At 57.1% G+C, this 57,671-nt stretch carries 55 protein-coding genes and 1 riboswitch (2 of these 56 only partly in view); of the genes, 16 read left to right on the top strand and 39 right to left on the bottom strand.

The window, feature by feature from the left end; genetic code table 11:
- Positions 1-353, top strand: the final stretch of a protein-coding gene (locus GOV91_RS05135) for a C40 family peptidase (RefSeq protein ID WP_171234683.1). 385 nt of this gene lie to the left of the window's left edge; only the last 353 of its 738 coding nucleotides appear in the window; the start codon falls outside the window, past its left edge; its stop codon occupies positions 351-353.
- Here the strand turns inward: GOV91_RS05135 and GOV91_RS05130 are convergent.
- The 10 genes from GOV91_RS05130 to GOV91_RS05085 all read right to left on the bottom strand — a co-directional run bounded on the left by GOV91_RS05130 (position 350) and on the right by GOV91_RS05085 (position 11,274).
- Positions 350-700 (bottom strand): DUF2794 domain-containing protein, encoded by a 351-nt coding sequence (locus GOV91_RS05130; RefSeq protein WP_171178528.1) that lies wholly within the window; start codon positions 698-700, stop codon positions 350-352. The genes GOV91_RS05135 and GOV91_RS05130 overlap by 4 nt on opposite strands.
- A 73-nt stretch (positions 701-773) precedes the next feature.
- Positions 774-2,438 (bottom strand): iron ABC transporter permease, encoded by a 1,665-nt coding sequence (locus tag GOV91_RS05125; RefSeq protein WP_171234840.1) that lies wholly within the window; start codon positions 2,436-2,438, stop codon positions 774-776.
- A gap of 122 nt (positions 2,439-2,560) precedes the next feature.
- The gene (locus tag GOV91_RS05120) at positions 2,561-3,778 is read right to left on the bottom strand and encodes a phenylacetate--CoA ligase family protein (protein ID WP_171234682.1); all 1,218 of its coding nucleotides are present in this window, start codon (positions 3,776-3,778) and stop codon (positions 2,561-2,563) included.
- 19 nt (positions 3,779-3,797) lie between these two features.
- Complete coding sequence (locus GOV91_RS05115; protein ID WP_171092937.1) at positions 3,798-4,631, bottom strand: ABC transporter ATP-binding protein; 834 nt, start codon at positions 4,629-4,631, stop codon at positions 3,798-3,800.
- Positions 4,632-4,742: 111 nt separating this feature from the next.
- Positions 4,743-6,026, bottom strand: a complete 1,284-nt coding sequence (locus tag GOV91_RS05110) for an ABC transporter substrate-binding protein (RefSeq protein WP_171178534.1) — start codon at positions 6,024-6,026, stop codon at positions 4,743-4,745.
- A 76-nt stretch (positions 6,027-6,102) separates the two neighbouring features.
- Positions 6,103-7,179, bottom strand: coding sequence for a branched-chain amino acid ABC transporter permease (locus GOV91_RS05105; protein WP_171178536.1), 1,077 nt, complete (start codon positions 7,177-7,179; stop codon positions 6,103-6,105).
- Positions 7,180-7,182: 3 nt separating this feature from the next.
- Positions 7,183-7,440, bottom strand: a complete 258-nt coding sequence (locus tag GOV91_RS05100) for a hypothetical protein (RefSeq protein WP_171178538.1) — start codon at positions 7,438-7,440, stop codon at positions 7,183-7,185.
- 3 nt (positions 7,441-7,443) lie between these two features.
- Entirely contained in the window at positions 7,444-8,430 is a 987-nt protein-coding gene (locus tag GOV91_RS05095) for a branched-chain amino acid ABC transporter permease (protein ID WP_171092928.1), read from the bottom strand.
- Positions 8,431-8,459: 29 nt separating this feature from the next.
- Positions 8,460-9,278 (bottom strand): ABC transporter ATP-binding protein, encoded by an 819-nt coding sequence (locus GOV91_RS05090; RefSeq protein WP_171092927.1) that lies wholly within the window; start codon positions 9,276-9,278, stop codon positions 8,460-8,462.
- Between the two features lie 52 nt (positions 9,279-9,330).
- Entirely contained in the window at positions 9,331-11,274 is a 1,944-nt protein-coding gene (locus GOV91_RS05085) for an AMP-binding protein (RefSeq protein ID WP_171234839.1), read from the bottom strand.
- Positions 11,275-11,618: 344 nt separating this feature from the next.
- Here GOV91_RS05085 and GOV91_RS05080 point away from each other — a divergent pair, with 344 nt between their 5' ends.
- Positions 11,619-11,984, top strand: a complete 366-nt coding sequence (locus GOV91_RS05080) for a cupin (protein WP_171234681.1) — start codon at positions 11,619-11,621, stop codon at positions 11,982-11,984.
- Between the two features lie 100 nt (positions 11,985-12,084).
- Here GOV91_RS05080 and mutT read toward each other — a convergent pair whose 3' ends face one another.
- The 3 genes from mutT to GOV91_RS05065 are packed head-to-tail and all read right to left on the bottom strand — an operon-like array spanning position 12,085 to position 14,561.
- Positions 12,085-12,483: an 8-oxo-dGTP diphosphatase MutT gene (gene mutT / locus GOV91_RS05075; RefSeq protein WP_171234680.1), complete on the bottom strand. Its 399-nt coding sequence runs from the start codon at positions 12,481-12,483 to the stop codon at positions 12,085-12,087.
- Positions 12,480-13,706: a bifunctional glutamate N-acetyltransferase/amino-acid acetyltransferase ArgJ gene (gene argJ, locus GOV91_RS05070; protein ID WP_171234679.1), complete on the bottom strand. Its 1,227-nt coding sequence runs from the start codon at positions 13,704-13,706 to the stop codon at positions 12,480-12,482. Before argJ ends, mutT begins: the two co-directional genes overlap by 4 nt.
- 6 nt (positions 13,707-13,712) lie before the next feature.
- Positions 13,713-14,561, bottom strand: coding sequence for a peptidylprolyl isomerase (locus tag GOV91_RS05065; RefSeq protein WP_171234678.1), 849 nt, complete (start codon positions 14,559-14,561; stop codon positions 13,713-13,715).
- Positions 14,562-14,737: 176 nt separating this feature from the next.
- On the opposite strand from GOV91_RS05065, the gene secA reads away from it, so the two are divergent.
- The 3 genes from secA (at position 14,738) to GOV91_RS05050 (ending at position 20,048) form a co-directional block, all read left to right on the top strand.
- Complete coding sequence (secA, locus tag GOV91_RS05060) at positions 14,738-17,455, top strand: preprotein translocase subunit SecA (protein WP_171234677.1); 2,718 nt, start codon at positions 14,738-14,740, stop codon at positions 17,453-17,455.
- 100 nt (positions 17,456-17,555) lie between these two features.
- Complete coding sequence (locus GOV91_RS05055; protein WP_171234676.1) at positions 17,556-18,473, top strand: hypothetical protein; 918 nt, start codon at positions 17,556-17,558, stop codon at positions 18,471-18,473.
- A gap of 24 nt (positions 18,474-18,497) precedes the next feature.
- Positions 18,498-20,048: a phosphate ABC transporter substrate-binding/OmpA family protein gene (locus tag GOV91_RS05050; protein ID WP_171234675.1), complete on the top strand. Its 1,551-nt coding sequence runs from the start codon at positions 18,498-18,500 to the stop codon at positions 20,046-20,048.
- A gap of 3 nt (positions 20,049-20,051) precedes the next feature.
- Here the strand turns inward: GOV91_RS05050 and radC are convergent, their stop codons facing one another.
- The 14 genes from radC to GOV91_RS04980 form a co-directional block, all read right to left on the bottom strand.
- Complete coding sequence (radC, locus tag GOV91_RS05045; protein WP_171234674.1) at positions 20,052-20,807, bottom strand: DNA repair protein RadC; 756 nt, start codon at positions 20,805-20,807, stop codon at positions 20,052-20,054.
- 35 nt (positions 20,808-20,842) lie between these two features.
- Positions 20,843-21,577, bottom strand: a complete 735-nt coding sequence (locus tag GOV91_RS05040) for an ABC transporter permease (RefSeq protein ID WP_171234673.1) — start codon at positions 21,575-21,577, stop codon at positions 20,843-20,845.
- A complete protein-coding gene (locus GOV91_RS05035) occupies positions 21,574-22,302 on the bottom strand; it encodes an ABC transporter ATP-binding protein (RefSeq protein WP_171234672.1) in 729 nt (242 codons plus the stop codon). The genes GOV91_RS05040 and GOV91_RS05035 overlap by 4 nt, the downstream gene beginning before the upstream one ends.
- Entirely contained in the window at positions 22,299-22,973 is a 675-nt protein-coding gene (gene tenA, locus GOV91_RS05030; RefSeq protein ID WP_171234671.1) for a thiaminase II, read from the bottom strand. Before tenA ends, GOV91_RS05035 begins: the two co-directional genes overlap by 4 nt.
- Positions 22,970-23,905, bottom strand: a complete 936-nt coding sequence (locus GOV91_RS05025; RefSeq protein ID WP_171234670.1) for an ABC transporter substrate-binding protein — start codon at positions 23,903-23,905, stop codon at positions 22,970-22,972. Before GOV91_RS05025 ends, tenA begins: the two co-directional genes overlap by 4 nt.
- Before the next feature lie 20 nt (positions 23,906-23,925).
- Positions 23,926-24,891: a HesA/MoeB/ThiF family protein gene (locus GOV91_RS05020; protein WP_171178571.1), complete on the bottom strand. Its 966-nt coding sequence runs from the start codon at positions 24,889-24,891 to the stop codon at positions 23,926-23,928.
- Positions 24,888-25,484 carry a thiamine phosphate synthase gene (locus GOV91_RS05015; RefSeq protein WP_171234669.1) on the bottom strand — a complete coding sequence of 199 codons (597 nt, stop codon included), beginning with the start codon at positions 25,482-25,484 and terminating at the stop codon, positions 24,888-24,890. The genes GOV91_RS05020 and GOV91_RS05015 overlap by 4 nt, the downstream gene beginning before the upstream one ends.
- On the bottom strand, positions 25,481-26,245 hold the full coding sequence (locus GOV91_RS05010; RefSeq protein ID WP_171184599.1) for a thiazole synthase: 765 nt from the start codon (positions 26,243-26,245) through the stop codon (positions 25,481-25,483). Before GOV91_RS05010 ends, GOV91_RS05015 begins: the two co-directional genes overlap by 4 nt.
- A 2-nt stretch (positions 26,246-26,247) precedes the next feature.
- The gene (gene thiS, locus GOV91_RS05005; protein ID WP_171178577.1) at positions 26,248-26,442 is read right to left on the bottom strand and encodes a sulfur carrier protein ThiS; all 195 of its coding nucleotides are present in this window, start codon (positions 26,440-26,442) and stop codon (positions 26,248-26,250) included.
- The gene (thiO, locus tag GOV91_RS05000; protein ID WP_171234668.1) at positions 26,426-27,403 is read right to left on the bottom strand and encodes a glycine oxidase ThiO; all 978 of its coding nucleotides are present in this window, start codon (positions 27,401-27,403) and stop codon (positions 26,426-26,428) included. Before thiO ends, thiS begins: the two co-directional genes overlap by 17 nt.
- A complete protein-coding gene (thiD, locus tag GOV91_RS04995; protein ID WP_171234667.1) occupies positions 27,400-28,203 on the bottom strand; it encodes a bifunctional hydroxymethylpyrimidine kinase/phosphomethylpyrimidine kinase in 804 nt (267 codons plus the stop codon). The genes thiO and thiD overlap by 4 nt, the downstream gene beginning before the upstream one ends.
- A 44-nt stretch (positions 28,204-28,247) precedes the next feature.
- Positions 28,248-28,354, bottom strand: a riboswitch (TPP riboswitch).
- 209 nt (positions 28,355-28,563) lie between these two features.
- Positions 28,564-29,832, bottom strand: coding sequence for an ABC transporter permease subunit (locus GOV91_RS04990; RefSeq protein WP_171178583.1), 1,269 nt, complete (start codon positions 29,830-29,832; stop codon positions 28,564-28,566).
- Complete coding sequence (locus tag GOV91_RS04985; protein WP_171092888.1) at positions 29,829-30,635, bottom strand: taurine ABC transporter ATP-binding protein; 807 nt, start codon at positions 30,633-30,635, stop codon at positions 29,829-29,831. The genes GOV91_RS04990 and GOV91_RS04985 overlap by 4 nt, the downstream gene beginning before the upstream one ends.
- A gap of 102 nt (positions 30,636-30,737) precedes the next feature.
- Complete coding sequence (locus GOV91_RS04980) at positions 30,738-31,739, bottom strand: ABC transporter substrate-binding protein (RefSeq protein WP_171178586.1); 1,002 nt, start codon at positions 31,737-31,739, stop codon at positions 30,738-30,740.
- Positions 31,740-32,032: 293 nt separating this feature from the next.
- On the opposite strand from GOV91_RS04980, the gene GOV91_RS04975 reads away from it, so the two are divergent.
- Together GOV91_RS04975 and GOV91_RS04970 are read left to right on the top strand one after the other, a co-directional pair.
- A complete protein-coding gene (locus tag GOV91_RS04975; protein ID WP_245222876.1) occupies positions 32,033-32,821 on the top strand; it encodes an IclR family transcriptional regulator in 789 nt (262 codons plus the stop codon).
- A 48-nt stretch (positions 32,822-32,869) separates the two neighbouring features.
- Positions 32,870-34,174: an FAD-binding oxidoreductase gene (locus tag GOV91_RS04970; RefSeq protein ID WP_171234666.1), complete on the top strand. Its 1,305-nt coding sequence runs from the start codon at positions 32,870-32,872 to the stop codon at positions 34,172-34,174.
- 75 nt (positions 34,175-34,249) lie between these two features.
- Here the strand turns inward: GOV91_RS04970 and dnaJ are convergent, their stop codons facing one another.
- Together dnaJ and dnaK are read right to left on the bottom strand one after the other, a co-directional pair.
- A complete protein-coding gene (dnaJ, locus tag GOV91_RS04965) occupies positions 34,250-35,398 on the bottom strand; it encodes a molecular chaperone DnaJ (RefSeq protein WP_171234665.1) in 1,149 nt (382 codons plus the stop codon).
- Positions 35,399-35,472: 74 nt separating this feature from the next.
- Positions 35,473-37,380 carry a molecular chaperone DnaK gene (gene dnaK / locus GOV91_RS04960; RefSeq protein WP_171178593.1) on the bottom strand — a complete coding sequence of 636 codons (1,908 nt, stop codon included), beginning with the start codon at positions 37,378-37,380 and terminating at the stop codon, positions 35,473-35,475.
- A gap of 212 nt (positions 37,381-37,592) precedes the next feature.
- Between dnaK and GOV91_RS04955 the strand changes: the two genes are divergently transcribed.
- Complete coding sequence (locus tag GOV91_RS04955; RefSeq protein ID WP_171234664.1) at positions 37,593-38,195, top strand: alpha-ketoglutarate-dependent dioxygenase AlkB; 603 nt, start codon at positions 37,593-37,595, stop codon at positions 38,193-38,195.
- Here GOV91_RS04955 and GOV91_RS04950 read toward each other — a convergent pair.
- On the bottom strand, positions 38,192-39,016 hold the full coding sequence (locus GOV91_RS04950; RefSeq protein WP_171178597.1) for an ABC transporter permease: 825 nt from the start codon (positions 39,014-39,016) through the stop codon (positions 38,192-38,194). The two genes, GOV91_RS04955 and GOV91_RS04950, sit on opposite strands and share 4 nt — an antisense overlap.
- Before the next feature lie 121 nt (positions 39,017-39,137).
- Here GOV91_RS04950 and cysQ point away from each other — a divergent pair, with 121 nt between their 5' ends.
- From cysQ to GOV91_RS04915, 7 genes are all read left to right on the top strand, one after another.
- Complete coding sequence (gene cysQ, locus GOV91_RS04945) at positions 39,138-39,935, top strand: 3'(2'),5'-bisphosphate nucleotidase CysQ (protein ID WP_171234663.1); 798 nt, start codon at positions 39,138-39,140, stop codon at positions 39,933-39,935.
- Positions 39,935-40,735, top strand: coding sequence for a manno-octulosonate cytidylyltransferase (locus tag GOV91_RS04940; protein WP_171234662.1), 801 nt, complete (start codon positions 39,935-39,937; stop codon positions 40,733-40,735). The genes cysQ and GOV91_RS04940 overlap by 1 nt, the downstream gene beginning before the upstream one ends.
- 70 nt (positions 40,736-40,805) lie before the next feature.
- Positions 40,806-41,789, top strand: coding sequence for a UDP-glucose 4-epimerase GalE (galE, locus tag GOV91_RS04935; protein WP_171234661.1), 984 nt, complete (start codon positions 40,806-40,808; stop codon positions 41,787-41,789).
- Positions 41,790-41,796: 7 nt separating this feature from the next.
- Entirely contained in the window at positions 41,797-42,846 is a 1,050-nt protein-coding gene (locus GOV91_RS04930) for a glycosyltransferase family 2 protein (RefSeq protein ID WP_254440595.1), read from the top strand.
- 177 nt (positions 42,847-43,023) lie between these two features.
- Positions 43,024-44,010 carry a glycosyltransferase family 2 protein gene (locus GOV91_RS04925; protein WP_171234838.1) on the top strand — a complete coding sequence of 329 codons (987 nt, stop codon included), beginning with the start codon at positions 43,024-43,026 and terminating at the stop codon, positions 44,008-44,010.
- A complete protein-coding gene (locus tag GOV91_RS04920) occupies positions 44,007-45,707 on the top strand; it encodes a beta-1,6-N-acetylglucosaminyltransferase (RefSeq protein ID WP_371732266.1) in 1,701 nt (566 codons plus the stop codon). Before GOV91_RS04925 ends, GOV91_RS04920 begins: the two co-directional genes overlap by 4 nt.
- Before the next feature lie 6 nt (positions 45,708-45,713).
- Entirely contained in the window at positions 45,714-47,165 is a 1,452-nt protein-coding gene (locus tag GOV91_RS04915; RefSeq protein WP_171234659.1) for a nodulation protein NodH, read from the top strand.
- On the opposite strand, the gene GOV91_RS04910 is transcribed toward GOV91_RS04915, so the two are convergent.
- The 8 genes from GOV91_RS04910 to GOV91_RS04875 form a co-directional block, all read right to left on the bottom strand.
- Positions 47,149-47,667: a murein L,D-transpeptidase family protein gene (locus GOV91_RS04910; protein ID WP_171234658.1), complete on the bottom strand. Its 519-nt coding sequence runs from the start codon at positions 47,665-47,667 to the stop codon at positions 47,149-47,151. The two genes, GOV91_RS04915 and GOV91_RS04910, sit on opposite strands and share 17 nt — an antisense overlap.
- A 60-nt stretch (positions 47,668-47,727) precedes the next feature.
- Positions 47,728-48,513 (bottom strand): ion transporter, encoded by a 786-nt coding sequence (locus GOV91_RS04905; protein WP_171178613.1) that lies wholly within the window; start codon positions 48,511-48,513, stop codon positions 47,728-47,730.
- Positions 48,514-48,534: 21 nt separating this feature from the next.
- Entirely contained in the window at positions 48,535-49,764 is a 1,230-nt protein-coding gene (locus GOV91_RS04900; RefSeq protein WP_171234657.1) for a class I SAM-dependent RNA methyltransferase, read from the bottom strand.
- Between the two features lie 39 nt (positions 49,765-49,803).
- Entirely contained in the window at positions 49,804-51,636 is a 1,833-nt protein-coding gene (locus GOV91_RS04895) for an ABC transporter ATP-binding protein (protein ID WP_171234656.1), read from the bottom strand.
- Complete coding sequence (locus GOV91_RS04890; RefSeq protein WP_171234655.1) at positions 51,633-53,471, bottom strand: ABC transporter ATP-binding protein; 1,839 nt, start codon at positions 53,469-53,471, stop codon at positions 51,633-51,635. Before GOV91_RS04890 ends, GOV91_RS04895 begins: the two co-directional genes overlap by 4 nt.
- Positions 53,472-53,662: 191 nt before the next feature.
- On the bottom strand, positions 53,663-54,817 hold the full coding sequence (locus GOV91_RS04885) for a CCA tRNA nucleotidyltransferase (protein WP_171234654.1): 1,155 nt from the start codon (positions 54,815-54,817) through the stop codon (positions 53,663-53,665).
- Complete coding sequence (locus GOV91_RS04880; RefSeq protein WP_171234653.1) at positions 54,814-55,410, bottom strand: CoA pyrophosphatase; 597 nt, start codon at positions 55,408-55,410, stop codon at positions 54,814-54,816. Before GOV91_RS04880 ends, GOV91_RS04885 begins: the two co-directional genes overlap by 4 nt.
- Positions 55,403-56,389, bottom strand: coding sequence for an Hsp33 family molecular chaperone HslO (locus GOV91_RS04875; RefSeq protein ID WP_171234652.1), 987 nt, complete (start codon positions 56,387-56,389; stop codon positions 55,403-55,405). Before GOV91_RS04875 ends, GOV91_RS04880 begins: the two co-directional genes overlap by 8 nt.
- A gap of 76 nt (positions 56,390-56,465) precedes the next feature.
- Between GOV91_RS04875 and GOV91_RS04870 the strand changes: the two genes are divergently transcribed.
- On the top strand, positions 56,466-56,912 hold the full coding sequence (locus GOV91_RS04870) for an NUDIX hydrolase (protein ID WP_171234651.1): 447 nt from the start codon (positions 56,466-56,468) through the stop codon (positions 56,910-56,912).
- Here GOV91_RS04870 and GOV91_RS04865 read toward each other — a convergent pair.
- Positions 56,909-57,671 carry the 3' portion of a PP2C family protein-serine/threonine phosphatase gene (locus GOV91_RS04865; protein ID WP_171234650.1) on the bottom strand. It continues 512 nt past the right edge of the window, so the window shows 763 of its 1,275 coding nt (coding positions 513-1,275); its start codon lies beyond the right edge, outside the window; the stop codon is at positions 56,909-56,911. The genes GOV91_RS04870 and GOV91_RS04865 overlap by 4 nt on opposite strands.

Below are 57,671 nucleotides of genomic sequence, written 5' to 3'. Positions count from 1 at the left end.
TCGAAGTAGCCGAATTGTTCCTGGGGACGCCTTATTTGTGGGGCGGAAACAGCCGATTTGGGATCGATTGTTCCGGGCTTGTCCAAGCTGCGCTGCTGGCCTGCGGCGTGCCTTGCCCCGGCGACAGCGGTGATCAGGAACAAACTTTGGGCGCGACACTCGCCGATGGGTCAGCAACGCAAAGGGGCGATTTGTTGTTTTGGAAAGGTCATGTGGCCTGGGTATCCGGAGACAACATGATTTTGCATGCCAACGCCAGCCATATGGCGGTAGTGTTTGAACCTATGGATCAGGCCATTGAGCGTATTCAGGCGCAGGGCGATGGTCCGATCACAGCTCACAAAAGGCTCTAATCAAGGTTGACCGCCCGGATCAACTTGCGTTCCAACACTCTAAGTACCGCGCGCAAATCGTGGCCGCGTTTCAGGATGCGACCGTCCATGCCGACCACAGAATACATCCCCTGCCGGGACCTAAGCCGCGGGTGCTTTTCGACACGATAGATCGGATGTTCAGCAGTGCGCCGGAAGATCGAGAACACTGCCATGTCGCGCAGGTTCGAGATACCATAGTCCCGCCATTCTCCGGCGGCGACCATCCGGCCATATACGGACAGGATTTGGGACATCTCATGCCGGTCAAAGGCGACGGGCATCTGCGCTGCACTTGCCGAAAACCGGCTGGGAGGCTGCATATTCATACCTCCAGCCTTGCCGGAAATCGCGTTTGAATCAAGCCTGATGCGTTATGACCCAAGAATTCAGGCGGAAGTGTTACCGTCGACCAACCTGACGGCAAATCAGGATCACAGGCAGCAGACCAACGGCCAAAATGACTAGAGATGGCACGGCTGCGCCCTCCAACCTCTCGTCCGAGGCCAACCTGTAGGCTTGCACCGCCAATGTGTCGAAGTTGAACGGACGCATGATCAGCGTGGCGGGCAATTCCTTCATCACGTCCACGAAAACGATCAACAGCGCCGTCAGAAGGGATGGTGTCAGAATAGGCAAATGCACGCGCCGCAAGGTCCCCAGCGGTGACTGACCCAGTGACCGCGCAGCAGCATCCATATTGGCGTGCACCGTGCTTTGACCCCCTTCATAGGCGCTGAGCGCGGCTGCCAGAAACCGCACCATATAGGCAGCGACAAGCAGCCAGATCGAACCTGTGACCAGCAATCCGGTGGACACATCGAATGTCTTGCGCATCCAGGCATCTAGCGCGTTGTCGAACCCGGCAAAGGGGACGATCAGACCCACCGCAATCACGCCCCCAGGCACGGCATATCCCAACCGCGCCAGATAAGCCGTCGCAGAGGATGCCCGCCCGGGCCTGAGACGTTGGAAGAACCCGATGCTGATCGCCGCAAAGACGGTGATGACCGCTGCCGTCCCGGCCAGAGTCAGCGAGTTCTGGATGAACCCGATATAGCGCCGCGACAGCAGGTTTTGTTCCGATTCCAACCCCATCTCAACCAGAATGATCACCGGCAACAAGAACCCGAACAGAACCGGTATCGCACATAGCAGAAAGGCCCCTAAGGCGCGCAGGCCCGTCAGGTCGGCTGCCGGTTGCGCGACATGTTGTTTTCCGGCCTGATAATATTTCGCCTTGCCGCGCTGCGCGCGCTCGGCCACGGCCATCACCAGAGCAAAAACCAGCAGGCACAGCGCCAATTGCGCCGCCGCCGCGCGGTCCGCCATGGAAAACCAACTGGTGTAGATACCGGTCGCAAAGGTCTGCACGCCGAAATACGAAACGGTGCCAAAATCCGCGATGGTCTCCATCACTGCCAGTAGGACGCCGCCCGCAATCGCTGGCCGCGCCATTGGCAGCGAAACGCGCCGAAACGCCAGCCATGGATTGTTCCCCAGCGCCCGAGCCGCCAGAAACGCCGTAGCGCTTTGTTGCAGAAAGGCCGCTCGCGCCAGCAGATAGACATAGGGGTACAGCACAAGGATCAGCATCACCGCTGCACCTTCGGTCGAGCGTATTTCCGGGAACCAATAGTCGCGCGGCCCCCAGCCTGTCACGTCCCGCAATGTGCTTTGAACGATCCCCGGGTGGTCCAGAATGAACGTGTAGGCATAAGCCAAAACATAGGCGGGAAAGGCCAGTGGCAGCACAAGTGCGATTTCTAAAAAGCGTACGCCGGGGAAGCGGGTCATCGTCACCAGCCAAGCGGCTCCGGTGCCGATACTAAAGGTACCTGCTGCAACCAATACAACAAGGATCAGGGTCGTGACCGTATAACTCGGCAACACCGTTTGCATCAGATGCGAGATCGTATCCGTCCCACCCGTCACTGCTGCCAATACCACGGCAAGCATGGGCAACAGGCACGCCCCCGCCACGATATACGCAATCCCCGCCAACAGCCGGGTTCCGCGTACGCCACGATTGCGCGATCCGTTTTGTGAGTATTCGATTTCGGCCATCATCCCGGCTGTTGACTGACAAAGGCGAAGGGTTCGCCTTTAATCGACCAAAAAGCTCGGAAACACCAGTACGTAGGCCAATAAATCTGCGGCATTAAATGCCACAGACCCATTTTCTAAGGCTATTCGTAAACCCGCTGGTCCTCGATGACCAAGCCATCTTTGGGAAGCGAACCCGGGGCCACGACCTCGATCGCGCCTTTCAGCTTCAGCACTTCGGCCACCGACTTAGCATAGGCCGGGTTATCCCCGCCTGCGCTTTCGATTTGTACGGTCATCGTGTCCATCTCGCCTTGACGCATCGCGATGACGCGGGCTTTGACAATCTCGTCATGTTTGTCGACCAGTGCCGCCACCTGTTCCGGGCGCACGAACATACCTTTGATCTTGGTGGTCTGGTCCGCGCGACCCATCCAGCCCTTGATCCTCGTGTTGGTGCGGCCGCAAGGCGAAACACCCGGCATCACCGCCGACAGATCCCCTGTCGCAAAGCGGATGAGCGGGTAATCAGGGTTCAAAGAGGTCACGACAACCTCGCCCACTTCACCCGGGGCGACCGGAATACCAGTTCCGGGGGTCACAATCTCGACGATCACATGTTCGTCGATGATCATCCCTTCCATTGCTGCGCTTTCGTAGGCGATGTTACCAAGATCCGCCGTCGCATAACATTGCAGGCACGAAATTCCGCGATCCGCATATTCCTGACGCAATGACGGAAACAGCGCCCCGCCGCCAACAGCAGCTTTCGAGAAATTCAGCGAAACGCCCATCTCATCGGCTTTGTCCAGAATGACTTTCAGATAATCCGGCGTGCCCGCATAGGCCGTACAACCGACATCCCGCGCCGCTGTCACCTGCAATTCCGTCTGTCCGGTGCCCGCAGGCAAAACGGCTGCGCCAACCGCACGTGCACCGTTTTCAAAGATCATGCCCGCTGGGGTCAGGTGATAGCCAAAGCAGTTCTGCACAATATCACCGGCGCCTACACCCGCTGCATTCAGGAACCGCCCCATGCGCCACCAGTCGTGATCCGTGCTGCCCGGTTCATAAATTGGGCCCGGCGACTGGAATACATGATGAAAATGCCGTGCCGGTTTCACCGTGAACCCTCCAAAGGGCGGCCGTTCGGCTTGCGCGCGGGTCAGGTCCGACTTTCGCAACACCGGCAACAGCGGCAAATCTTCTATGGATACCACTTTGTTAGTGTCTGATTCCGACAGATGCGCCGCGAACCCGGGTGCGGATGCCACGCGCTTGATCTGTTCTACAAGTGCTACCGCCTGATCGGAGGCGCGTTGGTCTGCCGAGCGGGTTTCGAGTGCATCGAAATAGGTCATCGCCATATCCTCCATCCGTTCACAGCCATCTCTTGCGGCGGCGGTAAGACCGCACGTCGCGAAAGCTTTTGCGGCCTTCATCTGACATGCCGAGGTAGAATTCCTTAACATCCGGGTTCTCGCGCAGCTCGGCAGCAGGGCCATCCATCACCACGCGTCCGGATTCCAAAATGTATCCGTAATGCGCAAACCGCAGAGCCACGTTGGTGTTCTGCTCAGCCAGCAGGAAAGACACACCCTCTTTCTCATTGAGGTCTTTCACAATGCCAAAAATCTCTTCGACCAGCTGCGGCGCAAGACCCATTGAGGGCTCGTCCAACAGGATCGTTTCAGGCCGCGACATCAAGGCCCGACCCATGGCAACCATTTGCTGTTCACCGCCTGAGGTATAGCCCGCTTGTGACTTGCGGCGTTCTTTCAGACGCGGGAAATAGTTGTAGACCAGTTCCAGATCCTGCTGGATCGCTGCAGACCCATCTTTGCGGGTATAGGCCCCGGTTAGCAGGTTTTCTTCAACAGTCAGGTGTTCAAAACAGTGGCGACCTTCCATCACCTGGATGACGCCCTTTTCCACCAGATCTGCCGGGTCGCTTTCATGCACGCTTTGACCGCGATACTTGATCGAGCCTTTGGTAACCTCACCCCGTTCCGAATGCAGCAGGTTTGACACAGCCTTGAGGGTTGTCGTCTTGCCTGCGCCATTGCCGCCCAGCAATGCCGTGATGCCCCCTTTTGGAACAGTAAGGCTGACGCCCTTCAGCACGAGGATTACGTGATTGTAGATCACCTCGATATTGTTGACTTCAAGCAGGGTTTCCGCCTGCACGTCAGTGGTATTTGCCGCATCCAGCATCAGCGCGTGTCCTCATGCCTGCCCAGCTTGGGGCGTCTGTAAGGAGCGGCAGCGAAACCGCCACTCCGAATGTTAGGGTGCCCCGGATAGGTTCCGGGACACTGGGTTGGTTTACTCGCAGCGCTGCGAGATGTTGTTTTCGGCCGCATAGGCTGCCGAGTCTTCCTCGATCAGCGCGTTGATGACCTCTACGTCAGTTGGCTTGAAATCCTGAACAGGGTTCCATGTTCCAGCGGCTGCATCCCACTGGACAACACCAACAAGACCCGGACCGCCGTGATTGTCACATGAGACCGAGAACTCGGGCCCGAACCCTGCCATGCCCAGCGCTTCCATCTTGGCGTTGGTGATTTCAAGCGCTTCCATGCCATCGCGCATCATCGACGCGTCGATATCTGCTGTGCCATGCATCTCTTGTGCAGTTTTGACCGCCTCGGCTGCCAGCATCGCCGCATAGAGACCGCGATTATACTGCACCGTGCCCAGCTGATCGCCTGCACCTGCGGCCTTGCCAGAATCGACAACGTATTTCTGCAGGTCCTCATAAACCGGGTAGTCGTCACCCAGACCGGTGAAGGTCAGCGCCTTGTAGCCGGTGGCCTTTTCACCTGCGGGTTGCACGTCGAATTCAGCACCGGACCACCAGACACCGATGAAGTTTTCCATCGGGAAACGGATATTGGCAGCTTCCTGAACCGCAACTTGGTTCATGACACCCCAGCCCCACATGATGACAAAGTCAGGCTTTTCACGACGAATTTGCAGCCACTGCGACTTCTGCTCCTGACCGGGGTGGTCGACAGGAAGCAGTGTAAGGTCATAGCCATGCTTTTCGGCCAGTGTCTCGAGCGTGCGGATCGGCTCTTTGCCGTAGGCCGAGTTGTGATAGACCAGCGCAATCTTCTTGCCGCTCAGGTCTCCGCCATTGCTGTCCAACAGATAGTTGATCGCGCCGGATGCACCGTTCCAGTAGTTGGCAGGATAGTTGAACACGTGGCTGAACACTTTACCGTTCGCCGCTGAGGTTCGGCCATATCCCATCGTGTGCAGAGGAATGCCATCAGCCGTCACTTTTGGGATCAGCTGATACGTGATGCCGGTCGACAACGGCTGATACACCAGCGCGCCTTCGCCCTTGGTCGATTCATAGCATTCCACACCTTTTTCGGTGTTGTACCCGGTTTCGCATTCCAGCACGCGGGCAGGAACGCCACCGATGCCGCCATCGCGTTCGTTCAGCAGGGTGAAATAGTCGGCATAACCGTCAGCAAACGGGATACCGCCTGCAGCATAAGGGCCAGTCCGGTAGCTGAGCGACGGGAACACAAGGTCGGCCATGACCGGACCTGCGGCCATCACGGCGCCCAGCGCCAGGGTTGCCAGTTTCTTGTTCATCGGGTGTCTCCTCCCTTGATTAATCCGATGTTGGTTTTCGGGCTTGTTGCACCCGTCTTTTCGTTGGACCGGCCCCTCAATGCGGGAACGGCCAGAGTCTGAGTTTCTCTTTGGCCACGCGCCACAATTGGGCCAGCCCGTGTGGTTCGAGGATCAGGAACATGATGATCAGTGCACCCACAATCACGAGGTTAAGGTGCGCCACGATATCTGTCGGCCAGCCAAGCAGGTCGACGCCAAGCAGTTTTAGAACCACAGGCAGCAAAACCAGGAAGGCCGCCCCGGCGAATGACCCAAAGATCGAGCCTAACCCGCCAATAATCACCATGAACAGCACCAGGAATGATTTCTGGATACCAAAGACCTCACCCACTTCGACCGCACCCAGGTAAACCGCAAAGAACAGCGCGCCCGAGATGCCGACAAAGAACGAACTGACGGCAAATGCAGTGAGCTTGGCCTTGAGCGGGTTCACTCCAATGATTTCGGCTGCGATGTCCATGTCGCGGATCGCCATCCAGGTCCGACCCGTTGTTCCACGGGTCAGGTTACGCGCAATTATGGCGCAGACTGTCAGGAAGATCAGGCAGAACAGGTATGTGGCCCAGGCCGGCGCATTCGGACCGGTGATGATGATGCCGAACACGTCCCGCTCGGGCGCGTTGATCTGACCTGATGCCGAATAGTTGTAGAACCATGGCACCCGGTTGAAGAGCCACACCAGAAAGAACTGTGCCGCCAACGTGGCCACGGCCAGATAAAACCCTTTGATTCGCAGTGACGGTAAGCCGAACAAAACGCCCACAAAGGCTGTGATGCCCCCGGCAAGGATCACGTGGATGAACATGCTGACATCGGGGAATGCGGTCATCAGCTTGTAGCAGGCATAGGCCCCCACCGCCATGAAACCACCGGTGCCCAGGCTGACCTGTCCGCAATAGCCCACCAAAATGTTCAGCCCGATCGCGGCAATCGCATAGATCAGGAACGGCAGCAGCAGCGCGTTCGCCCAATAGTCGTTGATGATGAAGGGAATGATCCCAAAAGCCACCGCCAGGACGACGTAATACCGGTACCGGTCGAACTTGATCGGGAAGGTCTGGCTGTCATCAATGTACGAGGTTTTGAAATCCCCGGCTTCACGATAGAACATGTCTTACTTTCCCCATTCTTCCTGTGCCCGGTTACGGGCTGCGGCATCCAATTGGTTGGATCCTTTGGCATATCCGCTCGCCTCTGAGGCGCGCACCAGTTTCAAGTAGGCCAGAACCCCCATGATCAGGCCCGCAAAGGCTAGGATCGCGGCGATGGTCAGCTGGCCTTCTGTCAGGTCGTCTGATGTGAGGGCGATGTACCCGAAGGCCCAGAACCCGGCCCATGCGATCACGTTGATGATGGCGATCAGCTTGGTCATGCACTACACCCTCTCAATGATCTTCTCGCCGAACAGACCTTGCGGTCGGAACACCAGAAAGATCAGTGCAAGAACATAGGCAAACCAGTTCTCGGTCGCTCCGCCCAGTGCCGGGCCCAGCGCGAATTCGAACAGTTTCTCGCCCACACCGATGATCAGCCCGCCCACAATGGCGCCGGGGATCGAGGTGAAACCGCCCAGCATCAGCACCGGCAGGGCCTTGAGCGCGATGAGCGAAAGCGAGAACTGAACGCCTGATTTGGTGCCCCACATGATCCCTGCGACCAGAGCGACGAAGCCTGCCACCGACCAGACCATGATCCAGATGAAGTTCAGTGAAATCCCGACCGACAGCGCCGCCTGGTGGTCATCCGCCACCGCGCGCATCGCACGGCCCTGTTTGGTGTACTGGCTGAACGCCACCAGCGCAGCCACCAACAGCGCGGCAATCACTGTGGCTACAATGTCCAGATTGTCGATGAAGAAGCCGTAATCGAAGATGTTAAAGGTCGTCTCGTCGATCCACAGGTTGATCCCCTGCGGCAGGCCCACATCCAGCGTCTTGATTTCAGACCCCCACATCAGGTCGGCCACGCCTTCAAGGAAATAGGCCAGACCGATAGTCGCCATGAACAGGATGATCGGCTCTTGCCCGACCAGATGGCGCATTACAAAACGTTGTACCGCCCAAGCCAGCAGGACCATCACCGCCATTGTAAGAATAATCGCAACCAATGCGGGTACGTTCCATCCAAAGTAGTGGATATGCGTTCCGAATATAGCGTTGATTAGATGCGCAAAGGGCACCTGACCTTTCATGATCCCAACCAGCGTCATCGCTGCGAACAGGGCCATAACCCCCTGCGCATAATTGAAAATCCCCGAAGCCTTGTAGATCAGCACAAAGCCCAGCGCGACCAGAGCATAGAGCACCCCGGCCATGAGACCGTTGAGGATGACCTCCATCGCAAATACGAGTTGTTCAGGCATCTGCGCCTCCCCAAATTTCTGTCTGGATATCAATCATGGCTGACCCCCAGATAGGCGTCGATGACCTCTTGATTGTTGCGCACCTCGTCCGGTGTGCCGTCCCCGATCTTCTTGCCATAATCCATCACGACCACCCGATCGCTCAGGTCCATCACAACGCCCATGTCATGTTCGATCAGAGCAATCGTTGTGCCAAACTCATCATTCACGTCGAGGATAAAGCGGCTCATGTCCTCTTTCTCTTCAACGTTCATGCCTGCCATGGGTTCATCCAACAGCAGCAGCTTGGGTTCCGCCGCCAGCGCTCGCGCCAGTTCGACGCGTTTTTTCAAACCATAAGGCAGGCGGGACACCGGCGTTTTGCGGATATGCTGAATCTCAAGGAAATCGATAATCTTTTCGACCGCCTCACGGTTCTCTGTCTCTTCCGCCTCGGCCTTGCCCTTCCACCAAGCCTGCTGAAACATGTTGGTTTTCATAAAGCTCAGCCGCCCGGTCATGACATTGTCCAGAACGCTCATACCTTCGAACAGAGCAATGTTCTGAAAAGTCCGTGCGATGCCTTGTTGCGCAACCTCATAAGGCCGCATTGGCGGGCGCTTTGATCCGTGGAACCAAACTTCGCCCTCTTGCGGGACGTAAAAGCCCGAGATCACGTTCAGCATCGAGGACTTACCCGCCCCGTTCGGCCCAATGATCGCGCGGATCTCACCTTCGCGAATGTCGAACGAGATATCCTTGATCGCCACCACACCGCCAAAGCGTAGGGTGATGTTTTTCATCTCCATCACCACACCGCCAATCTGGCGGCCGTCTTCGGTGACATATCCTTCGGAATTATCCAGCATCAGTTACTCCCTGACACGAAAACGAGAAGATGGGCGGCAGGTCGAGCGGCGCTCATTCCGCCGCAACCTTGTGCTGCGCGACCGGCACAACCGGTGCGTCTACGATCTCCAGAGTTGCAGAAATCGAGCCCTTGCGGCCATCCTCATAGGTCACTTCGGTGGTGGTCGAAACGCTCTCGGACCCGTCATATAGCGCAGCAATGATGTCGTGGAACTTGTCCTCGACAAAGCCGCGGCGCACTTTGCGGGTCCGGGTCATCTCGCCATCATCGGCATCCAGTTCCTTGTGCAGAACCACAAAGCGATGCACCTGACAGCCCGACAGCATTTCATCTGCCGCGACCGATTTGTTGACCTCTTCCACATGGCCGCGAATCGTCTCTAACACGCGGGGATGACCCGCCAGTTCCTGATATGACGCATAGGCCACGTTGTTACGCTCGGCCCAGTTCCCCACTGCCGTCAGGTCGATATTGATAAAGGCGACACAGCGATCCTTGCCGTTGCCAAACAGGACAACTTCTAGGATATCGGGATAGAATTTCAGTTTGTTCTCGACATATTTCGGCGCAAACATCGACCCGTCGGCCATCTTGCCCACATCCTTTGCACGATCGATGATCCGCAAGTGACCCGAGGTCTCTTCAATGAATCCCGCATCCCCGGTGGCCACCCACCCCTCGGCATCCTTTGTCGAGGCAGTCGAATCGGGATTGTTGTAGTACTCAACAAACACACCAGGCGAGCGATAGTGAATTTCACCCTTATCGTCGATCTTCAACTCCACATCCGGCGCGGGAACGCCAACTGTATCGGCACGCACCTCGCCATCCGGCTGTACAGTGATGAAGACGGTTGCCTCGGTCTGACCGTAAAGCTGTTTCAGGTTGATGCCCAAAGAGCGGTAGAAATCAAAGATTTCCGGCCCAATCGCCTCACCCGCCGTATAGCCGACGCGAAAACGGCCATAGCCAAGCGTATCCTTGAGCGGGCCGTAGACCAGCAGATTGCCCAACGCGTATTTTAGCTTGTCGCCAAAGCCCACCGGCTTGCCGTCCAACAACAGACCACCAACCTTCTTGGCATGCGCCATGAAGTGGTGGAACATGCGCTGCTTCAGCTTGCCCGCATCCTCCATCCGGATCATCACATTGGTCAGCTGCGTTTCGAACACGCGCGGCGGTGCGAAGAAATAGGTCGGCCCGATCTCGCGCAGGTCCGTCATCATGGTGTCAGCGCTTTCTGGGCAGTTCACGCAGAAGCCGCACCAATAGGCCTGACCGATCGAGAAAATGAAATCGCCCACCCAAGCCATTGGCAAATAGGACAGAATGTCCTCATTCCGGGTCAGGTGATCGAATTCTGCAGAATTCTTTGCGCTTTCAATGACATTGCGGTTCGACAGCACCACACCCTTGGGCTTGCCCGTGGTGCCCGAGGTATAAAGCATCACGCAGGTATCGTCGTAAGTGATCGCCGCAATGCGCTTGTCCAATTCAGCGTCAAACCGTGCATGACCGGCACTGCCTTCGGCCATAATGTCATCAAGCGCGTTCATCTGGCTGTGGTCATACTTCCGCATCCCGCGCTTGTCGGTATAGAGGATGTGTTTGACTTGATGCAGGTTTTCCTGAATCTCGATGACCTTGTCGACCTGCTCCTGATCGCCGCAGACGACGTATTTCGCACCACAGTGTTCCAGCACATAGGCCATCTCTTCGGCGACCGAGTCCTGATACAGAGGCACAGGCACCGCGCCCACCATCTGCGCGGCAACCATCGACCAATAATGCGCAGGACGGTTGCGGCCTATGACGGCGATATGGTCGCCTTTCTCAACGCCCAATTCCAGAAACCCAAGCGCAATCGCTCGAATTTCCTTGGCGGCTTCCGCCCAGGTCCAGCATTGCCAGATCCCGAATTCTTTTTCCCGATAGGCCGGGGAATCCCCGAACTGGGTCACATTGCGGTGTAGCAGCGCCGGAAGGGACGTCATCCCTTCGGCGCCCGACTGCGTCTGAGCCAATCTTTTTCTCCTCCCCATCCGGCCCCTCCTCCGAGCCGGAAACGACAGATCAGGAACACGCCCCGAATGCCGATGTCCCGATAAGGGACGCAGGAAAGATCAACGTCAAGTTTTGCCTGATGTTTTCTCAATTCTTACGAATTGTAACAGGGTTGGATGGACGGTGTTTCGAGCTGTACAAGCTGTGCAACCTGCCAGAATTCGTTGGCGGTTGGCGTTTTTTGGCGGAAAAATCAGTTTTGATCTCTTGATCTGCAGGACGGATTTTCTCCTATCATGTGGTCAGCAATTACTAAATTTGAAGGGATCAACTTGTGCATTTTTTCAGACTTTTCTCTGATCACAAAGGTGAAAGCCATTGGGAAGATGTGCCCGTGATTCTGAACGAACGCAGCTTTGCCCCACCGGCCCGAGAGATCGAGATTTCGGAACCAGAGCCCACCCGACAAGTTCTATTTCTCAGGTTGAGAGCGGGGTGGAACGAGCCAATTCATCCTACACCTGTCAAACAAAGACTCATCTGCTTGAAGGGCGCGGTGAAAGTTACCGCAAGCGATGGTGAAGCTCGGGAAATCTGGCCAGGTGACGTGTGGCACATGGAAGACAAACACGGGAAAGGCCATCACACAGAGGTGATCAGCCGAGGCGATTTCGAAGCGGTGGTTATTAAATATGAATGATCCTGGCCCGCGCGATGTCGTGATCAGGACAAATCATAAAATAAACCACGTTAGGTCTAAGTCGGATACGCTTGTTTAGGTACAAAAACGCTGCTCGAACCTATAACCAGTCCCGCAAAATCGGGATCAGCGGCACATCCGCGGCAGGCATCGGATAATTCCGTAGGTCATTCGCGCGCACCCATTTCAGCGCCTGACCTTCTCTCGATTGCGGTATCCCCTCCCACTTGCGGCAAGCGAACAGCGGCATGAGCAGGTGGAAATCATCATAACTGTGACTGGCGAAGGTCAACGGCGCGAGGCACGAGGCCCAGGTGTCGATGCCCAGTTCCTCGTGCAATTCGCGGATCAGCGCGGCTTCGGGGGTTTCGCCGGGTTCGATCTTGCCGCCGGGGAATTCCCACAGACCGGCCATGGATTTACCCTCAGGGCGTTGGGCCAGCAGGACACGGCCCTCGATGTCGATCAGGGCAACAGCAGACACTAACACTGTCTTCATGAACGGTAATCCGCGTTGATCTCGATGTAGCCATGGGTCAGGTCGCAGGTCCAAACGGTGGATTTGCCTTCGCCCAGTCCAAGGTCGACCGCGATCACAAGGTCCTGACCCTTCATGTATTCGGCCGCATCCTCCTCACGGTAGTCAGGGCTGACCCAACCTTTTTCCGCCACCAGAATGTCGCCGAACGAGATGCTCAGCAGGTCACGATCCGCCGCCGCGCCAGATTTGCCAATGGCCATGACGATACGACCCCAGTTGGGGTCCTCGCCCGCGATGGCGGTTTTGACCAGCGGAGAGTTGGCGATAGCCAGCCCGTGGGTTTTGGCATCGGCGTCCGTGGCGGCTCCGGTCACACGAATTTCTACGAATTTCGTGGCCCCTTCCCCGTCACGCACGACCTGTTGCGCGAGGTCCAGCATCACGGTTTCCAGCGCTTCGGCAAAGGCGGCATTGCCAGTGGCGTTCACGCCAGATGCCCCGGTGGCGCACAGAAGCAGGCTGTCCGAGGTCGACGTATCGCTGTCCACGGTAATGCAGTTGAAGGTCAGGTCAGTCTGCGCGCTCAGCATGGATTGCAGCGCGGATTGTTCAACCTGCGCGTCTGTGAAAATATAGACCAGCATTGTCGCCATATCGGGCGCGATCATGCCGGACCCCTTCGCAATCCCAGCAATAGAGACTGTTTTCCCGTCAATCTCGACCTGATCAGACGCCCCTTTCGGGAAGGTGTCGGTGGTCATGATGGCCCGTGCTGCATCCTCGATAGCATGGCGGCTCAGGCCGGATTTCAACGTCTCAAGCTGCGAAACGATACGGTCATGGGGCAACGGTTCACCAATCACCCCTGTGGACGAAGTAAAGACGCGTTCTACCGGAACGCCGGTGGCCTTGGACACGGCATGCGTCACCTCGGCCACCGAGGTCTGGCCATAGTGACCGGTAAAGGCATTGGCATTGCCCGAGTTCACCAAAATCGCCGCGGGCCCATCACTGGATCCACCGATCTTGTCCTGACAGTCCAGCACCGGCGCAGCCCGTGTGGCCGAGCGGGTAAAGACCCCGGCGACCGAAGTGCCTGGGTCCAAAACGGCCAGCATGACGTCGGTACGGCCCTGATAACGCACGCCGGCCTCGACGGTGGCGAAGCGCACACCGTCAATCGCGGGCAGGTCAGGGCATGACGCTGGGGCCAGCGGTGAAACCTTGGTAATCTTGGCCACGGGTCTTTACTCCTGAATCAGGTCCAGTTGGCGCATCATTTCGTGGCCTGCACCATCCAGCGCGGGACGCTCGATCTGTGCCTGTTGCGTAAGCTCATCAATACGGGCCTGAATGACGTCCTGCTGGATCGTCTGCACAAGTTCTTCGCGCACAACGTCCAATTCAGGCGCTTCGGTCTTGCGCGTGTCATTCAGCTTGACCAGATGCCAGCCAAATTGCGTCTGAACCGGATCCGAGACCTGCCCTTTTTCAAGCGCGATCACGGCGCCTTCGAACTCTGGCACCATTTGGCCCTTGCCAAACCAACCCAGCGCACCCCCATTGGGGCCGGACGGCCCAGTCGAGTTTTCGCGCGCAAGCTCGGCAAAGTCGGCACCTTCATCCAGCTGCACCTTAAGCTCTTTTGCTTTTTCCTCGGTCTCGACAAGGATGTGGCTGGCATCAAATTCGTCTTCGCCTGCGAAATCTTTGAATTGCGCATCATAGGCCGCTTGAATGGCATCATCCGTGACCGCAGCCTCTGTCAACGCGGCGACCGTCTGTACCGCACGCAGCGATCGCTCTTCATTCTCTAAACGCAGGGCGTTTTCAGTGTTCAGGTCATCTTGCTGCTGACCTAGCAATTGTTGCTGGATCAATTGTTCCAGAACAAAGTCGAACAAAACGTCGTCTTCTGCCTGCTGATACTGCGGGGGTAAAACGGCAACGGTTGCTATCACGTGACCAAGTGTGATCTCATCACCGTTCACACGCGCAACAACTGTGGACGCATCGGGCTGGGTTTCGGCGGCCAGCGGCAGCGCCATCATGGCAGTCAGAGCCAGCGATGGCAGAAAAGTGAGGCCTTTGGGCATTGAATCATCCTATTTCCTTGCCGCGACAGGGCGCAGCGTTGACACTCTGGAACCTGCCGCTTACATCGCTTTGAAGCCTTGGACAGGGCCGCCTTTCACCCCCCGTATCTATGGGTTGCGCGCAAGGTGGGCAAGCCTGTCGCAACCAAGACAAGAACAGATCCGCTGGAGTGAACATGCTGGGACTCGGAACGCTCGCCAAAAAGGTGTTCGGAACACCGAACGACCGCAAGATCAAGGCGACCCGCCCCCTGATCGAAAAGATCAACGCATTGGAACCCGAATTTGAGAAACTGTCGAATCAGGGCCTGATCGAAAAAACGGAAGAACTGCGCAAACGGGCGCTGGATGGCGAAAGCCTAGACAGTCTGCTGCCCGAAGCCTTTGCCAACGTGCGCGAAGGTGCAAAGCGCGCGCTTGGTTTGCGGGCCTTTGACGTGCAGTTGATGGGCGGAACCTTTCTGCATCAGGGCAATATCTCGGAAATGAAAACGGGTGAGGGCAAGACACTGGTCGCGACCTTCCCTGCCTATCTGAACGCTTTGACCGGCAAGGGCGTGCATGTGGTCACGGTGAACGAATACCTGGCCAAGCGCGACTCGGAATGGATGGGCAAGGTGTTTGCCGCCGTGGGCATGACCACCGGTGTGATCTGGTCGGGCCAGCCCGATGATGAAAAGATGACCGCTTATAAGTGCGACATCACCTATGCCACCAATAATGAGCTGGGTTTCGATTATCTGCGCGACAACATGAAGGCAGATCTGGAACAGGTTTATCAGAAACACCACAACTTCGCGATTGTGGACGAGGTCGACTCGATCCTAATCGACGAGGCGCGGACGCCGCTGATCATCTCGGGGCCTGCACAGGACCGCTCGGATCTGTACACCGCGATTGACGCGCTGATCCCAACGCTGAGCGATGACCATTTCAGTTTGGATGAAAAGTCGCGCAACGTGACCTTCACGGACGAGGGCAACGAGTTTCTGGAAGCTCAGTTGTTACAGGCGGGCCTGATTCCCGAAGGTCATTCCCTTTATGACCCCGAAAGCACCACGGTCGTGCACCACGTGAACCAGGGTCTGCGCGCGCACAAGCTTTTCCAACGGGACAAGGATTACATTGTCCGGGACGGCAACGTTGTTCTGATCGACGAGTTCACTGGCCGTATGATGCCGGGTCGCCGCCTGTCGGAAGGCCTGCACCAGGCGATTGAGGCCAAGGAGGGTGTGCAGATCCAGCCAGAAAACGTGACGCTGGCCAGCGTGACCTTCCAGAACTATTTCCGCTTGTATGACAAGCTGGGCGGTATGACCGGGACCGCGTTGACCGAGGCTGAGGAATTTCAGGAAATCTACGGTCTGGGCGTGGTCGAGGTTCCAACCAACAAGCCAATTGCCCGTATCGACGAGGATGACCAAGTTTATCGCACCGCAATGGAAAAATATGGTGCAATGATCAGCGAAACCCAAAAGGCGCAGGAAAAAGGTCAGCCGGTTCTGCTGGGCACCACTTCGATCGAGAAGTCCGAGTTGTTGAGCCAGATGCTGACCAAGGAAGGCATCGAGCACAACGTTCTGAACGCCCGCCAACACGAGCAGGAAGCGCAAATTGTCGCTGATGCAGGCCGTTTGGGCGCCGTGACGATTGCCACAAACATGGCCGGTCGCGGCACCGACATTCAACTCGGCGGCAATGTCGAAATGAAAGTGCTGAAGGCGCTGGCCGAAAACCCCGAGGCTGATCCGTCGGAACTGCGAGCCGCAGAAGAAGCGCGCCACGCTGAGGAAAAAGAAAAGGTTCTGGCTGCTGGTGGTCTATACGTCATGGCCTCGGAACGCCACGAAAGCCGCCGCATCGACAACCAGCTGCGTGGCCGCTCGGGCCGTCAGGGCGATCCGGGCCGCACCGTTTTCTACCTGAGCCTTGAAGACGATTTGATGCGCATCTTTGGCTCGGAACGTCTGGACAAGGTGCTGACCACGCTGGGCATGAAAGAAGGCGAGGCGATCGTCCACCCTTGGGTGAACAAGTCGCTGGAACGTGCGCAGTCCAAGGTCGAAGGCCGCAACTTCGACATGCGGAAAAACGTTCTCAAATTTGACGACGTGATGAACGATCAGCGTAAGGTGATCTTTACCCAACGCCGCGAAATCATGTCGGCCAATGACCTGTCCGAAATCGTCTCGGATATGCGCGAGCAGGTGATCGACGATCTGATCGATGAGTACATGCCGCCGAAATCCTATGCCGATCAATGGGATACCGATGGTCTGCACGAGTCGATCAAGGATAAGCTGACCATCGACGCCCCGGTTCAGGACTGGGCCGCCGAGGAAGGCGTGGATGACGAGCAAGTACGCGAACGTCTGATCAAAGCCGCTGATGAGATGATGGCCCAGAAAGCCGTCGCCTTTGGTCCGGAAAACATGCGCAATATCGAAAAACAGGTATTGCTACAAACTATCGACAGCAAATGGCGCGAGCATTTGCTGACGTTGGAACATTTGCGTTCGGTCGTCGGTTTTCGCGGTTACGCACAGCGCGATCCACTGAACGAATACAAGAACGAAAGCTTCCAACTTTTCGAAAGTATGCTGGACAGCTTGCGCGAAACCGTGACTCAGCAATTGTCGCGCGTGCGTCCGCTAACTGAGGACGAGCAGAAAGAAATGCTCGCCCAGATGGCTGCGCAACAAGCGCAGGCGCAACAGGCGGTGGACAAGGCCGCTGGTCAGGCCGAAGCCAAAGCCGAAGCTGCAGCATCCGGTGATGCACTGCCAGGGTTTGATGAGAATGACCCGTCAACCTGGGGTAACCCGTCGCGGAACGACCCCTGCCCCTGCGGCTCTGGCAAAAAGTTCAAACATTGCCACGGCCGATTGACCTAACGTCAACACACACTGATCACAATGAGTCCGTCTCGCGGCCACAAATTGGCCGCGATTCGTAACGAGAGTGCAAGCTGCTCCTTCAACTGGGGAGGGTGTCTTGTTTGTAGTTCGCAACTACGTGACCATGTGCGGTACCGTCGCCTGTGCTTTGGGCATCGGCTACCTGATGCAAAACGGATCATCTGCGCAGCCCGACGGTGCGCAGGCTGGAATTGATGTCGCTTCGGCATCCGAACAGTCTTCGGTTCTGTCGGGACTGGAAGATATTGTTTTGACCTCTGCCACACCCTCTGATGCAAATCCCGGCAATGCAGCTTCGGCACCTCGCGGGGTTCCTTCCGCGCTCAAACCGTCGGATTGCAATATCAGTGCCCGTGCGGTTGCGGTTTCGGGCGCGATGGCGCGTGTTTCGCTCAAAGCGCCATGCAACGCGGAAGAACGAGTTGAGGTCCATCACAGTGGCCTGACGGTCAGTCAAATGACCGATGCCTCTGGCGGGTTGCAAATGAACATCCCGGCCTTGTCGGAATACGCGATTTTCCTGATTTCGTTCGAAGATGAAACCGGCACTGTCGCCACCACTCACGTCACCGACATTGCTCAATACAATCGCGTTGCCCTGCAATGGCAGGGTGAGACCGAATTGCAGATCCATGCTCTGGAGTTCGGCGCCAGCTATGGCGGCGATGGCCATGTATGGGATGACGCATCGGCCAAAGGCGCCGGAAAGGTTTTGCGCCTGGGTCAGATCGGTCACGAAAAGGCACAGAATATCGAAGTGTATTCTTTTCCTGCAGGCGCATCGGATCAGTCCGGTACAATTGACCTGACGGTCGAGGCCGAAGTGACAGAAGCAAATTGTGGGCGCACGCTGAACGTGCAAGCTTTAGAGCTTCTGCCAGACCGTCGCTTGCGGTCACGCGACATGTCGCTGACCCTGCCTGATTGTTCACAGGCTGGTGAGTTTCTGGTGTTGAAAAATCTGCTCTCAGACCTGACAATTGCGGCAAAGTAATCCGCAGGCAGGTTCGGCTCTCTTATGACATTATTCCGTGTAGCGGCAGCTGCGCTGATTTCATTTGCCACTGGCGCTCTGGCGCAGGACATCACGCTGACGTCGCATGACGGCAAGGTCGAAGTGACCGGCAATCTGCTGGGCTTTGACGGCGAGTTTTATCGCGTAGAGACGCAGTTTGGCACACTCACGGTGGATGGATCGGGCGTTACATGTGACGGTCCAGCCTGCCCGAACCTGACCGATTTTGTGGCCGAGCTGTGGTTTTCCGGCTCATCCGTTATGGCTGAAACGGTACTGCCCGCGCTGATCATTGGCTTCGCGCAACAAGAAAGCCTGACCGCAACCCCGGCGCGTGTGGATTCGGACAGCTTTGTCTACGAACTAAGACAGGCTGAGCGCTCGGCACCGCTGGCGCGGTTTTATTTTGATGTAGGCACGACGGCGCGTGGATTCCGCGACCTGATCGAAGATCAGACGGATATCGTGATGGCCCAGCGCGAAGTGCGCGATACAGAGCGCGAAGTCGCCGAGGCCGCAGGCTTGGGCGACCTGAAACGGGCGCGGCGATCGCGGGTCATTGCTCTGGACGCCATGGTCCCGGTGGTGGCCCCGGACAACATGATGCAGCAGATTTCAATGGCAGATTTAGCCCGCATCCTGTCCGGGGACGTGACCAATTGGGCGGATTTGGGCGGCCCAGACGCGCCGATTGCTTTGCATGTCCCGGAAATAGGATCCGGGCTTTCGCAAGCTGTTGAAGACCAGGTTTTGAAAACCGTGGATGCAGAGTTGTCGCCGACAGCGACCCCGCACAGCCGAATCCGCGATCTGACAGACTCTGTCGCAAAAGATCCCTTTTCAATTGGGATAGCCAGCAAAGCCACAGCTAATACCACCCGCATCCTGCCACTGACCGGAGGATGCGGACATCCTCTTGCCGCGACCCGACAATCTATCAAGACCGAGGATTATCCGCTGACTCTGCCGATGTTCCTTTACCTCCCGGACCGACGCCTGCCACGGATCGCGCGACAGTTTCTGGCATACACCCAAAGCCCAGAGGCTCAGATGGCGATACGGGGCGCGGGGTATGTGGATCAATCGCCCGAAAACCTGCCGGTTGACGTGCAGGGCGACCGGCTGGCCAATGCCATCTTAACAGGCGGCTCCGAGGTCGGGTTGGAGGAGTTGCAGCGCATGATCGACACGCTGCGCCCACTTTCGCGCCTATCCTTGTCTGTTCGATTCGAACCCGGCTCTTCGCGCCCCGACGCACAGTCTCGTTCAAACATTCAACAACTGGCCCAGATGCTTGAGACCGGAACGCTGAAGGCGCGCAAGCTGGTGTTTGCGGGCTTCAGCGACGGTGACGGCGGGGCCGCCACCAATGCCCGCATCGCCTTGCGGCGCGCGCAAACCGTGCGCAACGCTGTGCTGGCGGCTGTGGAATCGTCACTGCCCGAAGGTATCGAGGTTTCAGCCGAAGGGTTTGGTGAGGCGATGCCAATGGCCTGCGATGACACGGAATGGGGCCGCAAAGTTAACCGTCGGGTCGAAATCTGGGTTCAGTAAGCGCTACAGGAATCCTTCCGACCGAAAGCTCAACTCGGTCGATTTTCCTATGATCAGGTGATCGTGCAGGGTTAGCCCCAAGGCCGAACAGGCATCCTGAATACGGTTGGTCATGTCGATGTCCGACTGCGAGGGCGTCGGGTCACCAGACGGGTGGTTATGGACCAATATCAAGGCCGAAGCATTCAGCTCCAGCGCCCGTTTTGCAACCTCGCGCGGATAGACCGGTACGTGATCAACGGTTCCTTTGGCCTGTTCTTCATCAGCGATCAGAACGTTTTTTCTGTCCAGATAAAACACCCGAAACTGCTCGGTTTCGCGATGGGCCATGGTGGTGTGACAATAATCCAGCAGCGCATCCCAACCCGAGATCACATGCCGCTGCATCACACGTGCACGCGCCATCCGATGGGCGCAGGCCTCGAGGATCTTGAGATCCGTGATCACGGTATCGCCCACGCCTTTGATCTGCCGCAGACGTTCTTCCGGCGCGGTCAACACGCGGTTGAAATCGCCAAACGCATCCATCAAACCACGCGCCAGCGGCTTCACGTCCTGCCGGGGTATCGACCGGAACAACACCAGTTCCAGCAACTCGTAATCCGGCATCGCCGCTGATCCGCCTGCCATGAACCGTTCGCGCAGCCGCTTGCGGTGGTCTTTTATGTAGGAGGGTAACCGACCTGACGGCAGCGGCTGCGCGGGCGCTTCGTCCGTGTCAAACAGCATAGGGGCTTCGGCAAAGGCGTTCTGGGTCATAGCTTCACCCTGACGCAGAATCAGTTTCTGATTGGTTAACGACCCTCTCCTGCCATACGTGCCGTGGCACGGCGGACGATCATGTGCAGAAGGATCGAGAACACACCCAGCGTCAGCATCGCCGCGAACATCAGGTCGGTCTTGGCGCGACCATTGGCCAGCAGCATCAGATAGCCCAAACCTTGCGACGAGCCGACCCATTCGCCAATCACCGCCCCGATCGGAGCATAAACCGCCGCCAGACGCATACCCGAAGCCAACGATGGCAGCGCCGCCGGAATACGGATGTGCCACAGGACCGAACGTTTGCTGGCCTGCATCGTGCGCGCTAAGTCTAGAAAGCCCGCAGGTGTTCGCATCAAACCATCAAAAAACGACGAGGTGATCGGGAAATAGATGATCAGAACCGCCATCGCGACCTTGGACCATAGACCATAACCAAGCCACAAGGTCAGCAACGGCGCCAACGCAAAAACCGGCAGCGCCTGAGTGAACACCAGCATGGGCTGCACCAAAACTCGCGCGGCGCGCGAATTCGCCAATTGCAGTGCTGTGATGACGCCCAGCACCGTACCGACAGCTAAGCCTATGACAACTTCAACTGCGGTGATCCACGCATGCTCGGCGATTAACCACCTGTTCTGCCACCAAGTTTCAGCCACCACGGCTGGTCCGGGCAGGATGAATTTTGGCAATCCGGTCAAGGTTACGATCCCTTGCCAGATGAGCAGAGCAAACAGAGTGGCTGCCAGCGCCGACAGATACCTCATGCTGCGTCCTCCCGCAGAAGCCGCAGCAATGCACCCTGAGTTTCCAGCGTTTCCAGATCATCCACGCTGCGCGGGGCCGGAGCATGAGGCGGGTCGCAAGGGGTCAGGCCGTGTTCGGTCATGACAACAATGGACTGCCCCAAGCGCGCGGCTTCACCTGGGTCATGCGTGACCAAAAGGACAGTTCGCCCCACCAGCGCTTCGGCCGCCAGATCCTGCATATCGGCGCGAGTCCGGGCGTCGAGCGCCGAAAAGGGCTCATCCAGCAGCACGATGGGCCGGTCTTCCATCAACGTACGGGCCAGCGCGACGCGCTGTCTTTGCCCCCCCGACAGCTCGGTCGGTTTCTTGGTCATGTGATCCTGCAGGCGCATCCGTTTGATCAGGCGGTCACGCCGATCCAAATCAGGCTTTTCTCCCCGTAACCGTGCGCCAAGCGAAACGTTCTGAGCCACTGTCGCCCAGGGCAACAGAAGGTCATCCTGCGCCATGTAAGCTACCCGATCCGAGACCGGCAACCCGTCGCTTGCTGTGATCTGACCCAAGAACTTGGCCCCGGTTTCCAGCCCGGCAATCAATCTCAAAACGGTGGTTTTTCCCACGCCCGATCCGCCCAGCAAACAGGTCCAAGCACCCGCGTCCAGTTTCAAGGTCAACGGTGCAAACAGGGTCGCATCGTCGATTTTGGCTGATCCGCTGATTGTCAGACCGGGCGCACGGGTCATGGTGTTAGGCCCATTTGCCAGAAATTAACCTCCAATTCCGTCGCCGTCCGGAAGGTTTGACACAGACGATGCCAGCGGGGTGAAGATTCAAAATCCGCCCCAATACGCCGCGTTAGAGCCGAATCCAGCAACTCACCTACCGCTTGGCACGCGCCTTGATACTCTTCACCGGCATAGGTGTTGATCCAATCGCGATAGGTCTCGGACGTCGCTTCCTCCGCCAGCCGGGTACCGATCTCACCATAGCCCATAACGCAGGGGGCCAACGCTGCCAGCAGGTCCAGCAGATCACCGCTGTATCCCGCTTCGAGGACGAACCGCGTATATGCAAGATTTTCGGCGCGTTCGGGGGTGGCGAACAATTCATCCTGTGAGATTCCAGCAGCCTCACAGATACCGATGTGCAGCTGCATTTCTTCCGCAACCAAAGCGTTCACGGTGCCGACCGCTGTCAGCATTTCGGAATGCGTTTCCGATTTCACAACTGCCAAAGCCCACGCACGAGAAAAATGGATCAGAAACACGTAATCCTGACGCAGATAGTGAAGAAACGCCTCACGCGGCAGCGTTCCATCCTTCATTCCTTCGACAAAGGCGTGGCGGGTATAGTCCCGCCACGGCCCCTGCGCCGCATCACGCATCAGCGTGAAGGCTTTGCCATACCCGTTCATTGCGCGGTAACATCGATGGTCAGATCACTGACCGGAAGGATGCTATCGATCATGCCGCTTTCGTTCAGGAACGCCTCGAACCGGGCATACCGACCGGCATCAAAACCTGCAGGGCGCAGTGCAAAACGTGGCAACGTATCGACCCAAGCGCGGGCGTTCAGCTCATCTTGCAGTTCAGGCGACGTGCTTGCGAAGATCTCCCAGCTTTTTTCTGGGTTGTTGACGATATACTGGGTCGCTTTTTCGGTCGCAGCCAAAAAGCGGGCGATCTTGTCTTTGTCCATCGTCTCGGGGTTGGCGACATAAATCAGCTCGTCGTAAGATGGCACGCCTTCTTCCTCGATATAAAAACAAGTGCCCGGACGACCTTCGATATCCATCTGGTTGAGTTCAAAGTTACGGTAAGCCCCGATAACCGCATCGACCTGGCCAGTCATCAGCGAGGGCGAGAGTGAGAAGTTGACGTTGATCAGCTCCACATCGTCCAATGCAACGTCATATTTGCCCAGAACGGTGCCAAGGATGGCCTCTTCGACACCTGCGACAGAGAAACCGATCTTCTTGCCCTTGAGGTCGGCGGGCGATTTGATCGGGCCGTCTTCCAGCACCAAAAGGCAGTTCAAGGGTGTTGCAACCAGTGTGCCAACGCGTTTCAGGGGCAGGCCCTCGTGGATTTGCAGATGTAGCTGGGGCTGATACGACACGGCCAGGTCCGCCTGCCCAGCAGCAACCAGACGCGGCGGGGCGGACGGATCCGCGGGCGGGACGATTTCGACCTCAAGGCCCTGCTCGGCAAAATAGCCGTTTTCCTGAGCCACAATAATAGGGCCATGGTCAGGGTTGATGAACCAATCCAGCAGGACTGTCATCTTGTCTTCGGCCCAGGCTGGCGCGGCGGCCAAAAGGGCTATGGCTGTCATCAGCTTCTTCATGTCTCGCGTTTCCTTTTCATTCACGAGGTTGAGGCCGCGACGAGGACAATCTCGCCTGGCCAATTCGGTTGCATGTGTTCCGCCGCACGCCACGAGCGCAGGCCTGTCGCACAGCAAAGAGCAAGCCGTTTCCCTTTATTAGGGTCTATCTGTTGCAAGTTTTCAGGTGATATACGGATGGCGTCAGGGTGTGCTGGAACTGGTGCTTCTTCTATACCGCGCAACTCCACGATTTGGTCGGCATCCGTCAGTTGATTAACAGATAGGAAGCGGAAGCACGTATTCGGCTCGGGCGCATCGTCAAAGCGGAACCCCGTACTGCGCAGGGTTTGCGCGTCATACTGCACAATCTGGCCCAAGGGCGAAGGCTCCAGCCCAAGGATCAGGTTGAGCGCCATCTGCGCCTGCATCGCCCCGATCACACCAACCACAGGACCCAGAACGCCCGCCGTAGCGCAGCTGGCCCCACTATCGGGCGCGTCCGGGAACACAGCGCGCAGGGATGGGGCTCCGCCGCAGAATCCACCGACATAGCCCGAAAGCCCCAGAACCGAAGCGCTGATTAACGGTTTGCCTTGCGCGAGGCACGTGTCCGACAGGATATAGCTGGCCGCGTAACTGTCGGCGCAATCCAGAACGACATCGGCTTGCGCCACCAGGGAAGCCGCGTTTTCGCTTGTAAGGGCGTGATTGAGGGCGACAACTTCAACTTCGGCATTCAATGCACGGCACCGGTCAGCAGCGCGTTCGGCTTTTGGATGTCCACAGTCTGCCTCAGCAAACAAGGTTTGCCGATGCAGATTCGACAGATCCACAGTGTCACCATCTACAATCGTGATCCCCCCAACGCCGGCCCCGGCCAAAAGCGGCAGGACCGGCGCGGCCAACCCGCCTGCTCCCACCACCAGAACACGAGCTGAAGACAAGCGGCCCTGTCCTTCGGCGCCCACTTCGGGCAGAAGCGTCTGACGGTTATAGCGGCTCATCGCGTCGCCTCGATCCACGCGCGCACCCGTGCTTCGGGATCCGCGTTTAGGGTGATGTCCGTCACGGCCGAGACAATATCGGCCCCGGCCTCCAGCACCCCCGCTGCGCGCTCGACGCTCATGCCGCCGATACCAACCAAGGGAATGTCGCCAACACGTGCCTTCCATTCGGTCACGCGGGGCAGGCCCTGTTGATGCCATTTCATCTTTTTCAGGATGGTTGGATAGACCGGTCCCAGTGCCACATAGTCGGGATCCATTGCCAACACGCGCTCAAGCTCATCATCGTCATGAGTTGAAACACCCAGCTTTAGACCCGCTTTTTGGATGGCTTTCAGGTCAGCATCATCCAGATCCTCTTGCCCAAGGTGAATCCAGTCGCATCCCAGATCGATGGCATGTTGCCAATAATCATTGATCACCAGAACTGCCCCATGATCGCGGCACAAATCGCGCGAGGCCGCTATCTGGTCGCGAACCTGATCATCAGGCTGATCCTTTACGCGCAATTGCACCAGTTTGACACCCAACGGCAACATCCGGCGCAGCCAATCCGAGTGATCAAAGATCGGATAAAAACGGTCCAGCGTCATGACAGAAATGCCTTTCCAACAACGGGGGTCGAGGGTTCAGCCATATCGCGCGCCTCAATCGGGTCCGCCTGATGGGCCAATTGCCCGGCCAGTGTCGCCTGCGCCATCGCTTTGGCCATCAGAACAGGATCCCCGGCGCGAGCCACGGCCGTGTTCAAAAGGACGGCGTCATAGCCAAGTTCCATTGCGTGGGCCGCATGGCTGGGCAGACCGATACCGGCATCGACCACCAACGGAACATCCGGAAACTCGGCCCGCATAGCGCGCAAGGCGTATTCGTTGTTCAGACCACGCCCAGACCCAATGGGCGCACCCCAAGGCATAAGCACCTCGCACCCTGCTTCTAACAAGCGTTCGCCCACGATCAGATCGTCAGTGGTATAGGGGAACACCTGAAACCCGTCTTCGGTCAGGATACGGGCGGCTTCGACCAACTGGAACACATCCGGTTGCAGGCTGTCGGTGTGCCCAATCAGTTCCAGTTTGATCCACGGGGTCTCAAACACCTCGCGGGCCATATGGGCTGTGGTCACGGCCTCTTTTACTGTATGACAGCCAGCTGTGTTAGGCAGGATCAGGACGCCAAGCTCCCGGATCATCTGCCAAAAGGTCTGCCCCGCACCGGATTCACGGCGCAGGGATACGGTTGCAACACCCGCACCGCTGTCACGGAAAGCCTGCTCCAGAATGGCAGGGCTGGGGTATTGGGCCGTGCCGAGCATCAGCGGGTTGGGCAGTTCCGTTCCATAAAAGGTTTTCATCCTTATCCCCCCTGCATCGGCGCAACGACTTCGACCCGGTCGCCATCGGCCAGTTTGTGCGCGACGCGCAGGCTGGAAGGAACGAAGTCTTCGTTCACTGCGGTGGCAACGCGGCCAGTGAAGCCGCATTCCTCCAGCAGCTCGGCCAGGGTTTCGGCGCGCACATCCCGCGTCTCGCCATTAAGCACGATCTTCATCGACCATCTCCGTATGTGTGTTGTCCAGCGCCAAATCCGCCACACCCTGCGCCAGAGCCGGGGCGAGCAGATAGCCGTGCCGATAAAGTCCGTTGGCATAGATTGTCCGACCCAAGCGACGGATGCGGGGCAAATTGTCGGGAAAGGCGGGACGCAGATCGACGCCGATTTCCAACACCTCTGCCTCACCAAAGGCCGGGTTAAGGGCATAGGCTGCGCTGAGCAGTTCCAGCATGGATCGGGCCGTGATGCGGCTGCTGTCTTCGCTTTCGATCATGGTCGCGCCCAGCATGTAGATGCCATCGCCCCGGGGCACGATATAAAGCGGCATTCGGGGGTGCAAAAGACGCACGGGGCGTGTCAACTCAACGTCCGGGCAACGCACGACCAGCATCTCACCCTTCACACCCCGAAGATCATGCAGGTATTCGCGTGCGTGCAGTCCGCGACAGTCGATCGCGTGCTCAACTTGTGCAGGGGCCAATTTGCGATGGAATTCCACCCCTTGTTCCTTCAAGCCTCGGTGTAGGTCCTGCAATGCCTGGCGGGGATCAAGGTGGGCTTCCTGGTCAAAGAACAGGCCCTTCCCAAACCCGTGCAAATCAGGCTCTAAATCAGCAATTTTTGCGCGATCGGCTTCCACAAACGCTTCGGTCCGACGCGCAAATCTGCGTAGGTCCGGCAGGTCTCGTGTATTGGCGACAACCAGCGTACCGCACCGCTGTACCTTTGTGCGACCAGCCCACCAATCGATTGCCCGCTGACCCAGTCTCAGCACCGGTTCTTCCGCGTTTTCGTATTCGCACCAGGGTGCCAGCATACCCCCGGCCCACCATGAACACCCGTGCGGGCCTGGCGGGCCGCCGGGATCAAACACCTGCACCTTCGCGCCGCGCGACACCAGTTCGCTGGCGACGGCCAGACCGGCCACCCCGGCTCCTATGACAGACCAGACGGTCACTTGGGCCAGACCTGATGGAAATGATGCACCGGACCGTGCCCAGAACCCACGTTCAGCTCATCTGCGCGTCCAATCGCGCCTTGCAGGTATTCATGCGCCTGCGCAACGGCATCCTGCATCGTCAGACCCTTTGCCAAACCCGCGGCAATCGAGGACGATAAAGTGCATCCAGTCCCATGCGTATTTTTAGTGTTCCGGCGCGGGGCCTGAAACTCTGCCACGATACCTGTCGGGTCGATCAGCAAGTCATGACACACCTCGCCCGCGCCGTGTCCGCCTTTCATCACCACAGCGCGCGCACCCAAAGCGCAAAGAGCCTGACCCTGAGCGGCCATCTCCTCGGGTGTTTCGACCTCTTGGGCATCCAACAGGCAAGCGGCTTCGGGCAGATTTGGGGTCAAAACCGCCGCCATCGGCAACAGCACATCGCGCAAGGTCTGGATTGCCTCTTGCGCCAGCAAGGCGTCACCAGACTTGGCGATCATCACCGGGTCCAGAACAATGGGGCCCTGAAAGTTGGCCAACCCGTTTGCGACGGTTTGAATGATCTCAGGTGTTGCCAGCATACCGATCTTGACAGCTTTGACATCCAGATCGCCCAGCACTGCTTGAATTTGCGCCTCGATCACGTCCAGAGGAATACCATGCACCGCTGTGACGGCCTGCGTGTTCTGTGCGGTGACGGCGGTGATCACGCTTGCAACAAAAACACCAAGTGCTGACATGGCCTTCATGTCAGCCTGTATTCCGGCACCGCCGCCGCTGTCAGATCCCGCAATGGTCAAGGCAATTGCAGCCATATCGTCGCTCCATCTTCTTTGGGCAACGATGTAGGAAAACTGTCTGCATTCAAAAGACCGTTCCCTACGCCGGAATTGCCCGGATCAGGTTCGATGGGTTAACGCAGCCACGCCTCTCAGCCCTGCAAATAGGGCACCCCAACGGTTGGGGCAGACAATCTCAGCCACCGACACCGAACGCAAGAGCCAAATGGGCGTTATCGGTCAGCAAACTGGATATATCGCTGGTCCGTTTTGCAACACGCGTAGTGGCGCGGCAGGCGCAAAACACATAAGGCGCGGCACCCTGACCGGGAAACCGCGCCTCATGATCTTTATGGGTGCACCCAGACGTGTATTGACGTCTGGTGCAAGTCTATATCAGCTTTTGCCTTTCCAGGGCACCAGAATACGTTCGGCCCAGCGCATCAGCATGTCGATGCCGAAGCCGATGACACCAATCAGGATGATGCCCATGATCACGATGTCGGTATTCTGGAATTTGGAGGCAACCATAATCATCATGCCCGCCCCTTTTTCAGCGGCGACCAGTTCAGCAGCAACAACCGTGCCCCAGCAGACGCCCATCGCAACCCGCGCACCGGTGAAGATCTCGGGCAACGAATTGGGGATGATAACATGGCGCATCACCTGCCACTTTGACGCCCCAAGGGAATAGGCCGCGTGTACCTTCGAGATGTTCACGCCGGACACACCAGAACGGGCCGCAATCGCCATGATCCAGAGCGCAGCCAGGAACAGCAAGATGATCTTGCCACCCTCACCGATCCCTGCCCAAATGATCACCAGCGGGATCAGAGCCAACGGTGGCACCGGGCGCATAAACTCGACAATCGGGTCGAACCAGCCACGGAACCAGTTGGACAGACCCATGGCATAGCCCAAGGGAATGCCCACAAGCGATCCCAGTAGGAAGCCCACGATCACGCGGAACAGCGAGTAACCCAGATGCTCCCAAAGGGTGAAATTCCGGAAGCCTTCGCTGGCAATCTCGCCCAAGCGCTCGAAAACGTTTTCCGGTGCGGGCAGCCAGATCGGCTCCATCTGCCAGCCCTTGTCCGGGTCGATGTTGAGCGTGCCGCGCTGCGACATGACCACACGACCGAAATCGGTGTTCACAGAACCACCCGGCTCAATCGACTGACCATTCACGGCAACGATCTTTGCACCTTCGTCACGACCGATCTCATCATTTCGGTCAAGGCGGGCCAACTTACTGCGATAGGCCTGCACCACAACGGCATCGTCCTTGGCGAATCCATCGCCGGGCGCGACCTCGGGTTCATCCACCGGTGCGTCCGCAGGGTGCACGATCACCGTCACTGAGGCGTCATCGGTCTGACCATCAGCCGTTTCAACAGTGTAGGTGAATGAGCCCTCTCCGACATAAGGACCGGGCGCGTGCAAGAAGGACGGCAACAAGGCCGACCCGGTGAATGCGCCCCAAAGCACGAAGATGGCGATGATCGAGATGATTGATGCCTTACGATCCGAGACAACAGCGCTTTCATCGCCGAAAGTGACCGTCTTAAGTGAGGTGAAATCATGGCGGTCTGTGCCTGCAGTCACCAGTTTGACCACAAAGAAAGCGCCGATAAATATCGCGATATAGATCAGAATGGGGATCATTGCGCTGCCTCCGTCCGACCCATGATTTCTTCTTCCATGTCCCAGATCATGCCCAGGATCTCTTCGCGGTTGGTGGCGAAGTCAGGGTGTTTTTTGACCTCACGCAGATCCTGGTCGACGCCCATATCTGCGAAGGGGAGGCGATATTCCTTGTGAATGCGCCCCGGTCTGGGTGCCATCACGAGCAGACGCTCGCCCAGCAGCAGCGCTTCTTCCACCGAGTGGGTGATCAGGATGATTGTCTTGCCGGTCTCCTTCCACAGCTTCAGAACCAGCGATTGCATTTTTTCACGGGTCAGCGCATCCAGCGCGCCAAGCGGTTCGTCCATCAGGATGACATCGGGGTCATTTGCGAGACACCGCGCCAGCGCCACACGCTGCTGCATCCCGCCAGACAATTCGTAGATAGCCTTTTCCTTGAAGTCCTGAAGCCCCACGACCTCAAGTAGATGATCGACCTCGGCCGCGTATTGCGCTTCCTTCTGCCCCTTCATCCGAGGGCCAAAGCTTACATTATCACGCACGCTCATCCATTCGAACAAAGCGCCCTTCTGAAACACCATGCCACGTTCGGCATCAGGGCCAGTGACCGTGTGGCCATTCATCACGATCTGCCCTTCGGTCGGGGCCAGAAAACCCGCAACGATGTTCAGCAGTGTGGTCTTGCCGCAACCTGAGGGGCCCAGCACGCTCATCAACTCGCCTTCGTTCAGATGCAACGTGACATCCTTCAACGCCTGCACGGCCGTTCCGTTAGGCAGGTCGAAGCGCATGGAGATGTTTTCGATGGATAAACCTGTCATATCCCGCTTTCTTTAGATGAGGGCGCCGCCACAAGCAGGCGGCACGCCCGATTGCCGGGGGAGGATCGGCGGGCGCATGGAAATGCGCCACGCCAAACCTTGTTACTTGCCGTCGGCAATCGTCATCGGCTCGGTGTTGACCGAGTTGGCATAGCTGTCCAGCGCACCGTCAATGCTGCCGGCCTCGACAAACACGTCGGCTACGCCCTTCATGAAGGTCTGCACGTTTCCGCCCAGCCATTTCTGCGACAGCTGGTCATCCATGCTGGGGAAACCCATCGTTCCGATGGCCGCGCGCGCGCCTTCAAGATCCATGCCGGATTCTTTGGCAACAACTTCAAGCATCGCATCACCGCCCGCACCCGAGTTCCAACGCTCATTTGCATCCGCAGTTACCTGAAGGAACTGGGCGACCAGCTCAGGGTTTTCCGAGATAAAGCTTTCCGGGGCCGAGGTCACATCGAACACCAGAATACCCAGTTCTTCCTTCTCGGCACCGGTCAACAGAACGTTGCCGTGCTCTTTCATCCGGGACAGACCGCCGCCATAGCCACACGCGAAATCAACTGCGCCCTGGCTTAGGGCCGCAGCACCTTCAGGCGGGGCCATGTCGACAACTTCAAGGCTGGCCAAGTCGATACCGAAGTGATCCATCTGGCGAAGGAAGCCATAGTGCGCGGCGGTACCCAGTGGCACAGCCACCTTTTTGCCTGCCAGCTCGCTGGCGTTTTCCTTATCGATCTCCAGCGCTTCCGACACGACACAGTTGTCGTTCTCGGAATACGTCACAGCGACATCGACCACCTGAATCGCCTGACCAGCGGATGCGGCAACAACGAAAGGCGGAATGCCCTGGCTGACCGCGATCTGCACGTCGCCCGAGGCCATGGCCGCGCTCATCGCAGTGCCGGTTTCAAAGCTCACCCAATTCACCTTGAGGCCAAGTGCCTCGTCATAGGTTCCGTTGGCCTTGGCTTCTAGCATGGGCAGCGGCCATTCCAGGAAGTATGCAACGGTGATTTCGTCCAGGTCCTGCGCAAGCACTGCATGGCTTGTCAACGCAAGCACACTGGTCGCAGCGAGAGTGGCGAGTGTTTTTTTCATGGTATCCTCCGGTTGGGTCACTTTTTTACAGCGCGTTCCGCTGTTTTACTGTGAGAGAGCATTGGGTGCGCCTTACGGTACTGTGCCGTGTATTTTTCTTTTTTGCACGCCGCCAATCAAGAAGCCTCTCATTCTATCGTTGTGCAGAACAGGTGTTCTGAAATAGAACACTAGTGAGTACGCATTCTTTTCGTCAACTGTTTATTCTTCAAGTTTTGCTGTGAGCGTATTCAAAAGTTGAAACGGTTAAAAACTCGTCGTAGTTCTGCAATGCAGTAGATATGGGAGTGGGCATGGCAAGATCGACAGACAGCTCTATCGTCGCAAAGTGCGCTATGATCATGGATGCCCTGACCCACGCAAAAAGACCTATGGGTTTTTCGGATATCGTTGCGCGGACAGGTTTGGTCAAAAGCTCGTGCCACCGCGTACTTGCCGTTCTTCAAAGTGAGCGGATGGTCGAATACGACAAAAGCGGCAGAACCTACAAACCTGGCTCGCGATTTCAGGAATGGGCACGCGCCGGATTTCGACACCCGGATCTTCAGCAGGTTGTCGCAGAACCTGTTGACCGCCTCAGCGAAGCGACAGGATTGAACATTGCGCTGTCTGTTTTGGATGGCGATACCATTTTGTACCTGCGGACAACCAATAATGTTTCGGTTCGGTACGCAGCGCGTGCAGGCGACCACGCACCGCTGCACTGCACAGCCGCAGGCAAAGTTTTCCTTGCGTTTATGCCCGAAAAACAGCGCAATTCCGTGCTCGACTCGGCCGGATTGGAAAAGTTCACCGAATACACAAAGACCAACCTGCCAGAGCTTGAGACCGACTTGGGTGTCGTTCGGAATCAGGGCTATGCGGTTGTCGTGAAAGAGGAATTTCTCCAGGTCATGGGCATGTCCGCTCCTATTTGGAATGATCAGGGCAAAGTCGCCGCCTGTCTTTCTGTTTGGACTTTGACGGCAGACGACACGCCAGAGGAATTGCTTGCCAGCCTTGACTTGCTGAAACAAACCGCTGCCGAGATCTGTAGTCGGATCGGCGGCGAAGCACCCGAAAACTTCCACTTGACGACCTGACGGATGCTATCGAATATTGGAATTATTGTTCCGATATACGAGATTTTTATGTTCGCAACACCACCTGCCATGGCCACGCGGCCGAACTCGCTTTGGGCCAGCACTGCGCCGTCAATGCCCGACAGCCCACAATTGACCGGCGATCTGCACGCGGACGTGTCCATTCTGGGCGCTGGCTTCACCGGTCTGCGCGCAGCATTGGCCTTGGCCGAGGCAGGTACGTCAGCCGTCGTACTCGATGCCGGTGATGTAGGCTGGGGCGCATCGGGGCGCACTGGCGGGCAGGTCAATCCTATGCTGCCTTTCAACTCACCCAAAGACTTACAGCTTATGCTGGGACAGACTTATTTTGAGCGTCTGTCCGAAGTGTCTCTGAATTCCGCCGACGAATTGTTCTCGTTGATCGACACCTATCAAATCCCGTGCCAAGCCCGGCAGAAGGGCTGGCTGAGGGTACTGCACAACGACCGGGCCTTGCAAAAGGCCGAGGCGGACGTGAAAGCCTGGAACGAATTTGGCGCAGGAATGGAGCTTCTGCGTGGGGATGATCTGCGAATCACCTCGGGCACTGCTGCCTATTCCAGTGGTGTCGTGACCCCACGCGGTGGCGCCGTACAGCCAATGATGCTGGCGCGCGGCGTAGCAGGTGCCGCCCAACAACGCGGCGTTTCGATTTTTGGAAACAGCGCTGTCACCTCGATGAACAAGGTCGGCGGTAAGTGGCAACTGCGCACAGATCAGGGTTCGGTCACCTCTGACACTGTGATCGTTGCAACCAACGGCTATACCGGCCCACTGGTGCCGAAACTACCCAACAGCATCATGCCTCTGACCCCGATCCAGATTGCAACAGACCCGTTGCCGGAAGACGTCATTGCTTCGATCCTGCCACAGGGGCACACAATCTCGGACAGCCGACGGATCATCATGTATGCACGGCGAGAGCCAGACAATCGGTTGGTCTACGGTGGGTTGGGCCGCATGGACCGCGCGGGCAACCTGGGCGGTTTCGATTGGCTTCAACGAGACGCCGAACGCGTTTTTCCTCAGGTGAAAGGAGCCAACTGGTCCCATCATTGGGGCGGGCGCATCGCGGTTACCGACGACCACCTGCCTCACCTGCATGAACCGCAGCCGGGCCTTTTAATCGGGCTAGGCTACAACGGGCGCGGCGTTGCAATGTCACATGTGATGGGCCGCGTTCTAGCCGAGCGTGCCCTGGGCGCTGACTCTGAATCTCTGACCTTTCCAACAACACCGGTGCGGGCCATGTCCTATCGCCCGTTCAAGATTGCAGGTCTGGGAACGGCGATCTGGTCGATGCGTTTCATGGATTGGCTGGAAACCAGATAGTGCCAAACGAAGCCATGTCGTTTTGATTTTTACAACGGTCAAAACGTAAAAGAGGCGGCAATCGCCGCCTCAGTCTTAGCCTTTCATTCCGTCCCAGAAGGATTTGACGGAAGAGAAAAAGCTTTTGGATTCCGGGTGGTTGTCTTCACCCAGGTCCTCAAACTCGCGCAGCAGCTCTTTCTGACGACTGGTCAGGTTGACCGGAGTTTCCACCGCCAGTTCGATGAACATATCACCAACGCCACCACCACGCAGGGCGGGCATGCCTTTGCCACGCAGGCGCATCTGGCGACCTGACTGACTGCCGGCTGGAATCTGGACACGGCCCCGTCCACCATCAATGGTCGGAACTTCGATCGAACCGCCCAGCGCGGCCTTGGCCATGCTAACCGGAACCCGGCAATAAAGGTTTACGCTGTCGCGTTCGAACAGTTTGTGGTCGGAGACCTCGACAAAGATATAGAGATCGCCCGGAGGACCGCCGCGCATCCCAGCTTCGCCCTCGCCAGCCAGCCGAATCCGTGTTCCGGTTTCAACACCAGCTGGGATATTGACGGACAAAGCACGATCTTTTTCGACACGGCCGGAACCCTGGCAGGATTTGCAGGGGTTCTTGATGATCTGACCCAGCCCAGAACAGGTCGGGCAGGTGCGTTCAACCGTAAAGAAGCCCTGTTGCGCCCGCACTTTGCCCATGCCCGAACAAGTGGGGCAGGTTGTGGGTTCAACGCCACCTTCAGCGCCGGTTCCGTCACAGGACGAACAGGCCACGGCGGTGGGGACGTTAATGGTTTTCTGCAGGCCCGAGAACGCCTCTTCCAGCGTCACGCGCAGATTATAGCGCAGGTCCGATCCGCGTGCAGCACGACGCCCGCCGCCACCACCGCGTTGGCCACCCATGAAATCGCCGAACAGATCATCAAAAACGTCCGAGAATGCGCTGGAAAAGTCGCCCTGACCAAAGCCGCCGCCGGGACGCCCGCCGCCGCCCATGCCGTTTTCAAAAGCGGCATGGCCGAAGCGGTCGTAAGCGGCCTTTTTGTCGGCGTCGCGCAACACGTCATAGGCTTCGTTCGCTTCCTTGAACTGCGCCTCGGCATCCGGGTTGTCCTTGTTACGGTCGGGATGCAATTCTTTGGCTTTCTTTCGAAAACCCTTTTTGATCTCGTCCGCCGATGCACCTTTGGCTACGCCGAGCACATCGTAATAGTCGCGTTTTGACATCAGTGTTTCCTTCTGCCTCAACGTAATCGGGCCGGCCCGGCAACCGGACCGGCCCGAATTGGCCCGGTTACCCGTTAGTTACGCTTGTCGTTGTCCAGATCTTCGAACTCGGCATCGACAATGTCATCGTCGCCCGGTGCGGCGTCGGCTGCTGCGGGCTCTTCTTCGCCTTCTTCGGCTTGCGCCTTATAGATGGCTTCGCCCAGCTTCATGGCCGCTTCGGTGACGTTCTGGATACCCGACTTGATCTTGTCGGCATTCTCGGTCTCCAGCTCGTCCTTCAAGGCGGCGATCGCCAGCTCGATGGCTTCGATGGTGGTCGGGTCGACCTTGTCGGAATGTTCTTCCATCGACTTCTCGGTCGAGTGGATGAGGCTTTCCGCCTGGTTCTTGGCGTCGACCAGCTCGCGGCGTTCCTTGTCGGCTTCCGCGTTCTCCTCGGCGTCCTTGACCATCTTTTCGATGTCCTCGTCGGACAGACCGCCCGAAGCCTGGATAGTGATCTTCTGCTCTTTGCCGGTGCCTTTGTCTTTGGCCGAAACCGAGACAATGCCGTTGGCGTCGATGTCAAAAGTCACCTCGATCTGAGGCATACCGCGCGGTGCGGGCGGGATGTCTTCAAGGTTGAACTGACCCAGGATCTTGTTGTCCGCAGCCATTTCACGCTCACCCTGGAACACGCGGATGGTCACGGCATTCTGGTTGTCCTCGGCGGTCGAGAAGACCTGAGACTTCTTGGTCGGGATCGTGGTGTTGCGGTCGATCAGGCGGGTAAACACGCCACCCAGAGTCTCGATGCCCAGCGACAGCGGGGTCACGTCAAGCAGAACAACGTCTTTGACGTCGCCCTGCAGAACACCGGCCTGAATGGCGGCGCCCATGGCAACCACTTCGTCCGGGTTCACACCCTTGTGCGGCTCTTTCCCGAAGAATTTGGTGACCTCTTCGATCACTTTCGGCATCCGGGTCATACCACCAACCAGAACAACTTCGTCCACGTCAGCAGCCGACAGACCGGCGTCTTTCAGAGCGGCAGCGCAAGGCTTCATCGACTTTTTGATCAGGTCCGACACCAGCGATTCCAGCTTGGCACGGGTCAGTTTCATGACCATGTGCAGCGGCTGACCGTTCGAACCCATCGAGATGAACGGCTGGTTGATTTCGGTCTGCGAGGTCGAGGACAGTTCGATCTTGGCTTTTTCAGCGGCCTCTTTCAGACGCTGCAGGGCCATCTTGTCTTGGGACAGATCGACGCCGTGTTCCTTCTTGAACTCATCCGCCAGGTAGTTGACGATGCGCATGTCAAAGTCTTCACCGCCCAGGAAGGTGTCACCGTTGGTCGATTTGACCTCGAACAGGCCGTCATCGATTTCCAGGATGGTCACGTCGAAGGTACCACCACCAAGGTCATAAACCGCGATGGTTTGGGTTTCTTCCTTGTCCAGACCATAGGCCAGAGCAGCCGCTGTCGGTTCGTTGATGATCCGCAGTACTTCCAGACCGGCGATTTTACCGGCGTCTTTGGTGGCCTGACGCTGAGCGTCGTTGAAGTATGCCGGAACGGTGATGACCGCCTGCGTGACTTCTTCACCCAGATAGCTCTCGGCGGTTTCCTTCATCTTGCCCAGAGTGAAGGCCGAGATCTGGCTTGGGGAGTACTTTTCACCGCGGGCCTCGACCCACGCGTCACCATTGCCGCCATCAACGATGGCGTACGGCACCATTTTCTTGTCTTTTTCGACTTCTGCATCATCCACACGACGGCCGATCAGGCGCTTGACGCCAAAGATCGTGTTGTCGGGGTTGGTGACCGCCTGACGCTTTGCAGGCTGACCGACCAGTCGCTCATCTTCGGTGAAGGCGACGATCGAGGGCGTGGTCCGCGCCCCTTCTGCGTTTTCGATGACCTTCGGCTGCGAGCCATCCATGATGGCCACACACGAGTTGGTGGTTCCGAGGTCAATCCCGATTACTTTTCCCATTTTTGCAATCCCTTTCTCTTCAAGGCGATGTCTCGAGAACCGGACCCGTTACGGCATCCCGTCCCCGATCTGATGTGCGCGACAGCACTACCATCGCGCGTCCCGGCGTATATAAGGGCGAGACCAAGGGCCTGCAAGCACCGTAAAAGGCAGGTTTTCGGGAATCTGTGGCCTTTTTTGGCAAGGATTTGGAAAGGATTGGGGTTTCCGGAATGGCGCGGCTGATTTTGCGGGGGTTCGACATCAGAAAAGGCCATCTGGATCCTGCCACCCAGACGCAGGTCATCGCTGATCTGCGGCCGATTCTGAAATCCGCGCCCTTGTTTCGCCCCGTCACGCCCTCGGGCAAAGAGATGTCGGTGCGGATGACCTCGGCCGGGGATTTGGGTTGGGTGACAGACAAAGCGGGCTATCGGTATCAGGAACAGCATCCAAAGGGCGGAGTTTGGCCCGGCATTCCCAACAGTATTTTGGGTATCTGGCATGACTTGGTCAGCACGGAACATGAGCCGGATTGCTGTTTGGTCAATTATTATGGCGAAGGCGCAAAGATGGGCCTGCATCAGGACAAGGACGAGGCTGATTTTTCCTGGCCCGTGTTGTCAATTTCTCTGGGCGATGACGCCCTGTTTCGCATTGGCAACACCACCCGTGGCGGCAAGACCGAGTCGATCTGGCTCAGCTCGGGCGATGTGGTGGTCATGGGCGGGCCAGCTCGACTGGCATATCACGGGGTAGACCGGATCAGGTTCGGATCGTCACGCCTGCTGCCCAAAGGCGGGCGGATCAACCTTACACTTCGCGTGGCGCGTTAACGGCGGGCATTCCAGCTTTGTGACACATGCTGACGCGTAAAGAACTCACCCATCAAGCCGATCATCAACAAGGCGATCCCGACCCAAAGCGCGTATTCCCAACTGGTGTTGCGGGGGAAATAGTTCTGAAAAATGAAACCGCGGCACTGATCAATGATGTGAAAAAGCGGATTCCAGGCGAACATCATCAACAACCATCCGCCCATCGTGTTTGCGACAAACATTTTACCGGAAAACACCATGTTCATTCGGCGGTAAATGTTTGACAGCATAGCAACGGTTGTCGGGAACCAGGGTTTGATCGCCATGAACACAAGCCCGATCGCGCATCCGGTGAACCAGGCCAGTAAAACCATCCCAAAGGCACCACCGGGATTCTCAATATCCAAAGGGGCGACTGCAACATTATAAATGAACAGAAGGACGCACATGGCCATCACCTGTTTGTACAGCGTGCCGAAAGCCGCCGCCAAGATAAGGACCATCGCATTCATTGGCGAATGCAGCGTCATTGGGTTGTTGGCCGAACCAACCCCGGAAATCGACCCAATCGACTGGATATGCATCATAAACGGAAGGACGCCGGACAGGATATACAGCAGGAATTCACCCCTGATCTTGGCTATGCCACCCCGACCCAGCAATGTCATGAGCAGGTAGAACACCATGCACATCACCACCAGTTGTATGACGTTAATCAAAATGGCGATAACCGCATTCGGGTGCTGTGCCCGCACATTTCTAACAACAGCATGGAACACAAGCTCAGCAGTTGTGAACGCGCCGCCCAGCAGCGATTGATTGCGCTTGAAGTAAAACACTCGAAGGTCTTTCCTGCCTCGTCGCCCTCAATCTGGCATGAATATCTTGCCGTTCCGTAACCGCCACATCATAAGTCGGTCATGAGTTTGGATCAACAAACCACAGGAACGGAGCATTTTTGTGACCTATGACGCGCTTATCCCAGTCATCCGACGTCTTGCCCTCGAGGCAGGCGATAAGATCATGGAGATTTATGAGGCAGATGATTTCGATGTCAAAGTCAAATCTGACTCCAGCCCAGTAACCGAGGCAGATGAGGCTGCAGACGCATTGATTTCCGCCGGTTTGCGCGCAGCTTTCCCGGATATTCTGCTGGTCACTGAAGAACAGGCGGCTTCGCATTCGGAAAAAGGTGATACGTTCCTGATAGTTGATCCGCTGGACGGCACCAAAGAATTCATCAACCGCCGTGGCGACTTTACCGTCAACATTGCGCTGGTCGAAAACGGAACACCAACGCGAGGTGTTGTTTATGCCCCAGCTCGCGGTCGTATGTTCTATACACAAGCCGATGGCCGTTCGGTCGAGGAAACCGGCGCATTTGACAAGGACACACCTGGTGATTTGACGAATATTTCAGTCTCTAAACCGGACAATTCGGCACTTTTGGTCGTGGCTTCGAAATCCCACAGGGATCAGGCGACCGAGGATTACATCAGCAAGTACCAAGCCAAAGACAGCAAAAGCGCAGGGTCTTCCCTCAAGTTCTGTCTGGTGGCCACCGGTGAAGCGGATATCTACCCACGTGTCGGTCGCACAATGGAATGGGATACAGCGGCAGGCCACGCGGTTCTGGCCGGGGCCGGTGGCCAGGTGGTGCGTTTTGACGACCATTCGCCGCTGCTCTATGGCAAAGAAGGCTATGCCAACCCGTTTTTTATCGCCTACGCTCCGGGTGTTGAACTAAAGGAAGCCTGATGTCTGTTCTGATTGCCATCCCCGCCCGCTATGCCTCGACCCGCTATCCGGGCAAGCCGTTGGTGCCGCTATCTGGTGCCACAGGCACTGCGATGACGCTGATCGAACGGTCCTGGCGCGCAGCCAAGTCTGTCTCGGGCGTTGATCGGGTGGTCGTTGCAACGGATGACGATCGTATCCGCGAGGTCTCGGAAGGGTTTGGGGCCGAAGTGGTGATGACTTCGGAAAGCTGTCAGAACGGCACCGAACGCTGCGCCGAAGCGCATGAGGTTCTGGGGGCTGGGTATGATATGGTGGTCAACCTTCAGGGCGACGCGCCACTGACGCCACACTGGTTTGTAGAAGACCTGATCGCGGGCCTGCGCGCGGCGCCGGATGCTGGTGTGGCCACGCCTGTGCTGCGCTGTGACGGCGACGCGCTGAACAGTTTGCTGAACGACCGAAAGCATGACCGTGTCGGAGGAACCACCGCTGTGTTCGGTCGCGATCACAGCGCGATGTATTTCTCGAAAGAGGTCGTGCCGTTTACCTCGCAGACCTATGCAGGCGACGAGCCGACCCCGGTGTTTCATCACGTGGGCGTATATGCTTATCGGCCCGATGCGCTTGCCGCATATCCAGGCTGGCCCACCGGCCCGCTCGAGCAATTGGAAGGCCTGGAGCAGCTTCGGTTCATGGAGAACGGCCGCAAGGTACTGTGCGTCGAAGTCGAGGCCAAGGGCCGCCAGTTCTGGGAACTGAACAACCCGCAGGATGTCTCAAAGATCGAAGAGATGATGGCGGCGATGGGGTTGGAATAACCGATTTTCCCCATGACATCCGGCGGTGCTCAAATTTTAAGTATAGTTAACTCGTTTTAAAGGACGCATCATGACAACTATCCTTGTTACTGGCGGTGCAGGGTATATCGGCTCGCACGCGTGCAAAGCGCTGGCGCAAGCGGGTTATGTGCCTGTGACATATGACAATCTGGTCACGGGTTGGCAGGATGCGGTGAAATACGGCCCTTTCGAGCAGGGCGACCTGCTGGACCGCGCGCGTCTGGACGAGGTGTTTGCCAAACACCAACCGGCAGCCGTGATGCATTTTGCGGCCCTAAGCCAGGTGGGCGACGCGATGAAGCAGCCCGGATTGTACTGGTCAAACAACGTCACCGGTTCGTTGACCTTGATCGAAGCTGCGGTTGCAGCCGGGTGTTTGAATTTTGTGTTCTCGTCCACATGCGCCACCTATGGTGAACATGACAACGTGGTTCTGGATGAATCCACCGCGCAGTATCCACTGAATGCCTATGGTGCATCGAAACGTGCAATCGAAGATATCCTGAAAGATTTCGAAGTGGCCCACGGCCTGCGCCACGTCATTTTCCGCTATTTCAACGTTGCCGGGGCAGACCCTGACGGAGACGTTGGTGAATTCCACCGGCCCGAAACGCACCTGATCCCTCTGATGCTGGATGCGATCGACGGCAAACGCGAAGGCCTGACCGTCTTTGGGACCGACTATGACACCCCCGACGGCACATGTATCCGCGACTATGTACATGTCTGCGATCTGGTCGACGCGCATGTTCTGGGGCTGGAATGGCTGGAACAAGGCAAGGAAAGCCGTGTTTTCAATCTGGGCACCGGATCAGGATTTTCCGTGTTGGAGGTAATCGAGCAATCCAAATCCGTTACCAACCGCCCTGTGCCTTATTCAACCGGGCCTCGTCGGGCAGGCGATTGTACCAAGCTGGTCTCGGGCTCTGTTCGGGCTGAAACTGAACTGGGATGGATGCCAAAACGCTCCACGTTAGAGACAATGATAGCGGATGCCTGGCGCTGGCATCAGAACGGCCACTACGAGAAATGAGGCTAAATTGACCTTCAGCGCGTTACAAAAGCTGCCCAAGATCGGCTGGCGGCAAAAGTATCAGCTGCGCTGGAAACGTCGGCGGCTTCTGTGGCGATCCTTTCGCAGCCGGAACCAGTTGACCTGCCTGAACGATCGGACCGGCAAGATCCGCGCTGGTGACGTGCTGGCTTTTACCACTCTGCGCAACGAAATGACCCGCCTTTCCTGGTTTCTTCGCCACTACCGCCAGTTGGGTGTGCGCCACTTTCTGGTCGTCGACAATGGCAGCGATGACGGCTCGGCAGAGTATCTCTTGGATCAACCAGATGTTTCTGTCTGGCAAACCTATTCAAGCTATCGGGGATCACGATTTGGTCTGGATTGGCTGACTTGGCTCCAGATGCGGCATGGACACGCGCACTGGTGTCTTATGGTCGATGCGGATGAGCTGTTGGTTTATTCCCATTGCGATACCAGGCCGCTACAGGATTTGACAGCCCGGTTGGACCAACAAGGCCGGGTGGGTTTTGGCGCGTTGATGCTGGACCTCTATCCCAAAGGTCCGTTGGGCCGTGACACCTATGATCCGGATACCGACCCAACAAATCTGCTGTGTTGGTTCGATGCGGGGCCATATCGCGCAGAACGACAAAGCCCAATTGGCAATCTGCGGGTTCAAGGCGGCGCAAGGGAACGGATGTTCTTCGCCCAGACGCGGCAGCGCTCTCCCACTCTGAACAAAATCCCCCTGATGCGCTGGTCGCGGCGATATGCGTATGTGAACTCATGCCACTCGGCCCTGCCGCGCAACCTGAACGCAGCTTACGACGGGCCCGGTGGAGCGGCGCCTTCGGGGGTGTTGCTGCACACAAAATTCCTGCCGGAGATTGTTGAAAAGTCCAAATCGGAAAAAGAACGACGCCAGCACTTTCATGATCCAAGCCAATTTGCGGCGTATTATGACGGGGTCATTAATCAGCCGGTCATGTGGACTCCACAATCAGTCCGTTATGCTGGCTGGAAACAGTTGCAACAAATGGGGTTGATGCCTGGCGGGGATTGGGGCCTACAATGAAAATACGACAGTCAACCGCACGTTTACACTTTGTCGGTTTAAAAAAGTTGCCTCAGAAGATGCAAAGGTGGCATAAACCGGTAATGCCTTGTCGTGCCAACTGCAAAGACGAGGTCGGGAAAGCTCGCGTCATAATAAAGGTTGGGCAGTCACGTGAGCCTGTTTGAATCCTACAAAATGCGATTGCGGCGCAAGCGCCGTATTCTGCGCTGCCTCAGACGACGCCGTGAGCTGAAACCCGCCAGCGTCAACACATCGGCCATCCGACACGACGACATTCTTCTAATGAGCGTTGTCCGGAACGAAAAAATCCGCCTGCCGTTTTTCCTGGAATACTACCGCAAACTGGGCATCAACCACTTTTTGTTCATCGACAACAATAGCGATGATGGAAGTTTCGAGTTCCTGAAAGAACAGGCCGACGTGTCAGTTTGGCGAACGACAACCAGCTACAAACGCGCAGGCTATGGCCTGGACTGGTCGAACTACATTCTGCGAAAATACGCGCATGGACATTGGGTTCTGACCGTCGATCCGGATGAATTCTTCATCTATCCGTTTTGCGACACCCGCCCTATACGCGCATTGACGGACTGGTTGGATGGCAGCGCCGTGCGCAGTTTTGGAACCATGCTGATCGACATGTACCCCGAAGGTCCGGTAGATGCAGAACCCTACCGCGAGGGGCAGAACCCGTTCGAAATCGCGCGCTGGTTCGATCCCGGGAACTACATGATCACCAAGAACCCGGATTATAAGAACCTGTGGATTCAAGGCGGTCCTAGAGCGCGCGTGTTTTTTCGCGAAAACCCCTCCAAAGCGCCTGCGTTGAACAAGATTCCCCTGGTGAAGTGGGATCGGCGCTATGTCTATGTCAGCTCGACCCATTCGCTTTTGCCGCGGGGTTTGAACCAAGTTTATGACGAGTGGGGCGGGGAAAAAGCCAGCGGGTCGCTGCTTCATGCCAAACTGATCGACACGCTTGGCGACAAAGCGCGCGAGGAACTGCAGCGCGGTCAACATTACCGCGGATCAGGTGAATACAAAGCCTATGCCGCGCAGCTTGAGGAAAAACCCGTTTTCTGGTGCCAATGGTCCGAGGCTTACATCAATTGGCGACAGCTTGAGATTCTGGGCCTTATGTCCAAGGGGAATTGGGCGTGAGTAGCCTGGGCATCGTCATGCTGGTCCATACTTCGCTGGACCGGGCCGAGCAGGTGGCGCGCCATTGGACGGCTGCGGGATGTCCGGTTGTGGTGCACGTGGATCGCAAAGTCCCGGATGGCACTTACGTCCGTTTTGTCGCATCCTGCTCGAACGATCCCAGTATCGTTTTTTCTGAACGTCACCGGTGCGATTGGGGCGGCTGGGGCATCGTCGCCGCCTCGCAAAGCGCATCCGAATTGATGCTTGAGCAATTTCCCGACGTTCGGCACGTGTTTCTGTCTTCAGGAGCATGCCTGCCCCTGCGTCCTGTTCAGGAGCTAATCGATTACCTGGCTGAACGGCCCCGCGTGGATTTTATCGAAAGCGCAACGACATCCGATGTCAGCTGGACCATGGGCGGTCTGGATCATGAACGGTTTACCCTGCGGTTCCCATTCTCGTGGCGCAAACAGCGCAAGCTGTTTGACACCTATGTCAGGCTACAGCGTGCCGTGGGGTACCGCAGACAAATTCCAGATGGTTTGGTGCCTCATATGGGCAGCCAGTGGTGGTGCCTGACCCGCCAGACACTCTCAGCCATCCTTCAAGATCCCAAACGCAAACAATACGACAAGTATTTCCGCCATGTTTGGATTCCGGATGAAAGCTATTTCCAGACCCTTGCACGACAATATTCGACGCATATCGAAAGCCGATCCCTGACTCTGTCCAAATTCGATTACCAGGGCCGTCCGCATATTTTCTATGACGATCACCTGCAATTGCTGCGACGCTCGGATTGCTTTGTTGCCCGTAAGATCTGGCCTCAGGCCGAACGGCTGTGTCAGGCATTTCTGACGGACCAGACCAGTGCCATGAAACCGGCTGAGCCCAATCCCGGCAAGATCGACCGCATCTTCTCGAAAGCGGTGGAACGGCGGACGCGAGGACGCGACGGGCTTTATATGCAAAGCCGCTTTCCACGGCACGGCAGCGAAAACGGCCTGACATCTTCGCCTTATTCTGTATTCCAGGGATTTTCCGAGCTGTTTGAGGATTTTGAATCCTGGCTTGTGACCACCACGGGAGCAAAAGTCCATGGGCACTTGTTCGGACCTGATCGCGCCGAATTTGCACAAGGGGAAACCATCACAAACGGCGCCCTTAGCGACAGTGCAACTTTACGGGACTACAACCCCACAGCATTCCTGTCGAACCTGATCTGGAACACGCGGGGGGAACGGCAGTGTTTTCAGTTCAGCCCAAGAGACACGCAAGAGATCAACTGGTTTTTGGCGCGCGACAAGAACGCCCAGATTTCGGTCATCACCGGGGCCTGGGCAATTCCATTGTTCCGTTCAAACCTCAACTTCTCGGAGATCCGGTGCGAAGCGGCTCGGTTGCAGCAGATTGAAACCAAGCAGCTTGAGGTTCTGACCTCGGTCTGGACCAAAGCCCGCATGCGCAGTTGGACCTTGGCCGATTTCATTGAATCGCCGATGGATCCGTTACAGACGATTCTGGATGAGATCGGCGCACATCAGGCCAGCCACTTGACCGAAGTGCCCACCATGGTCGATCTGACAGGTTTCGGGAAGTTCCTGCAAAATCTCAAGAACCAGGGTATGCACCCCTATCTGATGGGTGATTTCCCGTCTGACGATGTGTTTGGTCGGCAGACAAAACCTTTCCGCAAACCCTATCTGGTGCAGTGACGGCCAATGGCAGCCAAATATGATTACTTTGTTGTGCTGGCGGCCATGCGCACTGGGTCGAACCTGCTGGAGGCAAACCTGAACGCGCTTGACAGCGTGACCTGCCATGGCGAGGCGTTTAATCCCCATTTTGCCGGGAATCTGCAGTCAGATACACTGCTGGGCCTGACGCTGGAAGACCGGGACGCGGATCCGATGAAGCTGCTGAAAGCCATTCGCACAGCACCCGGTGACATCAACGGGTTCCGGTATTTCGAAGAACACGATCCGCGCATTCTGAAGCCCGTGTTGAATGACCATCGTTGCGCAAAGATCATACTGACCCGCAACCCTCTGGACAGCTACCTGTCCTTGAAGATCGCGCGGACCACACAGCAATGGCTGCTGAAGAATGTTAAACGCCGCGTCGATGCCCAAGTCACCTTTCTTGCACAGGAATTCTTGGATTATCTGGAACAGATCCAGAGCCATCAGCACATGCTGCGGCGACATTTACAAAAGACAGGTCAGAGCGCTTTTTTCATCTCCTATGAAGACCTGACTGAAATGGACGTCCTGAACGGCCTAGCCGAATGGCTGGGGGTCAAAGCGCGACTGACCCGGCTGGATGACACGCTGAAACCGCAAAACCCGGCGCCCGCAGTGTCAAAAGTCACAAATCCTGACGACATGGCGCGTGCGCTGGCGGATGTCGACCAGTTTGGGCTGCATCACACCTCTCGATTTGAGCCGCAGCGCGGTGCCGCCGTCCCGCAATACGTCGCGGCACCAAAGTCGGCCTTGATGTATTTGCCCATTCGTAACGGATTAGAGCCTGTTTTAAACCAATGGCTGGCCGATTTGGACGGCGGTAAGACTGGTGATTTAATCACCGATCGCAACCGCAAACAGATCCGCGCCTGGTTGAGGAACCACACCGGTCACCGAAAATTCACAGTCCTGCGCCATCCGTTGGCGCGGGCGCATACCGCGTTTTGCCAACACATTCTAAGTACTGGACCTGGCAGCTACAAAATGGTGCGTAACTATCTGCGGAACCGACTAAAGGTGCCGATTCCAGGGCAGGTGCGGGACACCAATTATTCTGTCGCGCAGCACCGTGATGCGTTTTTAGCTTTTCTCGGCTTCCTACGTCTTAACCTCAACAATCAAACCCCAATCCGCGTTGACGGGACATGGTGCAGCCAATCCCGGGTTCTGGACGGGATTTCCGGTTTCCTTTTGCCAGACCTGATCCTGCGGGAAGAAGACCTGACCACAGCGCTTCCAGCGCTTGCACGAGATATCGGTCATTCAAACCCGCCAAAGCCCAGCACACGCGCGCCTGATGAACCGATTACGCTGGACCAGATCTATGATGCTGAGCTAGAGGCGCTGGCAGAGGACGTCTACCAGCATGACTATGAGGTGTTCGGGTTTGGAGCCTGGACCCCGGTGGCGCCTAGGGACGCAAAGTGATTAGCGTGCCTTTGTTGACCATCGCATAGATCTCTTCAATCTCGTAATTCTTGACAGCGATGCATCCTGCGGTCCAATCGGGTGTTTTCCGCGCGCGCTTGAGCTCTGACCGAAGATTCGGCTGGCCGTGAATGAAGATATCACCACCCGGATTAACGCCTGCTGCCTTGGCCTGAGCGATATCCTGGGAGTTGGGGTAGGAAATACCTAACGACAGGTGATAGCGGCTTCGCGGATTCCTGCGGTCAATCAGATAGCTGCCCTCTGGCGTGCGACCATCCCCTTTTTTGGTTTTGGTGCCTCGTGGCGCAAATCCCAAATCCACATCGTATTCTCGCAAAACCTTCTCATGATGCAGCAGATAGAGTTTGCGTGCGCCTTTGTTGACCACCAAAGAGGTCACTTCGGGCCCATCATAAGTCAAAAATCTTGGGCCAGCTTTGGCACAAGCCGTAAGGCTCAGCGTTGCCATAGCCCCCAATCCGAATGCTCGACGATCCATTTTTCACTGCCTGCTCTGTTTTTTGGAGATTAATATGCCAAAAACCTTGCGAAACGGAAATCACTTTTTGCTGTTCATCTGCTCGGCCAGACGGCGTTCGATGCTTTCCAGCCGTTCGAGCACTTCGTCGCGATAGGCATCGGTTTTAACCTCGTCCTCGGCATGGTGTGCGTCCTGCATCGAGTTCACAATCAAACCCACCAACAGGTTCACCACGGCAAAAGTCGTGACCATGATAAATGGCACAAAGAACAGCCAGGCGTAGGGGTATACCTCCATCACAGGGCGGACGATGCCCATGGACCAGCTTTCCAACGTCATGATTTGGAACAAGGTATAGGCCGACAGGCCCAGATCACCGAACCAGGCGGGAAATGACACCGAGAACAGTTTGGTCGAGATTACCGCGCCGATGTAGAACAGGATTGCCATCAACAAGAAGACACTGGCCATCCCGGGCAGGGCCGAAATAAAGCCTTCGACCACGCGGCGCAGGCGGGGCGCCACGGAAATCACGCGCAACACCCGCAGGATCCGCAGGGCACGCAGCACGGAAAGACCACCAGCACTGGGGACAAGTGCGACACCCACGATCAGGAAATCGAATATATTCCAACCGCTTGTAAAGAATCTGCGCCCGGTCGCGATCAGCTTTATTGTGATCTCAGCCACGAAGATGGCAAGGCACAGCTTGTCCAGCGTGACAATCAGCGGTCCTGCTGCGTTCATCAAAGTGGGTGATGTCTCCATCCCCAAAAGAATTGCGTTGAAAATGATGACTGCCGTGATGAAACGCCCGAAAGCCGGGGCTTCGATGATGGTCAGCAAACGCTGTTTGACACTCATGTGTCGCGATCTCCTGTCTGGTCAAGATGCGGCGTTCAGGACAAAGCGCGCAGCAAGTTCCGTGTGTGACGACCACCGAAATTGGTCAACGACCTGTACCCATTCAAGGGTGTAGCCTGCGTTAACAAGGATTTTTGCGTCCCGCGCAAAGCTCACCGGGTTGCAGGAAACATAGGCAATCACTGGTCGACTGGCTTGAGCCAACTCCTCCACCTGCGCCTCGGCTCCGGCGCGGGGCGGGTCTAAAACAATCGCGTCAAAGGCCTTTAGTTCATCAGTCATCAATGGACGACGAAACAGGTCGCGGGCCTCAGTTGTTACGCGTTTCAAACCCTGCGCTCTGCGCCAGCCCTGATCCAGCGCCTGAACCATTGCGGCCTCGCCTTCCACAGCATGAACTTCGGCTTTTTGGGCCAGGGGAAGCGAAAACGTACCGCTACCTGAAAACAGGTCGACGGCGCGCTTTGCACCCTCTGTTGCCTCCAAAACCGCCTGTAATAGAGCCTGTTCTCCGTCCTTGGTCGCTTGCAAGAACGCACCGGACGGCGGAGTGACGGCGGCTCTTCCAAACCGCTGAACCGGCGCCTGTCGCATAGCGATCACTTCACCGTCCCAACTCAGCCGCGCCAACCCGTGTTTCTCGGTCGCTTGAGCCAGCGCCAGTTCCAGCGGACCGTCCAAGGGTTTGCCGCCTCTAACAGCTACATCCAATCCGCCTTCGGAGAGTGTCAGTGTCACCGCCAGAACACCCTTACGGCTTCCACCCAGAACGGCCAGCGCCTCGGCCACAGGAATGGCCGCGGTCAACTCGGGGTCCAACAACCGGCAGTCGGGGATTTCCGTGATCGTGTCCGACGCGCGACCATGAAACCCGGCCAACGTACCTTTCTTTGTACGCCTTACGGCGACCGTCGCACGCCGGCGCGACTGTTCGGGTGACGTGTGTATCGGGCGCATCGGCGCATCCAGACCCTGCGCAGCCAACGCGGTGCGCACAATTTCAAGCTTCCAATCAGCTACAAAGGCGTCAGACGCGTGCTGCAACTGGCACCCGCCGCAGGCTTTGTAGTGGCGACACGGCGCCTTGACCCGATCTTCGGATGGCGTTTCCACCCGGATATCGGTCAGCACTTGACCCGTCAAAGTGCCGCTTACGACCTCACCTGGTAGAGTGCGCGGGGCATAGACGGGGCCATCGGCAATACCATCGCCCTGATGGCCGAGCCGTGTGATTGTGAATCGCTGCGTCATGAAGGGCCTGATAGCCGGGCTTTCAAGTCAACAAAACCCTTATTCAGCAGCTTCCGCCTGAATAAAGCCGCCAGATTGACGATGCCAGAACCGCGCATACAGACTGCCCTGATCCAGCAGCGTCTCATGTGTTCCGCTTTCGACAATCCGCCCCTGGTCCAGGACAACGATCCGATCCATCTCGCTGAGGGTGGACAGCCGGTGTGCAATGGCCAGAACGGTCTTACCCTCCATTACCCGATGCAGCGCGGTCTGAATCGAGGCTTCGACCTCGGAATCAAGTGCCGAGGTTGCTTCGTCCAGAACCAAAATCGGCGCGTCCTTCAGAATGGCACGGGCCAAAGCGATCCGCTGACGCTGTCCGCCGCTGAGTTTTACACCCCTTTCGCCCAGATGAGCGTCATAGCCTTGGCGACCGTTAGCATCCTCAAGGCTGAGGATGAATTCATGCGCCTCGGCCTTTTTCGCAGCGGTTATCATCTCATCCTCGGACGCATCCGGGCGACCGTACAGGATGTTTTCGCGCGCCGAACGGTTGAACATTGCTGTTTCTTGTGTGACCATACCGATCTGGCGGCGCAGGCTGTCTTGTGTCACCTGCGACACGTCCTGCCCGTCAATACGAATAGCGCCACTTTCCCTGTCATAGAGTCGAAGCAGCAAGGACACGAGCGTCGACTTACCCGCGCCCGAGGCGCCGACGATACCCAGCTTTTCGCCGGGTTTTATAGTCAGGGTCAGATCTGTAACACCGCCTATGTCCCGACCATAAGCAAAGCTGGCATTTTCGAATGAGATTGATCCGTCGTGCACAACCAGGTCTTTTGCGTCCCCCGCATCCTCGACCCGGTCACGCTTGGCCAGCGTTTTCATCCCGTTTTCGATTTCACCCACATTGGCGTAGAGGCCCATTAGAGTGAAACTGACCCAACCCGTCATTTGCGCAATCCGGATTGAGACGGCACCTGCTGCCACTATATCCCCTGCGGTCGCAATGCCGATTTGCCACAACCAAAGCGTCGCACCCAGCAGCAGAACCGGCAAAACACCAGCCAACGTCATCAGGATAAATCGAAAACTGGCCGAAAGCTTACCGAAATCCAGCGACCGTTCGCGCAGTTCCACCATCGAGTCGCGCGCAGACTGATCTTCGAAAGCGGAATGTGCAAACAACTTAACCGTCTTGATGTTGGTGATCGTGTCAACCACCTGCCCCGAAACCATCGCCCGCGCCCCGGCCCGCGCGGCAGAGCGTTGACGGATGCGCGGCAAATACCAGCGCACAAGCAGGAAGTAGACCACGAGCCAAGCGGCAAAAGGCAGCATCGCAAGCGGGTGAATAGACCCTAACAAAAGCAAAGACCCCACAAGAGACGCCAGGGCAAATACAATGGCGCTGATCGTTTCTGACACGACCGAAGCCATCGCGTTCGACGTTTGCATCTGCTTCTGTGCGATGCGTCCAGCGAAATCATCGTCGAAATACGTCACCGACTGGCCCAGCGTCCAACGGTTCAACTTGGCCAACACCAAGGGTGTGATGTTGGGCATGACGATGTAATTGTTCGAAACCGAAGACAGGCCAAACAGGATCGGACGCACCAACATAAAGAAAGCGATCGCGCCGAAGATCATCCACGTGTTATGCACGGTCAAAAAGTTTTCCGGACCGCTAGACGTTGCCACGTCGATCACGCGGCCCAAAATCCAAGCCGTGCCCGCCTCCATCGCGCCGGCTGTGGCCGAGAAGAAAGCTGCAACAAACAACATCGGCCAGGCCCCGGACAGACTCCAGCGAATGAACGCCCCCAACGTCTGTGGTGGGGGCGTTTCAGTGGTTTTGAACGGTTGGATGAGGTCAGCAACCCTCATTCCGCGGCCTCCGGATTCATGAAGCCACCAGATTGCCGCGCCCAGAACTGCGCGTAAAGGCCACCCTGCGCCAACAGGTCGGAATGGGCACCTTCTTCGACGATGCGGCCATCATCCATGACCAAAATGCGGTCCATCTGCGCGATCGTGCTGAGCCTGTGTGCGATTGCGATCACGGTTTTACCTTGCATCATGCCGTAGAGAGTTTCCTGAATTGACGCTTCAACCTCGGAATCTAGGGCGGATGTCGCCTCATCCAACAACAAGATTGGCGCGTCCTTCAGGATCACCCGCGCCAACGTCACGCGTTGCCGCTGACCACCGGACAGCTTCACGCCCCGCTCGCCTACATGCGCGTCGTACCCCGTGCGCCCTTGCGGGTCTTGCAGGTCAAGGATGAACTCATGCGCTTCGGCCTGCTTGGCGGCGGCGATCATCTGATCCTCGGTCGCATCAGGGCGGCCATAAAGGATATTGTCCCGCACCGACCGGTGCAGCAAAGCGCTATCTTGCTGAACCATGCCGATATGACTGCGCAGGCTGTCCTGCGTGACATCTGCGATGTTCTGCCCGTCAATCAGGATCGCGCCCCGCTCGACATCATAAAACCGTAATAGAAGCTTAACTAGGGTCGATTTTCCAGCACCGGACCGACCGATCAAACCGATCTTTTCGCCGGGTTGGATGGTTAGGTTGATGTGGTCCAAACCACCGGCTTCGCGACCGTAGTGGTGCGACAGGTCGCGGATATGGATCTCACCCTTGTTCAGTCGCAAGGGTTTCGCAGCGGGCGCATCCAACAGATCAATGGGTTGGGCAATCGTCTCCATCCCCTCGGCCACGATACCAAGCTGGCGGAAAAAGCTGGTCAGCGCCCACATGATCCATCCGGTCATGGCGTTCAGACGAAGAGTCAGTGCGGTGGCAGCCGCAACGACACCAACCGAAGCGGTGCCTTGCATCCACAACGCAATTGCCCAACCAACAACGCCCACAATCAGCATGCCGTTCAAGGTGACGAGAACCGCATCCATGATCGTAAAAATCCGCGTCTCGATCTGGAAAGTTCGGCGGGTTTCTTCAATCGCCTCGCGGGCATAGTCCAACTCTTGCGGACCATGGGCGAACATCTTGACGGAATGGATGTTGGTATAGCTGTCCACAACCCGACCCGTCACAGTCGAGCGCGCATCTGAGGCCGCTTTTGACGCCGGACCGACACGCTGCACCGTCCAGCGCACCAGCATCGCATAAAACGCAAACCAGATTAGCAAGGGGATCAACAAACGCGAATCCGCTGCGTACAGCAAGATCGCCGCACCGATCAGATAGGCTAGCGAGAAGGAAATCGCATCAAAGACCTGAAACACCACCTCGCCTGCAGCAGGAGGCGTTTGCATGATCCGGTTCGCAATCCGCCCGGCAAAATCGTTTTCGAACCAGCCAACCGATTGGCGCAGCACATGTTTATGCGCGCGCCAGCGGATCAGCGTCCCAAAGTTAGGCAGGATCGTGTTGTTCAACAGAAGTACGTCGATCAGATGCAGTAACGGACGAAGCAGCAGAACAAACGCCGCCATCAATAACAGCTCTGTCCCGTGGTTCTGCCAGACTTCTGCAGGAGATCCGCCCAGCAGGTCGACAACGCGGCCCATATAATAGATCAACCCGATTTCGACCCCTGCGACGACGACAGAAATCAGTGCGGCCCAGACAAACACCAGGACGAAAGGCCGCGAATAATCCAACATGAACGGCCACAACTTGGTTGGTGGCGCGTCGGTCTCTTTGTAGGCGACAAAAGGGTCAACAAGATTTTCGAAATAGCGAAACATGGAGAGTGCTCCGATTGAGCTTAAATGTAGACGTGCGAAGAAGAATGGCGCCTGAACACCACCCTTTACGGGGCAAGTGTTCTGGCTTTAGCCGAACCAGATCCCGTAATACATTCGCAGTCCTCCATCCATGTGACAGTCGCACGTAACCACAAACGTGTTGGTTTGTCATCCCCTTTTGAGACTTAGCGCTAACTTGCCAGCAACTCCTCGCGCGACAACGCAAAGCCGGACGCGATCCAGCGGCTCTCAAGCTCGGCCAGTTTCTGGCCCAGCGCTGGTCCTGTGAAAGCGGGGATCAGATCCTTGGCTTGAATTGGGAAACGGGCAGCCGCGCCTTTATGCAAGTCATGCCTGAAGGCTTCGGACCAGGGTTGTTCCAGAAAAGCGCAACGCAGAAGGGTCTCGTGCAAACCGCCTTCGTCACCGTAGCGGTAACCCAGCTCGGCCACGCTGGTGGTGGCTTGTGCCTCGTTACGCATACGGGTCAGACGTTGCAATTGCGAACGGCTCAATCGCAATGTCGCTGCGTCTTCAGGCGTGGCGATGGCTGCCAGCCGTCGCACCGGATCGGGATCAGCACCCGCCGCCTGTTCGAGCGCAACAAGAGGCGCAAGGGATCGGTCGTTTGCGCCCGGCAACAGCTGCGCCAAGACACCCGTGCTGCGCATTGTTGCAATTGCAGGGGCCGGATCGGGCGCTGCCAGTAGTTTCAGCAGTTCCGCCCCGACCCGTTCGCGCGACAGTGATTTCAACCCGTTAAGATTGGCACCAATTGCGGAAAGCGCATCTGGGTCGAACCCAGCCTGTGGATCACCATACCAAGCGTGAAACCGGAAATATCGAAGCGAGCGCAAATAATCTTCGCGTATACGATTCTCGGCCGTTCCAATGAACCGCACCCGTCGCGCCTCAAGATCGGGCAACCCTTCAAGCGGATCCAACACAGTGCCATCTGGCTGCGCATAGATTGCGTTCATGGTGAAATCGCGCCGGGCCGCGTCTTCCTCGACATGATCGGAAAACGCAACAACAGCGCGCCGCCCGTCGGTTTCAACATCTCGACGGAAGGTCGTGATCTCGTGCGGGATACCGGCGCTGACGACCGTGATCGTACCGTGGTCAATACCCGTTGGAATAGCCTTGAGCCCTGCAGCCTGCGCCATCTCAACCACCTGCTGTGGTCGCGCGTCGGTAGCAATATCGATATCCGAGACAGGTGCGCCCAAAAGCGCGTTGCGCACACAGCCACCCACAAAAAGTGCCTGCGCACCAGATGCAGTAAGGGCGGCGCATACCTGTTGGGTCGCTGGTTCACTGACCCAAGGCTCGTTTATCTGCATCATTCATTCACCCGTGCTGCAAGCCCGCGCAATATGCGAGCCGTCGCGCCCCAGATATAATAGGGGCCGAACGGAACTGTGTAATATCTGCGTTTCTGACCGCGCCAGCGACGCGCCTCAACCAGATAATTCTCGGGATCTAGAAGATGGGCAAGAGGCGTCGAGAAAACCTCATCCACCTCGCCGGGTTCGGGCACAGGTTTGAATGTGTCACGTACGACTGCAACCACGGGTGTAACGTTGAAAGAGGTGACGGTTTCATGCATGGGAAGAAACCCCAGAACCTCTGGCATATCGGGTGGAAGTCCGATCTCTTCTTGTGCTTCCCTTAAAGCCGCCGCCGTGACATCGGCATCCGTTTCATCCTGTTTGCCGCCAGGAAAAGCGATCTGACCGGGGTGATGCTTCAGCGCCGAAGATCGTTTGGTCAGGATCACCCGAGGCGTGTCATAAGCCAAAGATATGGCCACGAGAACACCGGCAGGACGCAGCCGCCGCCCGGGCGGCAGAACGGTATCGGGGTTCAGGTCAAAATCACTGGACCCGTGACCGGGGCGGCGCAAGGCCGCCCGGATCTGTTCAACCGGATCATGCACCTTTGCTGTCTTCAGCTTCAAAGCCCACAGTTGCCGGATCCAGCACGTAATGCGCACCACAGAATTGGCAATCAGCCGTGACCAGACCTTCCGGCGTTGTCATCTTTTCGATGTCCTTCGCCGAATAGATCGACAAGCTCTGGCGCACCCGGTCCTCGGAACAGGTGCAGCCAAATTGAACCGATTGCGCGTCATAAACACGCGGCTGTTCCTCGTGGAACAGACGAACCAATAGATCGGTCGGAGCAACCGAAGGGCCGATCATTTCCAGATCCTCGACAGTATCCAGCAGGATATTGACGCGGCCCCAGTTCTCACCCTCTTCGCCGTCCACCAAATCGCTTGCTGTCAGGATCTCGCCAGTACCTTCACCAGATGCTGCAAAGGGCGAGGCTTTCGGCATGTGCTGCAACATGATGCCGCCGGCGCGCCAATGCTCGCCCACGCCAGGCTCGGTCGATTTACCAAAGCTCAGCGAGAACCGCGTCGGCAACTGTTCGGATTGCGCGAAATACGCCTCGGCACATGCGCTCAGCGATCCGCCCGCCAAGGGCGTTATACCCTGGTACGGCTGCGTGCCTTCGCCCTGGTCGATCATGATAGCGAAATACCCTTCGCCCACCTGATCAAAAGGTGCGGCGTCGGTCAGCCGGTCGTTGTCAAAGCTGGCATAGGCTCGAATTTGGGCAGGCTGGCCTTCTTCTTGCGGCGCGTAATAGTCGGTCGCGATCATGCGGACCGCGCCTTTGGACTGCACCTGCAACGACAACTTCCAGCGTAGCGCAACGGTCTGGCCGATCAACGCGGTCAGCAAGGCCATTTCAGCCACCAGCGCTTCGACTTGCTGAGGATAATCGTGCTGCTTCAGGATGCCATCCAGCACGCCATCCAGACGGGCCACGCGGCCGCGCATGTCGGATGCATCAAGTTGAAAGGGCAGGACGGTGTCGTCCCACGCGATTTTTGTTCCAAGAGACATGGGGTTTCCTTACACGCCACAGGTTGGCATACCGGCACCATATAGGTCGTACAGATTGGGTTTTAAGGGGCCATACATGATCAGACGGTTTGGTGAAACCCCCCAGGCAGGGCAGAAATACACACTGCGACCGGGAGTGTACGTGCTTTTGCCTCGTGGACGATCATTGTTAGTGACATGGTATGACGACGGCCTCAACCCAGAGCTGCAACTGCCGGGCGGAGGCATTGATCCGGGCGAATCGCCAATCACGGCCCTTCACCGCGAGGTTTACGAAGAAACCGGTTGGCTGGTTGCCAACCCACGTCGCGTCGGCGCCTTTCGCCGCTACGCGTATATGCCCGAATACGATCTGTGGGCGGAAAAAATCTGTATGATCTATCGCGCGCGTCCTGTCCGCCGCATCGGACCGCCAGCCGAGGCGTTTCACGAAGCACGATGGATAGATGCGTCAGACGCGATTGAAAAGCTTGGCAATGACGGCGATCGGCATTTTGCCAAGCTGCACCTTTGGTCGCTTTAAGGGCCGTTATATTCGAAGAACACGGCCGAGACGTCATCCCCTATCCCCTCTTTGGGCGACATCACCTGCGTCAGTCGCCAGAACATGTCATCCAGAAACTCGGACCCGCCATGTTCCGTAACGCAATGTTGTGCCATCTCCTGCAAACCGTTTTCGTCCAACAGACCGCCATCGGCCAAGGGGCATTCGGTAAACCCGTCGGAATACAGCAACAGCTTGTCCCCGGGCTGCAATTTTGTCTCGATCTGATGAAAGCCTGCGTCCTCGATCAGTCCGACAGGTAAACCGCCGTCGCCCAAAAACTCACTACTGCCATCCTTCCGCAACAAAAGAGGGTGCGGGTGCCCGGCCTGCACCATCTTCATTAGACCGTTGCGCAGGTCGACGATGGCATAAACCATCGTGAAATATTCTTCGATCCCCGTATCCGCCATCAGCCTTGAATTGAGCGTTTTGGCGACATCCTCGGGCGGTAAAAGTGCGTAGAACTTGTTAAACCGTTGTTCCATAGCGACGTTCTGATCAAAGTGCTTACTGGACAGATAGCTGCCCAACCGGGCCGTCATCATGGCCGATGTGATCCCGTGGCCGGACACATCAATGCTGTAGAACCCCAACCGATTCACGCCGGGCGAGAACATGCCAACAAGATCGCCGCCAATATGTCCGCACGGTTTCAGCAACAGGCTGACCCGCGAGTTGCCAAAGTCGCGCATTAGTTCAGGCACCAGCGATTCCTGAATCTTACGCGCCTGCATC

The organism is Ruegeria sp. HKCCA6837 (assembly GCF_013034475.1).
Taxonomy (GTDB): domain Bacteria; phylum Pseudomonadota; class Alphaproteobacteria; order Rhodobacterales; family Rhodobacteraceae; genus Ruegeria.
This window is presented reverse-complemented; position numbering and strand designations above follow the sequence as displayed.

Excerpts from the sequence above, each read along its gene's own strand:
- GOV91_RS04890 (WP_171234655.1), bottom strand. The coding sequence starts at position 53,471 with ATGTTTCGCTATTTCGAAAATCTTGTTGACCCTTTTGTCGCCTACAAA.
- thiD (WP_171234667.1), bottom strand. The coding sequence starts at position 28,203 with ATGGCTGCAATTGCCTTGACCATTGCGGGATCTGACAGCGGCGGCGGT.
- GOV91_RS04870 (WP_171234651.1), top strand. The coding sequence starts at position 56,466 with ATGATCAGACGGTTTGGTGAAACCCCCCAGGCAGGGCAGAAATACACA.
- GOV91_RS05040 (WP_171234673.1), bottom strand. The coding sequence starts at position 21,577 with ATGAGGTATCTGTCGGCGCTGGCAGCCACTCTGTTTGCTCTGCTCATC.
- radC (WP_171234674.1), bottom strand. The coding sequence starts at position 20,807 with ATGACCCAGAACGCCTTTGCCGAAGCCCCTATGCTGTTTGACACGGAC.
- GOV91_RS04895 (WP_171234656.1), bottom strand. The coding sequence starts at position 51,636 with ATGAGGGTTGCTGACCTCATCCAACCGTTCAAAACCACTGAAACGCCC.
- thiS (WP_171178577.1), bottom strand. The coding sequence starts at position 26,442 with ATGAAGATCGTGCTTAATGGCGAGACGCGGGATGTGCGCGCCGAAACC.
- GOV91_RS04875 (WP_171234652.1), bottom strand. The coding sequence starts at position 56,389 with ATGTCTCTTGGAACAAAAATCGCGTGGGACGACACCGTCCTGCCCTTT.
- GOV91_RS04940 (WP_171234662.1), top strand. The coding sequence starts at position 39,935 with ATGTCTGTTCTGATTGCCATCCCCGCCCGCTATGCCTCGACCCGCTAT.
- GOV91_RS05105 (WP_171178536.1), bottom strand. The coding sequence starts at position 7,179 with ATGTTCTATCGTGAAGCCGGGGATTTCAAAACCTCGTACATTGATGAC.
- mutT (WP_171234680.1), bottom strand. The coding sequence starts at position 12,483 with ATGAAGACAGTGTTAGTGTCTGCTGTTGCCCTGATCGACATCGAGGGC.
- GOV91_RS05120 (WP_171234682.1), bottom strand. The coding sequence starts at position 3,778 with ATGACCTATTTCGATGCACTCGAAACCCGCTCGGCAGACCAACGCGCC.
- GOV91_RS04925 (WP_171234838.1), top strand. The coding sequence starts at position 43,024 with ATGCGATTGCGGCGCAAGCGCCGTATTCTGCGCTGCCTCAGACGACGC.
- GOV91_RS04970 (WP_171234666.1), top strand. The coding sequence starts at position 32,870 with ATGTTCGCAACACCACCTGCCATGGCCACGCGGCCGAACTCGCTTTGG.
- secA (WP_171234677.1), top strand. The coding sequence starts at position 14,738 with ATGCTGGGACTCGGAACGCTCGCCAAAAAGGTGTTCGGAACACCGAAC.
- GOV91_RS05095 (WP_171092928.1), bottom strand. The coding sequence starts at position 8,430 with ATGCCTGAACAACTCGTATTTGCGATGGAGGTCATCCTCAACGGTCTC.
- GOV91_RS05010 (WP_171184599.1), bottom strand. The coding sequence starts at position 26,245 with ATGAAAACCTTTTATGGAACGGAACTGCCCAACCCGCTGATGCTCGGC.
- GOV91_RS05085 (WP_171234839.1), bottom strand. The coding sequence starts at position 11,274 with ATGACGTCCCTTCCGGCGCTGCTACACCGCAATGTGACCCAGTTCGGG.
- GOV91_RS05065 (WP_171234678.1), bottom strand. The coding sequence starts at position 14,561 with ATGCCCAAAGGCCTCACTTTTCTGCCATCGCTGGCTCTGACTGCCATG.
- galE (WP_171234661.1), top strand. The coding sequence starts at position 40,806 with ATGACAACTATCCTTGTTACTGGCGGTGCAGGGTATATCGGCTCGCAC.
- dnaK (WP_171178593.1), bottom strand. The coding sequence starts at position 37,380 with ATGGGAAAAGTAATCGGGATTGACCTCGGAACCACCAACTCGTGTGTG.
- GOV91_RS05125 (WP_171234840.1), bottom strand. The coding sequence starts at position 2,438 with ATGGCCGAAATCGAATACTCACAAAACGGATCGCGCAATCGTGGCGTA.
- GOV91_RS05050 (WP_171234675.1), top strand. The coding sequence starts at position 18,498 with ATGACATTATTCCGTGTAGCGGCAGCTGCGCTGATTTCATTTGCCACT.
- GOV91_RS05090 (WP_171092927.1), bottom strand. The coding sequence starts at position 9,278 with ATGCTGGATAATTCCGAAGGATATGTCACCGAAGACGGCCGCCAGATT.
- GOV91_RS04990 (WP_171178583.1), bottom strand. The coding sequence starts at position 29,832 with ATGATCCCCATTCTGATCTATATCGCGATATTTATCGGCGCTTTCTTT.
- GOV91_RS04985 (WP_171092888.1), bottom strand. The coding sequence starts at position 30,635 with ATGACAGGTTTATCCATCGAAAACATCTCCATGCGCTTCGACCTGCCT.
- GOV91_RS04955 (WP_171234664.1), top strand. The coding sequence starts at position 37,593 with ATGGCGCGGCTGATTTTGCGGGGGTTCGACATCAGAAAAGGCCATCTG.
- GOV91_RS05035 (WP_171234672.1), bottom strand. The coding sequence starts at position 22,302 with ATGACCCGTGCGCCCGGTCTGACAATCAGCGGATCAGCCAAAATCGAC.
- GOV91_RS05130 (WP_171178528.1), bottom strand. The coding sequence starts at position 700 with ATGAATATGCAGCCTCCCAGCCGGTTTTCGGCAAGTGCAGCGCAGATG.
- GOV91_RS04975 (WP_245222876.1), top strand. The coding sequence starts at position 32,033 with ATGGCAAGATCGACAGACAGCTCTATCGTCGCAAAGTGCGCTATGATC.
- GOV91_RS05015 (WP_171234669.1), bottom strand. The coding sequence starts at position 25,484 with ATGACGCTGGACCGTTTTTATCCGATCTTTGATCACTCGGATTGGCTG.
- GOV91_RS04910 (WP_171234658.1), bottom strand. The coding sequence starts at position 47,667 with ATGGATCGTCGAGCATTCGGATTGGGGGCTATGGCAACGCTGAGCCTT.
- GOV91_RS04905 (WP_171178613.1), bottom strand. The coding sequence starts at position 48,513 with ATGAGTGTCAAACAGCGTTTGCTGACCATCATCGAAGCCCCGGCTTTC.
- tenA (WP_171234671.1), bottom strand. The coding sequence starts at position 22,973 with ATGAACGGGTATGGCAAAGCCTTCACGCTGATGCGTGATGCGGCGCAG.
- GOV91_RS05025 (WP_171234670.1), bottom strand. The coding sequence starts at position 23,905 with ATGAAGAAGCTGATGACAGCCATAGCCCTTTTGGCCGCCGCGCCAGCC.
- dnaJ (WP_171234665.1), bottom strand. The coding sequence starts at position 35,398 with ATGTCAAAACGCGACTATTACGATGTGCTCGGCGTAGCCAAAGGTGCA.
- GOV91_RS04900 (WP_171234657.1), bottom strand. The coding sequence starts at position 49,764 with ATGACGCAGCGATTCACAATCACACGGCTCGGCCATCAGGGCGATGGT.
- GOV91_RS04980 (WP_171178586.1), bottom strand. The coding sequence starts at position 31,739 with ATGAAAAAAACACTCGCCACTCTCGCTGCGACCAGTGTGCTTGCGTTG.
- GOV91_RS05100 (WP_171178538.1), bottom strand. The coding sequence starts at position 7,440 with ATGACCAAGCTGATCGCCATCATCAACGTGATCGCATGGGCCGGGTTC.
- GOV91_RS05110 (WP_171178534.1), bottom strand. The coding sequence starts at position 6,026 with ATGAACAAGAAACTGGCAACCCTGGCGCTGGGCGCCGTGATGGCCGCA.
- GOV91_RS04915 (WP_171234659.1), top strand. The coding sequence starts at position 45,714 with ATGGCAGCCAAATATGATTACTTTGTTGTGCTGGCGGCCATGCGCACT.
- GOV91_RS05020 (WP_171178571.1), bottom strand. The coding sequence starts at position 24,891 with ATGAGCCGCTATAACCGTCAGACGCTTCTGCCCGAAGTGGGCGCCGAA.
- GOV91_RS04885 (WP_171234654.1), bottom strand. The coding sequence starts at position 54,817 with ATGATGCAGATAAACGAGCCTTGGGTCAGTGAACCAGCGACCCAACAG.
- GOV91_RS05115 (WP_171092937.1), bottom strand. The coding sequence starts at position 4,631 with ATGCTGGATGCGGCAAATACCACTGACGTGCAGGCGGAAACCCTGCTT.